We start from the raw sequence: 49350 nt of genomic DNA, 5'->3' as shown, positions 1-49350 counted from the left end.
CCCCCCCCCCCCCCCCCCCCCCCCCCCCCCCCCCCCCCCCCCCCCCCCCCCCCCCCCCCCCCCCCCCACTACCGTTTCCGCTGGTCACTGCGCGGTCAGCGCTTCAGTCGCTGGTCGCGCGCCAGCTGGTCTGCCATGGCCTTGTCCAGTTCGGCCTGCAGGGCCGGCTGCTGCACGTCCGCATCCAGCACAAACACCTTCACCCCGTGCGCCGGCACCTCCGCCTTCAGGCTGCCCTTCACCATCACCTGGCCACCGTCCAGCGCGTCGCGCCAGAGGCCGGGCTGCAGGTAGCGGTCCACGCTGAAGGTCTTCGTGGCATCGCCCTTGTTCAGCAGCACCAGCGCGGTCTGCGCCACGTCGCCATGCTGCAGCACACGGAAGAACACCGCTTCATCGCCCTGCAGACGTTCGTTCACCTGCAGGCCGCGCTGCAACGCCGGCGTACTCTCGCGCAGCTTGGCGATGCGCTGCAGCGGGGCGAAGATCGGGCTCTGCGGGGCTGCATCCACCCGCGGCTGGCCGAAGTAGGCACGGTTGCCGGCGTGCTCCGCACGGCCGCGCATGAAGCCGGTTTCCGATCCGTAATAGACCACCGGAATGCCGCGCGCGGTGAACAACCAGTTGTGCGCGTCGATGAAGCCGCTGTCGCTGGCCTGCAGGCGCGGCATGTCGTGGTTGTCGTAGAAACTCATCAGCTCATACGGGTTGGCGTACGGGCCACCGGTCAGGTGCAGCGGCTCAGCCAGCGTTTCAAAGCCCTTGCCGGCGCTGCCGAAGGCCTGCTCCAGCGCGCCGCGCAGCGGGAAGTCGAGCACGCTGACATTGGCGTTGGCCGGCCAGGTGTGTTCGGCGATGCTGGCGGCGTTGTAGTCGAACGCTTCGCCGAACATGAACATGCCCGGGTGCTGCGCGCGGATGCGGTTGACGAACTCGTGCCACCACGGATGCGGCAGCCAGCCGATGGTATCGATGCGCAGCGCATCCACACCTTGCGCGGTCCACTGCAGGTACGCCCCCACCAGGTAGTCCATCACTGCCGGGTTGGCCTGGTTGAAGTCGCTCAGCTCGGCCAGGTTGCCATCGAAGATCGAGCCGTCCTTGCTGTCGACCGGACCGACGTTGTTGTAGAACGCGTGCAGCGGATTGTGTTTCGGGTCCAGCTTCTGTGGCGGCAGGTTCTGGTGGTCGGCAATCAACCTGCCGTCCTTGTCGAAGATCTGGCCGAACTGCGGCTGCCGCTTGGGCATGGTCCAGGCCGGCGATCCATGGTTGCCGACGATGTCCAGCACCACCTTCAGGCCGGCGCCGTGCAGGCCCTTGGTCAACCCGGCAAAATCCAGGTCCCTGCTCGGCAGGTGCTCGTCCAGCGTGTAGAAGTTGATGCCCCAGTAGCCGTGATAGCCGGTCTTGCCACGGTCGGTCAGGGTGCTGGTACAGCTGATCGGCTTGCTGCCGGTGAAGGCTTCGTCCGGGTTGTCGACGATGGGGGTGATCCACACCGCGCCGAAACCGAGGTTGCGGATGTAGTCGGCATTGTCGAGCACACCACGGAAATCGCCACCGAGATAGCCGATGTTGCCGTCCACCTTGTCCGGGCATGGCACCGGAATATCGAAGGTACGGTGCTTGCCGCCCTGGTCGCGATGGTCGTTGGACGGATCGCCGTTGACGAAGCGGTCGGTGACCACGAAGTACACCGCGTCACTGGCGAACGGCTCGGTGGTACCAACATAGGCCGGGCGTGGCGCAGCCGAAGCATGGCCAGCGAACAGCACAAGGGATGCAGCAGCAGACAGGGCACCACGCATCACACCACCTCCGGACGGGACGGAACCCGCAACACGCACAGACCGGCAATCAACAGACTGCAGCCACCCAGCACCAGGACATGCATCGGCTGGCCCCCCAGCCATGCGCGCAGGGCGAAACCGAGCGCGCTGGCCGCGACCAGCTGCGGGATCACGATGAAGAAATTGAAGATGCCCATGTACACGCCCATCTTCGCCGCCGGGACGCTGTCCGACAGCAGCGCATAGGGCAGCGACAGGATCGAGGCCCAGGCAAAGCCGACGCCGACCATCGACAGCAGCAGCCACTGCGGATCGTCGATGAACATCATCGAGATCAGCCCTGCCCCACCCAGCCACAGGTTGACCAGGTGGCTCCAGCGCAGGCCGATCGCCCGCACCATCGGCGGGATCAGCAGCGCGGCCAGTGCGGCGAAACCGTTGTAGGCACCGAACAGCACGCCCACCCAGTTGGCACCTTCGTTGTAGGCCGCCGATTCGACATCGGTGGAGCCGAAATGCATGCCGGCCACCGCACGCGTGGTGAAGATCCACATCGCGAACAGGGCGAACCAGGAAAAGAACTGCACCCAGGCCAGCCGGCGCATGGTGATCGGCATCGCGCGCAGGTCGCCGACGATGGCGGCCAGCATGTGCGTGCCCGGTAGTACCCGCGCCGCCGCCAGCAGTGCGCCGTAGCCCACGCACAGGCCGGCCAGCACGTACAGCATCTTGTCGCCGTGGCGCCACGCGATCAGTGCCGCCAGCAGCACGCCGAGACCGAGCCACAGCGCAACCTGCGTCCACGGTGCGGGCCCGCTGACCGCGGTCCCGGCGTGATGCGCCGGTGGTTCGGCATCATCGAAGCTGGCCAGCTCGTCGGGCGAATACTCACGGGTGCTGACCACCGTCCAGGTGATCGCCGCCAGCAGCACCACCGCGCCGAAGTAGAACGCATAGCGCACGGTATCGGGCACCTCGCCCGCCGCTGCCGTGTTGGCAACACCGAAGTGGGCCAGGATGAAGGGCAGGAAGCTGGCAACGATCGCGCCGACGCCGATGAAGAAGCTCTGCATGGCATAGCCCGCCGGGCGCTGCCGCGGTGCCAGCTGGTCGCCAACGAAAGCGCGGAACGGCTCCATCGACACGTTGATCGAGGCGTCCAGCACCCACAGCGTGCCGGCCGCGATCCACAGCGTCGGCGAGTTCGGCATCACCAGCAGGGCCAGCGTGGTCAGCACCGCGCCGATCATGAAGAACGGGCGGCGCCGTCCCCAGCGTGTCCACGTGCGGTCGGACAGGTAGCCGATCACCGGCTGCACCAGCAGGCCGGTCAGCGGTGCGGCGATCCACAGTCCGGGCACCGCGTCCATGTCCGCACCCAGTGTTTCGAAGATGCGGCTGGCGTTGGCGTTCTGCAGGGCAAAGCCGAACTGGATGCCAAGGAAGCCAAAGCACATGTTCCAGATCTGCCAGAACGACAACTGCGGCTTTGCAGGACGGCTCATCGTGCGTCCTCTGCTGCCGCCACCGGCGCAATCTTCAGCGCCTGGACCTGGGCCTGGTTCAGCACGCCATCACGCCCGCCCTTGCCGCCGGTGTAGTGCGCGAAGTGCTGCAGCGCGCTCATGTTGAAGCCCTCTTCCAGCGTCACCGTGCAGCGGCCTTTGGGTACCGCGAAAGTTGCCGCGGTCGAGTCCTGCGCCGCCACGCTGTGCGGCAGCGTTACCGTGTGCCGCTGCGGAGGCTGGCCCTTGCACTGCACGGCCAGCTGCTTCACCGCCGCGGTCACACCGGTGTTGATCGGGCCGTTCGGGTTGCTGTACTGCAGGCGCAGGCGCACGTGGCCCGCCCTGGCTGCATTGAACTGCCATTGCCGGCTGCCCCGCAGCACCTGCTGCGGGCCGACGCAGACCATCGGGCTGTGCAGGGATTCCAGCGCACCTTCGCGCCGGGTCAGGCTCAGGCAGTGCTGCAGGCCATCATCGCCGACGCGCACCTGGCCCTTGCTGGCCGTGGCCGCGACACCGTCCTGCCAGAGGACCTGGCCGGCAGCCACCGCGACCGACCAGCCCTTGCCACTGCGCTTTGCCTGCGGTGCCAGCGGCGTGGCCGGTGCTCGTGCATTGGCATCGGCACGCGGCACATCACGGCTCACGGCTGCCGGCGCAGCGACCAGCTGCACGGTGGTCGTGGTGCCGCGCGTACGTGTTTTTCCCGCGATCAACAAGCCAGCGCCCACCTGCTTCGGGCGCTCCAGCACATAGCGCTTGCCGCCCGCCTCCAGACTGATCCGCTTCTGCTTTCCGAACAGCTCCGGCACCAGCTCGGCCGGCAGCTTGGGCTGCACGCGACCGTCGTCCTGCACGCCGAACACGCCTTCGGTGACCATCGACAGATAGCCGGCCACCGACCACAGCTGGCGCTCGGAGTTGACCACCGGCCCGCTCAACGCGCCTTCGTCTACGTGCACGGCCTGGCTGACCAGTTCGTAGTTCTCCATGTTGGAACCTGCCAGCGCCGCCCCTTGCATCAGCGAGCGGATCTCGGCAGCAATGCGCGGCGCATCGTCCACCTTGCGCGCCGCGCGCAGCGAGTACGCGCTGACGAACGGCCAGATCGCACGGTTGTGGTAGATCGGCTGCTGCGCTTCCTGCGGCCACACCACCGGGCTTCCGGCAGCGCCCATCGGATAGCCCGCCAGCGCACGACGCGCACGTTCAGTGGGCAGCACGTCGGCGAGGATGCCCAGCGACAGGCCGAGCAGATCGATCTTGGCGTACGGCACCGGGTGCGCCGCTTCGCCGATGTAGCTCATGTACTGGCCCATGTCTTCGCGCCAGAAGCGCGCGTCGATCTGCACCGCCAGTGCATCGGCCCAGGCCCTGTACTGCTCGCTGCGCTCGTCGCCCAGCTGCGCGGCCATCTGCTGCGCCAGGCGCAGCGCCTGGTAATGCAGCACATTGGTGGACAGCGCGTAGGAATCACCGATGAAGCGCACGTCCTCGCGCGTCCAGTCCGGATAGGTCTGCTCGCGCCAGTCAAGGAACGAGGTCTCGCCGCGATACAGGCCCACCTGCGCGTCGAAGACCATCGCCCGGTCCTGCGCCAATGTGCCCTGCAGGGCCTGCCAGACCTGCTCGGCAAACGCAGGATCATCCAGCAGGTGGCGTGCGGCGAGGAACCACACCACGCGGTCGCTGCTGATCGGCCAGCTGCCACCGGAGCCGGTGTCCTGGGCCACGAACAGGCCGGGCGTATGCCCGTCGCGCGCAGCCGACAACTTGAACTGCAGCGACTGACGGGTGCGCTTCGGGTCCAGCTTCGCCAGCGCCAGATCGGCTGCAAAGCTGACGTCACGCGTCCACACATACGGCCAGCGCGCGCCTGTCTGGAAGCACTCGCACGGTACCGGACGGCCTTCGTCGAAGGCCGGATCGCGGATGGCATCCACCCGGTCCTGGTCCATTTCCTGCTGGGCCAGCGCGAACAGCGCGTCGAACATCACGCTGCCGGTCTGGCTGCGCATGGGCGCGGCGGCGATGCGCACCTCACCCTTCGGCGCATGCAGCACGAAGCTGCCCTTGGCAGCGGATTCGGCGCGCGCCTGGCGGCCGTCGAATGTCAGGTCGGCCGCGTGCGCGGTCGTCCCCAGCGCTGCCCCCAGGGCAGCGGTCAGGCAAATGATCTTCAGCATCGAAGCGGCAGACCGGCTTGCGCCCGTCGACCTCCCTCCCTCTCTGCACCGTTGTGGGTCCGCACTGCCGTTGCCGGCGTGCGGGCGCGGCACCTCCCTCAAGGTGCCCTGGCCCCATGGTAGACGCGGGGCTGTCGACTGCGTCCAGCTGCATACGTATTCATGGCGTGCAGTACCGGCAGGCCTGCCGGCCTGGCTTATGGTCCGGGTCTGTCAACGGCGCCTTGGGAGGGGAAATGCCGACGTCACCCACAACGGTACGCGCAGTGTTCGCGCACGCTTTCGGCCTGGCCCTGCTGGGATGGGCCACGCTGGCACAGGCGGCGGCACCGCAGATCGCCAGCGTCGAATCACCGGACAAGGTGCTGAAGGTCAGCCTGGTGCTGGACGGCGGTACCGCGCGCTACCGCGTCGAGCGCCTCGGCCAGACCGTGGTGGCCGATTCGAAGCTGGGTTTTGAACTGCGCGATGGTCGCCTCGACCGCGACTTCAGCCTGCTGGCGCAGGAACGGCGCAGTGTCGATGACAGCTGGGAACAGCCCTGGGGCGAGCGCCGGCTCACCCGCAACCACTTCAACGAACTGACCGTGCATCTGGCCGAAACCACCGGCAGCAAGCGCCGGCTGGACCTGGTGTTCCGCGCCTACGACGACGGCCTGGGCTTCCGCTATGTGTTCCCCGAGCAACCGAACCTGCGCGAAGCGATCATCGATGACGAGCTGACCGAGTTCGCCATCGCGCCGGAGTCCACCGCATGGTGGATACCCGCGGGCGAACCGATCCATTACGAATACCTGTACCAGCGCACCCCGCTGCGCGAAGTGCCGCTGGTGCACACGCCGATGACCCTGCGCAGCCACGACGGCCTGCACGTGGCCATCCATGAGGCGGCACTGGTCGACTACGCGGGCATGTGGCTGCGCCGCACCGAGGGCCAGCGCCTGCGCGCCCAGCTTTCGCCTTCGGCCGAAGGCTGGAAGGTGCGCCGCGCCCTGCCCTTCGCCACGCCATGGCGCACCCTGCAGATCGCCGACCGTGCCGGCGGCCTGGTCGAGTCCGACCTGATCCTCAACCTCAACGAGCCCAATGCGCTGGGCGATGTGAGCTGGGTGAAACCGGCCAAGTATCTGGGCGTGTGGTGGTCGATGCACCTGGATGAAGAGAGCTGGGCCACCGGACCGAAGCATGCGGCCACCACCGCAAAGACGCGGAAGGTGATCGATTTCGCCGCCGCGCACGGCTTCCGTGGTGTGCTGGTGGAGGGCTGGAATCCTGGCTGGGACGGCAACTGGGTCGGCAACGGTTACGACTTCGACTTCACCCGCGCCACGCCGGATTTCGACATCGAATCATTGTCGGCGTACGGGCTGAAGAAGGGCGTGCACCTGATCGGCCATCATGAAACCGGCTGTGCGATCGAACACTACGAAGACCAGCTGGGTGCTGCGCTGGATCTGTATGCGCGGCTGGGCGTGGACCAGTTCAAGACCGGCTACGTCTGCGACGACGGCCAGGTTGATCGCCGCAATCCGGCCGGCGGCCCGCTGTGGCGCGAGTGGCACGACGGGCAGTTCATGGCCCGCCATCACCTGAAGGTGGTGCAGGAAGCCGCCCGCCGGCACCTGTCGGTGAACCCGCACGAGCCGATCAAGGACACCGGCCTGCGCCGCACCTACCCGAACTGGATTTCCCGCGAGGGCGCACGTGGCATGGAATACAACGCCTGGGGCCAGCCACCGAACCCGCCCGAGCATGAGGTCAACCTGGTGTTCACCCGCATGCTGGCCGGGCCGATGGATTACACGCCCGGCATCCTCAGCCTGAAGGGCCGCCACGGCCAGGCCATTCCCAGCACACTGGCCCGCCAGCTGGCCCTGTATGTGGTGCTGTACAGCCCGATCCAGATGGCTGCCGACCTACCCGAGCACTACCTGCAGCACCGCGAAGCGTTCCGCTTCATCGAGGACGTGGCGGTGGACTGGGAACAGAGCCGCGTGCTCGATGGCGAGGTCGGCGACTACGTGACGATCGTGCGCCGCGACCGCAACAGCCGCGACTGGTTCCTGGGCAGCATCACCGACGAGAACGGCCGCGTGCTGCCGGTGTCGTTGGGTTTTCTGGAGCCGGGCGTGCGCTACCGCGCCGAGGTCTACCGCGATGGCGATGGCGCGGATTTCCGCAGCAGTCCCTTCGCCTTCAAGCGCGAAACACGCGAGGTCAGCAGCACCGATTCACTCACCCTGGTGCTGGCGCCGGGCGGCGGACAGGCCATCCGCTTCACACCGCTGTGAATGCGCAGGTAGTGCCGGCCGCTGGCCGGCATCGTTGCGACGTGGATGGTTGCCGGCCAGTGGCCGGCACTACCGGAATGATGATCTGGAAGCGATTACAACCCTGCAAACGCCATTGAATACGTATGCAGGGTGATTCCCACGAAGAACGCGCTGCCTACCATAGCGGCGACGACAGCGGCCACCGCGTCGCACGTCCTCGACACCATCGGGACGACCACGAATCGCACTACAACATTGCCTGGGAGGGGAAAATGTTGAACCACAAGCGCAGTGCGCTGAGCATCGCGTTGGCCGTCGTACTGACGCCATCGCTGGCAGCAGCGCAGTCCACGCAGAGCACGGCAACCCCGCCAACCGCCACCGCCGCCACCAACCTGGACACCGTGCAGGTCACCGGCATCCGTCGCGGCATCGAAAGCGCCATCGCCACCAAGCAGGACGCCACCTCGGTGGTCGAAGCCATCTCCGCCGAGGACATCGGCAAGCTGCCCGACGTCAGCATCGCCGAATCGATCTCGCGCCTGCCTGGCCTTGCCGCACAGCGTGTGGCCGGTCGTGCGCAGGTGATCAGCGTGCGTGGCCTGTCGCCGGATTTCGCCACCACCCTGCTCAACGGGCGTGAAGTGGTCAGCACCGGCGACAATCGCGGCGTCGAGTTCGACCAGTATCCGTCCGAGCTGGTCAACGGCGTGACCGTGTACAAGACCCCCGATGCAGCGCTGGTCGGCCAAGGCCTGTCGGGCACCATCGACATGCAGACCGCACGTCCGCTCAGCTTCCCCGACCGCGTCATCGCCGTCAGCGGCCGCTACCAGAAGAGTTCGTTGGGCCGCGCCGCAGACACCGACCCGTACGGCAACCGCTTCAGCGCCAGCTACATCGACCAGTTCCTGGACAAGACCCTCGGCATCGCCATCGGCTACGCGCACAGCGACATGCCGATCCAGGAAAACCAGGTGGGCCTGTACGAGCCATGGACCACTGAGCACACCGACGCAGGCAACCGCCCGGGCGTTGCCGCTGGCACCTACTTCACCGACGGCATCAAGGCGCTGCGCCGCACCGGCAACAACAAGCGCGACGGTGTGATGGCCACGATCCAGTTCCGGCCGAACAACAGCTGGACCAGCACCTTCGACGCGTTCCATACCGAAGCGGAACAGATCGACACCGCCAACCAGTTCGAGCTCAACCTCAGCAACTACAACGGCGGCTACACCCCGGGACTGCTGGTCAGCAACCCGCAGGTCAACGCCAATGGCACCTTCACCGGTGGCACCGCCAGTGGCGTGTACCCGCTGGTGCGCGGCATGTACAACAAGCGCAAGGACAAGATCGATGCGTTCGGCTGGAACAACGAGTTCACCTTCGGCAGCGTCAAGCTGGTTGCCGACCTGAACTATTCCAAGGCCACCCGTGACGAACTGAACCTGGAAAACAACCTGCAGCTGACCCCGATGCCGCAGCTGGATACGGTCAGTGTGCAGTTCCGCCAGGATGGCTTCTCGCAGATCAGCCCGGGCCTGAACTACTCCAACCCGGACGCGCTGTTCCTGACCAACACCATCTACGGTTCTGGTTACGGCAAGGTGCCGAAGGTGGAAGACCGCCTGAAGGGCGGCAAGCTGGCCGCGACCATCGCCCTGCCCGAAGCAATGGCGTCGTGGGCACCGGATCTGGATATCGGCGTGAACTATGCCGACCGCCGCAAGGTGAAGACCCAGTCCGAAGGCAACATCCTGCTGGGCGCGCAGGGCGATGCCAACATCGCATCGGATCTGCAGTACCGCCCGGTCAACCTCGGCTTCGCCGGCCTGGGCACCATCCCGGCCTGGAACGTGCCTGGCGCGGTCGGTCGCTACATGACCTTCAATCCGGTCGACAATCTGGACTACCTGATTCCCAAGTCGTGGACGGTGCAGGAAAAGATCACCACCGCCTGGGCGCGCCTGAACATCAACACCGACATCGGTGTGGTGGGCGTGCGCGGCAATATCGGCGTGCAGATGCAGCACACCGACCAGAGCTCGGACTCGCGCTACTGGGACAGCTCGCAGGCGGCCGGCAACAACATCCAGCCCTACTCGGACGGCCGCAAGTACAACGACTGGCTGCCCAGCTTGAACCTGGCCTTCATGTTCCCGCATGAGCAGACCCTGCGTTTTGCCGCAGCCAAGCAGGTCGCGCGCCCGCGCGTGGACCAGATGCGCGCAGGCCTGGAGTTCGGCGTGGATACCGGTACCGGTCGCCCCGGCGGCAGTGGCGGCAACCCGTTGCTGGACCCGTGGCGCGCCACCGCGCTGGACCTGTCCTACGAGAAGTACTTCGGCGAGAAGGCCTACGTGGCCGCCGCGATCTTCTACAAGGACCTGAAGAGCTACGTCTACACCCAGTCGGTGGACAACTACGACTTCACCGGCCTGCTGGGCAACTATGTGCCGCCGCCGGGCATGGTGGTGCCGGTGCTGCCGACCGGCACGTTCTCGACTCCGGTGAATGGCAAGGGCGGCACCCTGAAGGGCCTGGAGCTGACCGCATCGTTCCCGCTGGAAATGCTGACCGACAGCCTGCGTGGCTTCGGCGTGCAGGCCAGCGCGACCTTCAACAAGAGCGACATCCAGATTCTGGATCCGGAAAGCGCGTCCAGCGTGGGCACCGACCCGATCAGCCTGCCCGGCCTGTCCAAGCGCGTGTACAACTTCACTGCCTACTACGAGCGTAGTGGCTTTGAAGCACGCGTGAGCCAGCGCCGCCGTTCGGACTTCATCGGCGAGATCGGCAACTTCAACGGCAACCGCACCCTGCGCTATGTCGTGGGCGAGAACGTGACCGATGCGCAGATCAGCTACACCTTCAGCGACAGCAGCAGCCTGCGTGGGCTGACCCTGCTGCTGCAGGGAAGCAACCTGACCAACGAGCCGTACCGCACCTACGCCGGCACCAAGGATCGCCCGCTGGAGTACATCGAATGGGGCCGCACCTACATGCTGGGCGTGAACTACAAGTTCTGAGGTAGCGCCGGGCCATGCCCGGCGACCCGGACTCGGTAGTGCCGGCCGCTGGCCGGTACCGCCATCGGTAGCGCCGGCCATGCCCGGCGACAGGACACAGGGAACAGGACCGGAAACCCGCTGCGCAGGCAGCGGGTTTTCCTTTGTGCGCACAACGCGATGGCCAGTGAACCGTGATCGGTACGGCCCCATCCACGCATGGCGTGGATCTCCCCCGCCGCATCGCAATCGATGCGTGGCGGGCATTCATTCGGCACCCCCCTGCTAGATCCACGCCCTGCGTGGATGTCCTGCACCGGAACCGCGCCCACAAAAAAGGGACGGGGCGCTTCGGCCCCGTCCCCGCAAGTACCGCCACCGGAGAAATCGGTCAGCTGCGTCGTGCGCAATACACCGCACGCGGCGGCAGCTGCAGTTCATTGCCCTGCACCGTCCCCGCATCCGGGCCCGGCACAGCCACCTGCTGCCAGTTGCCCGCCGGCAGCGGATGGCTCACCGCTTCGGCCGACAGGTTGAAGGCCAGCAGGAGAGTTTCATCTGCAAGCATACGCTCGAACAGCAGCACTGGCTCGGCACTGTCCAGGAACCGGATGTCACCGTGCAGCAGGGCCGGCTGGGTACGGCGCCAGGCCAGGAAGCTGCGGAAGGCCGACAGCACCGAATGCGGATCCTGCGCCTGCACCGCCACGGCCGCCGCCTGGTGCTCGGCCGGGATCGGCAGCCACGGCTTGCCGGTGGTGAAGCCGGCCAGCGGCGCGTCGATCCACGGCAGCGGCGTGCGGCAGCCGTCGCGCCCCTTGAAGTTGGGCCAGAAGGTGATCCCATACGGGTCCTGCAGCGCCTCGAACGGCACTTCGGCCTCGGCCAGGCCCAGTTCCTCGCCCTGGTACAGGCAGACCGAACCACGCAGTGAACACAGCAGCGCCACCAGCATCCGCGCCAGGCGAGGGTCGGCCGGATGGCCACCCCAGCGGCTGACCGCCCGCTCCACATCGTGGTTGGACACCGCCCAGCACGGCCAGCCTTCGGTCATCGCCGCTTCCAGGCGCGAAACGGTGTCGCGGATGTAGGCCGCGCTGTAATCGTTGACCAGCAGCTCGAAGCTGTAGCCCATGTGCAGGCGGCCATCCTGGGTGTATTCGGCGGTGGTCGCCAGCGAATCCTCCGAGGAGATCTCGCCCAGGCTCACCGCCCCCGGGTACTCGTCCAGCAGGGCGCGCAGCTGCTCCAGGAACGGCAGGTTCTCCGGCTGGGTGTTGTTGTAATAGTGGTACTGGTAGGCGTACGGGTTGTCCGCGCTGAAGCCGCGGCCGACGCGCTTGTCGGCCGGCTTGGGCGGGTTGTCGCGCAGCTGTGCGTCATGGAAGCAGAAGTTGATCGCATCCAGGCGGAAGCCATCCACACCCCGGTCCAGCCAGAAGCGCACGTTGTCCAGGGTCGCCTGCTGCACCTCCGGGTGGTGGAAATTCAGGTCCGGCTGGTCCACCAGGAAGTTGTGCAGGTAGTACTGCTCGCGGCGCGGCTCCCACTGCCAGGCACCGCCGCCGAACAGCGACAGCCAGTTGTTGGGGGGCGTGCCGTCTTCGCGCGGATCCACCCACACATACCAGTCCGCCTTCGGGTTGCTGCGGTCCTGGCGGCTCTCGCGGAACCAGGCGTGCTCGATCGAGGTGTGGCTGAGCACCTGGTCGATCATCACCTTCAGGCCCAGGCCGTGGGCCTTGGCCAGCAGCCGGTCGAAGTCGTCCAGGCTGCCGAACAGCGGATCGACATCGCGGTAGTCGGCGATGTCATAGCCGAAATCGGCCATCGGCGATCGGAAGAACGGCGAGATCCAGATCGCATCCACGCCCAGCGCGGCGATATGGTCCAGGCGCTGGATGATGCCGGGCAGGTCGCCTACCCCGTCGCCGTTGGCGTCGAGGAAACTGCGCGGGTAGATCTGGTAGATGACGGCTCCGCGCCACCATGGATAGTGCGACATCGACAGCCCCCCTCCGGGCATGCGGGGCCCGCCGGAAGCGGGCCGAAATCCTGCTCCCGCAAGCTTAGCGGCGGCTCCCCGGCGATGGCGCTGCCTGCATACGTATTCACGCCCGGCCGGTCCGGCTCACGCGCCGGTGACGCCATCCGCCCGAATTCACAGGCAACGCCTATAATCAGGGATGAGCCTGAAAGCCTGATCGCATGACCATCACTGAAGACACCCGTCCCGCCCTGGGCCTGTCCCAGATCCAGTCGCTTGCCGCAGCCGACATGGCTGCCGTCGATGCCCTGATCCGCCGCCGGCTGTCCTCGGATGTGGTGCTGATCAACCAGATCGCCGACCACATCATCTCCGCTGGCGGCAAACGCCTGCGGCCGATGCTGGTGATGCTGGCCGGCCATGCGGTCGGCGGCTCCGGCCCCGAGCACCACCAGCTGGCAGCGATCATCGAGTTCATCCACACCTCCACCCTGCTGCACGACGACGTGGTGGACGAATCCAGCCTGCGCCGCGGCCGCAGCACCGCCAATGCACTGTGGGGCAACGCGCCCAGCGTGCTGGTGGGCGACTTCCTGTACTCGCGCAGCTTCCAGCTGATGGTCGAGCTGGACCGGATGCCGGTGATGCAGATCCTGGCCGACACCACCAACCGCATTGCCGAAGGCGAAGTGCTGCAGCTGCTGCACGTGCACAACCCGGACACCGACGAAGCCGCCTACCTGCGCGTGATCGAGCGCAAAACCGCGGTGCTGTTCGCCGCCGGCACGCGCCTGGGTGCACTGGCCAGCGGCGTCGATGAAGCCACCCAGCAGGCCCTGTACGACTACGGCATGCACCTGGGCTACGCCTTCCAGATCGCCGATGACGTGCTGGATTATTCAGCCAACGCCGACGAGCTGGGCAAGAACCTGGGTGACGACCTGGCCGAAGGCAAGGCCACGCTGCCGCTGATCCATGCCATGGCCCATTCCGATGAGGCCACCCGCCAGCGCCTGCGCGCGATCGTTCAGAACGGTGATGCCTCGGCGATGCCGGAAGTGCTGGCGGCGATCCACGCCACGGGAGGCCTGGAATACAGCCGCCGTCGTGCCGAGGAATATGCAGAGGCCGCCGAACGGGCGCTTGACGGCCTGGGCGACAACGATGCCGTCGCCGCCCTGCGCGGCCTGGCCCGCTACGCGGTACAGCGTTCGCATTGATGGATTCGCCGGGCACGGCCCGGCGCTACCGCGCGCGATCTGGTAGCGCCGGGCCATGCCCGGCGGACACGGACCTGCAACAGCGGGTGGGTGCCGACCGTTGGTCGGCACACCTTTTCAACGCCTCTCGAAACGCTCCTCGAAGAACTCATCCAGTGCCTTCCAGGCACGCTTGGCGGCGCGTTCGTTGTACTGGCAGCCCGGCGGGCTGTTGGCATCGCGCTCGGCAAAGCAGTGCACCGCACCGCTGTAGTTGGTGAACTCCCAGTCCACCTTGGCCGCATCCATTTCCTTCTGGAAACTGCCAATATCCTCGGCGGTCACACTCTTGTCGTCGGCGCCGTTCAGCACCAGCACCGACGGGTGGCTGCCGCCGGCCTGCGCCGGCAAGGGGGAGCCGAGCCCGCCATGCAGGCTGACCACGCCCGCCAGCGGCGCGCCGGCGCGGGCCAGTTCCAGCACCGTGGTGCCGCCAAAGCAGAAGCCCACTGCGCCGATCCGGCTGGCGTCCAGCGGTGCCTTGCCCGCCTGCGCCTTCAGTACGTTGACCGCCTCCAGCGCCCGCGCCCGCAGCAGCGGCCGGTCATTGCGCAGCTTGGTCGCCACCGGTCCGGCCTCGGCATCGGTCTTCGGCCGCACGCCCTTGCCGTACACATCGGCCACCAGCACCACGTAGTCATCGCCCGCCAGCTGCTTGGCCTTCTCGATGGCCGATTCGTTCACGCCCTTCCAGTTCGGCACCATCACCAGGCCGGGACGCTTGTCAGCATCTCCATCGTCATAGACCAGAACGCCACTGAAGGTCGTGCCTTGGTGCTTCCACTCCACCGGCTGGGTCTTCATCGCCGCCCACGCTGGCATCGCTGCCAGCCCCAGTACCATCGCCACCCCGCAACGCCAACGGTTCATGCGCCTGCTCCAGAAAAAGGGGACGGAGGGGATTAAGCCGTAATCGCCCCTCCCGCGTCGCATTCTGCATTGGCGGCGTGACGCAGGTGTGGTTGGATACGACTTGATCCCCTCCGTCCCCTTTTCTGCATGAACCTTGTTGATCGCTTTCTGTCTGGATTGAACCCGCGGCTGCCCGAGGACGATGCCCCGCAATGGGCGTGGACCGAAGGCGCCAGCGAGGCCGACCTGCAACGGCTGCGCGCGCAGTGGCCGCAGGTGCCCGACAGCCTGGTCGAGCTGCTTTCGCGCGTGGACGGCACGCACTTCCGCGACTATCCGAAGGGCGAGGTCTGCGTGCTGATGCTGGGCTCGGACGTGGGCGACTACCCGTACTACCTGCGCTCCATCGGGCAGATCTTCGAAGACCAGCAGCAATGGGGCGACAGCATCCGTTCCATCTACGAGGAATGGCTGGAAGAAGAACCGGAGATCCTCGGTGCCGGCATCGATGCCGACCTGCCGATGAGCCGCCGCCTGTGCTTCTCGCACTGCATGAACAACGGCGGCACCTCGATGCTGTATCTGGATTTCGATCCCGCACCCGGCGGCAGCGTTGGACAGGTGGTGCGCTACCTGCACGACCCGGACAGCTACGCGGTCATCGCCCCCAGCTTCGATGCCTACCTGCAGCAGCTGATCGACCGCGACTACAGCTTCCTCGACGAGGAACGTTGACCGCGTCGTGGTGACGGCAGCCGGCGTGGGCTCGGCTCTCCAGTAGATCCACGCCATGCGTGGATGAAATCCCCGGGTTGCCGGCCACCAGCCGGCACGACCGTCAGGCGATCCCGATACCCGGAATCGCGCTGATGGTGTCCGGATCGAATCCGGCCAGCTCGGCGAAATGCCGCCCGCGCGCAACGTAATCGCGGTAGGCGCCATAGCTCGGCGCGCCCGGTGACAGCAGCACCACCCCACCCTGCTCGCCCAGTGCGCGACGCGCCAGCGACATCGCATCAGGCAGATCGGCCGCGGCATGCAGGCCGAAACGGCCGGCATCGGCCAGCGGCTGCAGCATCGCGTGGATGCGCGGGCCGTTGCTGCCCATGGTCACGATCTCCACCGGCGGCACGTCGTGCGCCATGTGCTGCATGAAATCAGTCCAGTCCAGGCCACGATCATGCCCGCCGACCAGCAACGCGATGCGCTGGCCGGCAAAGCACTCCAGTGCCGCCAGGCTGGCATGCGGCGTGGTGCTGATCGAATCGTTGACGTAGGTCAGGCCATCAGCCTGGCCGATGCGTTGCAGGCGGTTCGGCAGCGGCCGGAAATCCTGCACCGCCGGCGCCAGCGCCACGGCATCCAGGCCCAGCGCCTCCAGCGCGGCCAGCACCGCGCACAGGTTGCCGCGGTTGTGGCGGCCCGGCAGTGGAGTATTGCGGGTATCGAATACCGCCTGCCCGCCGCGATGCACGATGTCACCGCGCATGTGCCAGCCCTGCGGCTGGTTGAACCAGACCACATCGCTGCCGGGCAGCGACAGCGCCGCCAGATGCGGGTCTGCGGCATTGAGCACGGCAACGCGCGGCGCGGCCCCGGTCACCAGCTGCAGCTTGTCTTCGATGTAGCGCTGTTCGCTGCCGTGCCAGTCCAGGTGTTCCGGGAACAGGTTCAGCACCACCGCCACCTGCGGGTGCGCACCACTGCGCGCGACCTCGCCGGTCTGGTAGCTGGACAGCTCCACCGCCCAGTACGCAGGCGCCGGTTGCGGGTCCAGCACTTCCAGCAGTGGCAGGCCGATGTTGCCGACCAGGCCGGTGCGATGTCCCGCTGCGCGCAGCAGGTGCGCGATCAGCGCGGTGGTGGTGCTTTTGCCCTTGGTGCCGGTCACGCAGATCGTGTCGCGCACGGTGCCATCGGCATCGGCATGTTCGGCAAACCACAACGCCGTGCCGCCGATGAAGCGGGTGCCCTGCTCCGCCGCCGCCAACGCGATCGGCAGGTACGGGCTGATCCCCGGCGACTTGATCACCACCTCGAATGCCGCCAAGGTCTCGGCCGACGGTTCACCACGCACGTCCAGCACGCCCTGCGTTTCCGCACGCGCGGCCGCGACCTCGCTGGCCGGGCAGAACAGGCTCAGGCCAAGCGATGGCAGGCGCGCGCGCAGCACCGCATACGCAGCACGCCCCTCACGTCCCCAGCCCCACAGCGCTACGCGCTTGCCTTCAAGCTGCGAAATCTTCACGCACCCGTTCCCACAGCGCCGCCGGAATACGATGTTCGCCCTGCAGCTGCATCAGCGGTGCCAGCTCCAGCTCGGCCGCATCCAGCTGCGGCTGGATTTCATTGCAGAAGCGCTTCACCAGCACGTCTTCCTTCCACTCCGGGCGCTGCGCCAGGGTGGCCATCGCCGCACGCGATTCGCGGCCTTCGCCCACGCATTCGAACGGCTTGTGGTCCTGGAATTCCAGCAGCGCGTCGAAGCCACCAGCCTGCTCGATGTCATCCAGCAGGTTGCGGCCGAAGATGCGCACCAGGCGGGTCTTGGGCATGAACGGGGCCAGCGCCAGGAACACGAAGTGGCACTTCGGGCAGACGCCGCACCAACGGTTCACCGGGCGCTCGCCAAGGATGTGGAAGTTGCGGTTGCAGCTGGAGAAATGCGCGTCGTAGAAATCGCTCTTGGCGAACTGGCGGGCCACCGCCAGCTCCGACATCGGCCGCAGCAGCGAGTAGTACTGCAGGTCGGCGGCCACGTACTTGCGCACGTGGTTGCCGAAGGCCTGCTCGCAGGCCCAGCCCTTGGACCACTGGTGGTTCACTTCACCGGTGCCCGGAATCTGGCTGCCGTAGCTGGCCGAACGTTCGTTGGAGAACACCACCTGGTCCACACCGTGCAGCAGCGCAGCCAGCACCATGATCGCCGAGTTCACCACGGTCACCGGGATGTGCCCGTTCCATGCGCCCTGGCGGTTGAGTTCGAACAGTTCCGGCGCCAGCGCGCGGCCCAGGTTCAACGTCGGCAGCCCGGTGCGTTCGGCACAGGCACGGATCAACTGCGAACCCCCGATCCAGGTCACCGTCTCGTCCACGCCGGCGCGGCGCAGCGCTTCGATGCTGACCAGCGAATCCTTGCCACCGCCGATGGCCACCAGCGCATGCGCCTGCAGGCCCAGCACCGGTGCCTGCACCGTTTCGCCCTGCACCGGCAGGCGGAAGCGCCCACGCAGGTTCAGGCCGTTGCGGTAGGCGAATTCGCCCAGGCCGTTGAGGTAGATGGTCTCCACCAGCGCTGCGGTATCGGCATCGATGCTGTAGCTGTCGATGATGACCGTATCGGGCACGCCGGCCTTGTAGTAGCTCACACCAGCAATCAGGTGCAGCAGCCGCAGCGCGCGCTGCACGGCATCGGCACGGGCCGGTTCCAGCACGAACGGGGCGCCGGGCACGGTAACGGTTTCCACCATTTCCGGGCCGTCATCGAAGGCGTAGACCAGCTTGGCCACGCCGGTGTCCGCGGCGAATTCGCAGCGGACGAAACGGAAGCGGGAAACCTGGTGTTTATCGAAAGCAGTCATGGTGAATCCAGTTCAAGCACGGTCAGGCACGTGCCCGCGCGCAGGCGCGGGACGTGTCGGTGGGCGGGTGCAGGGCGCGGAAGGCGGCGATCATTCGATCACGTCTTCGCGCGGCATCGCCCGCTGGTTGTAGGTGTTGGACATCACATAGCCGTAGGCACCGGCGTCGGCGATCAGCATCACATCGTCCGGCGCGGTCGACACCGGCAGCTTGCGGCGCTTGCCGAACACATCGCTGGATTCGCAGATCGGGCCGACCACATCGAACGCCGCTTCGGCGTAACCGCCCTGGCGGCTGAGGTTCTCGATGTCGTGCCAGGCGTCGTACAGGGCCGGGCGCATCAGCGTGTTCATGCCGGCATCCAGGCCGACGCGGCGCACGCCATCCTTCTCCACCACCTGGGTGGCGTGGGTCAGCAGCACGCCCGATTCGGCCACCAGGAAGCGGCCCGGCTCGATCGCCAGGCGGAACGCCGGATGCAGCGCCTTGACCTCGGCCAGGCCCTCGGCCCAGGCATCCAGGTCGAACGGCTCGTCTTCCTCGCTGTACGGGATCGGCAGGCCACCACCGATGTCGATGGTGTGCACGCTGCCGATGCGGCGCGCGAAGCCAGCCAGCTCATCGCACATCAGGCGCCAGTGCTGGGCGGTTTCCACGCCGCTGCCAAGGTGCGCATGCAGGCCGACCACGCGGGTGCCCAGCTCGGTGGCCGCGCGCACGAACTCGTCCACGCGCGCGATCGGCAGGCCGAACTTGGACTCCTTGCCACCGGTGCGGACCTTGGCGTGATGGCCTTCGCCACGGCCCAGGTCCACGCGCAGCCACAGTTCGCGGTTGCGGAACAGGTCCGGCCAGCGTTGCAGGGCTTCGACGTTGTCGACAGTGACGGTCACGCCCAGCGCGAACGCCGCTTCGTACTCGCTGCGCGGGCAGAAGCTGGGGGTGAACAGCACGCGCTTGGGCGACAGTTCCGGAATGGCCTGGAACACATGCTTCAGCTCACCGTGCGACACGCACTCCAGGCCGAAACCTTCGGCCTCCAGCAACTGCAGGATGGCCGGATGGCTGTTGGCCTTGATCGCGTAATAACGCTGGTCGATCGGCTTGATCGCCGCCAGCGCGCGGGCACGCGCCCGCACCGTCGGCAGGTGGTAGACGTAGCGCGGGGTGCCGGCATCGGCCAGCTGCAGCAGGTGCGCACGCTGGCCGCGCCACCACGGCGTACCACGCGGACGCACGGTGCCGGCGATTTCGCGCCAGCGCGGGCCGAACACTTCGGTCTCTTCCACCGGCATCGCGCCGCTGTCGATCAGTTCGGCGTGCAGGATCGGCAGCAGGCCATCGGCATCGGCTTCGTCGATGACGAAGGTCAGGTTCAGGTCGTTGGACGACTGCGAAATCATGTGCACGCGCTCACGACCGAAGGTCGCCCACACGTCCGACAGCTTGTGCAGCAGCGAGCGCATGCCCAGGCCGACCAGGGTGATCGCCGCACACGGCACGATCACCTTGACCTTGCAGATCTGCGACAGGTCGGCCGACAGCGCGGCCAGCACATCGGTGTTGACCAGGTTCTCGGACGGATCCAGCGATACGGTGACGTTGGTCTCGGCCGAACCGATCAGGTCCACCGACAGGCCGTGCTTCTTGAACAGGCCGAATACATCGGCGAGGAAGCCGACCTGCTGCCACATGCCGATGCCTTCCATCGACACCAGCACGATGCCGTTGCGGCGGCTGATTGCCTTCACTCCGGGCACCGGCGCGGCATTGCCGTCGATGCTGGTACCCGGCAGTTCCGGACGCTCGGTATCGAGGATCGCCATCGGCACACCCGCATCGCGGCACGGCTTGATCGAGCGCGGGTGCAGCACCTTGGCACCGGTGGTGGCGATTTCCTGCGCTTCGTAATAGTCCAGGCGGGTCAACAGGCGCGCGTCCGGCACGTCCTTGGGATTGGCGCTGAACATGCCTGGCACATCGGTCCAGATCTCCACGCGGCTGGCGCCGAGCAGCGCACCGAAGTATGCCGCGGAGGTATCCGAGCCGCCGCGGCCGAGGATGGCAGTGCCACCGTCGGCGTGACGCGAGATGAACCCCTGGGTGATCAGCAGGCGCGTGGGCTGCGCGCGGAAGCGCTGCGCCCATTCCGCATCGGCACGCCACTGGCAGTTCACCGACAGGCGCTGCGACCAGTCGCTCTGGTTCGGCTGCGGCGGCAGCGCGTCCAGCCACTGGCGCGCATCCATCCAGCCGAAATCCAGGCCGCTGGCACGCAGATAGGCCGCGCCCAGGCTGGAAGACAGCAGTTCACCCTGGCCGAGCACTTCGGCCTGCCAGTCCAGAGGACGGCTGGGCGCACGCGGGTCGTCCAGCAGGCCCTGCAGCGCGGCCAGCCGCTCGGCCAGCACCTCCGCGCCCAGCCCCAGCTCGTCCAGGAAGGCCTGGTGGCGTTCGACCAGCGCCGCCACGCGATCGCAGCTGTCCGGCGCGCCATCGGCAATCGCGGTCAGTTCATTGGTGACCCCGGACAGCGCCGAAACCACCACCAGAACGCGCGAACCGGTCTCTTCGGCCCGTTTTTTCGCCAGCTTCCCGATCGTGTCCCAGCGGTGGCGACGCGACACCGAGGTGCCGCCGAACTTCAGTACGATCCAACGATCGACAAGGGGGGAAGCTGACATGGATAGGCTATGTGTAATGTGGGGAAGCCGCCCGAGGGGGCGGAACCTTCGATTCTAAGCCCAATACACCCGTCAATGACCGCCCACCGCTACCTGCAGCTCGATGTCTTCGCCCACCAGCCCGGTACCGGCAACCCGCTCGGTGTCGTGTTCGACGCGGATGGACTGTCCACCGACCGCATGCAGGCCCTGGCCGCCTGGCTGAACCTGTCCGAGACCGTGTTCTTCCTTCGCCCCACCGCTGCCGGCGCCGACTACCACGTGCGCATCTTCACCCCTGCCAGCGAGCTGCCCTTCGCCGGGCACCCCAGCGTGGGCGCCGCCTGGGCTGCGGTCACCTGCGGCCTGGTGCAGCCACGCGACGGGGCCCTGGTGCAGCAGTGCGCGGCCGGCCTGCTGCCGGTGCAGGTCACCGGGCCGGCCAACGCGCCCACCATCCGCCTGGCGAGCCCAGCGGCACGGCCGCTGCCGGCTCTGCCAGGCGACATTCCTGACACTCTGCGTGCCGCTGCCGCCGAGGGCCAGCGCGCCGAGCTGTGGGACAACGGCCCGCGCTGGTGGCTGCTGCCGCTGCGCGACGCCGAGGCCGTACGCACGCTGGCACCGGACATGGCGGCCCTGCGCGACTGGAGCATTGCCACCGACGCGCTCGGCATCGCCGTGTTCGCGCTCGAAGCCGATACCGGGCACGACCTGGTGGTGCGCGCGTTCTGCCCCGCCGATGCGCCCAACGTGCCGGAAGACCCGGTGACCGGCAGCGCCAACGCGCTGATCGGCGCCTGGCTTCGGCAGCGTAATGCCCTGCCCGGCGAGAACCGGACCTATCTGGCCAGCCAGGGCCGCGAGGTCGGCCGCGACGGCCGCGTCCAGGTCACTGTGGACGCGCAGGACACGGTGTGGATCGGCGGCCAGGTGCAGCTGGTGATAGACGGCAACATCACCTGGTAGCGCCGGGCCACGCCTGGCGGCCTACCGCGCTGCGCGCTCGCGGGGCATGGCCCCGCGTTACCCTATGCCGCCTGTTTCCTGGAGTTCCTGCTCGATGACCACCCGCCGCTTCCTGCAGCTGGATGTGTTTTCCCCGCGCCCGGGCGCCGGCAATCCGCTGGCCGTCGTGCTCGACGCCGAAGGCCTGGACGATGCAGCGATGCAGGCCATCGCCCGCTGGACCCGCCTGCCCGAAACGACGTTTGTGTTCCCGGCACAGACGGCCGGCACCAGCTATCGGCTGCGCATGTTCAGCCCGCAGAAGGAAGTGCCGTTCGCCGGCCATCCCAGCGTCGGCACCGCCCACGCGGTGCTGCAGGCGGGACTGGCCATGTCGGTCGACGGGGTACTGGTTCAGGACGGCATCGCCGGTGCGCTGCCACTGCGCGTGACCGGCGAAGGCGCGCAGCAGCGCATCGCTATCCGCACGCCCCGTGCGCAGCTGGCCGAGATCGCCGCCACCGATGACCCACGCCTGCAGGCCGCATTGCACACCTGGCCGCTGGGTTCGCTGCCGCCGGCCCGCATGCAGGGTGGCCGCAGCTGGTGGGTCGTAGAGGTCGCGGATGAGGCCGCGTTGCGCGCCCTGCACCCGGACTGGGATGCGATCGCCACGCTGGCTGAATCGACCGGCAGCATGGGCGTGTTCGCCTATGCCTTTGCCGATGGCAGCGAAGGTTACGACCTGGCCGTGCGCGCTTTCGTCGGCAATGGGCGCCGCTTCGAGGATGCCGCTTCTGGCGCGGCCAACGCTGTACTGGCGGCCTGGCTGGACCTGCGCGACGCCCTTCCGCGCGGCCGCCAGCCCTTCGACGTCAGCCAGGGACGCGAAGTCGGCCACGATGCGCGGCTGACGCTGCTGGTCGATGAAGAGGGCGAGGTCTGGTCCGGCGGCCAGGTGCAGACGGTGATTTCCGGCACCATCGATTGGTGAACGCAAGGCGGTAGAGCCGGCCGCTGGCCGGCTGCCACCTTATACCCGGTTTCATGTGGTTGCCGGCCAGCGGCCGGCACTACCTTCTCAGCCCAGTTCGGCTTCCAGGCTGATCGGCACCGCGCTCAGCGCCTTGGAAACCGGGCAGTTCTGCTTGGCGTCATCAGCGATCGCGCGGAACTGCGTCGCCTCGATTCCCGGCACAACCGCCTTCACTTTCAGCCGGATCTGCGACAGCTGCGGGCCGCCTTCCATCGACAGATCGACCTTGGCTTCGGTATCCAGCGAGGTCGGGGTAAAGCCTGCCTCGCCGAGCTTGGCCGACAGCGCCATGGTGAAACAACCGGCGTGCGCGGCAGCGATCAGTTCTTCGGGATTGGTGCCCTTTTCATCACCGAAACGGCTGTTGAAGCCGTAGCGGGTCTTGTCCAGAAGACCACTCTGCGGCGTGCTCAACTGGCCCTTGCCCGACTTCAGGTCGCCTTCCCAATGCGCGGCAGCGTGTCGCGAGATTCCCATGTCCTGCTCCGTTGTGGCTGTGATGAACCAATACCCTGGCACGCGCCGCGTTAGCCCTGCGTCGCCCCGCCGCACGCGGCGCGCCTGTCCCGAGCCAACGACTGGACACTTCTTCGCCAGCAATCTGGCGATTTCCCCGTTGTTTTCAGTCATTTCGCCCATCCAGTCGAAATCACCGACACTGCGGTGCAGCGCACCACCGCACCCGCTCCCCCTACTGCCGGCCATGTACTGAATCGGCCTGGATATGAAAAAACATGCACTTTCAGCGCTCCAGGCTATTGGCGGCGCCCAAGAGTTGCCCTACATTGCGCTTGCCGACGGGGTTCGGCGCCGACCAAACAACCAACCGTTCACGGAACAGGAAACCATGGCAAAGACCGCTAAGAAGGCTGCCCCGAAGAAGGCAGTGAAGAAAGTCGCGACGAAGGCAGCCGCCAAGCCGGCCGCTCCGAAGCCGATCAAGGAAGTGCTGACCAAGTCGGGCCTGGTTGCACACATCGCTGAAGTCTCCGGCGTTGTCGCCAAGGACGTCCGCGCTGTGCTGGCCTCGCTGGAAGGCGCTGTCGCTTCCTCGGTGCACAAGAAGGGCGCCGGCTCGTTCACCCTGCCGGGCCTGCTGAAGATCACCACCGTCAATGTGCCGGCCAAGCCGAAGCGCAAGGGCATCAACCCGTTCACCAAGGAAGAGCAGTGGTTCGCCGCCAAGCCGGCCACCACCAAGCTCAAGGTTCGCCCGCTGAAGAAGCTCAAGGACGCTGCGCTCTAAGCGCGCGCCCTGCAGCGGATACCTGACGGGACGGCCTTGGCCGTCCCGTTTTTTTTGCCCCGCATCCGCGCTCGCTCTGCAGTAGATCCACGCCATGCGTGGATGCCGTCCACTGCGCCCCCGCAACACAGCGTTTCCCGCGCCCACGCAATTTCCCGCACAGGCCCGCCGCCCATGGCCGCGCCGCTGTTTTTCCAGCGCAGGAACGAACCGGGTGGAACACTGCGTGCAGCGCCGGCCATCGCCGCCGGCCGACGCCTTGCCTATGGTGGTCCCATTCCTCCCCACCAGCGCGAGCACCCCCATGGCCAGCCCTTCCACCCGCTACCGGATCTCGGTGACCCCGATCGAAAAGGACGGGCACCAGTGCACCGGGCGCTGCACCATCGAACTGGAGCACCGCGCCAGCCGCGACCTGATGCGCCTGCTGGAATCGGCCCCGCGCACGGCAGGCCTGAGCGGTGACGAACGTGCCACCCTGGTGGTGGCCACCCAGCTGCTGCGTGACATCGTGCAGCGCCATGCCGACACCGACGGCCATGCACTGGCAGCGGTCGCCGCGCAGGTCCTGCCGGCGCTGGACGCGCTGGAACAGCTTCCCTCTTCGCGCTGACCACTTCGCGCTGAGCGGCCCCCGGCCGCTACACTGCCGCCTTCCAGGTCGCCTCGGGGAGGAGGCAGACATGCGCGGCTTTATTTCCTTGCTGATCCCGCTGCTTGTGGCGGGGTGTTCCAACCCGGCGCCCCCGGTCGATGCGGCCGAGCGCGACGCGAGCGGCGCCACAACCGCCCCGTCGGTGCCAACGACGAAAGCGGCACCGCAGGCCGCTACCGTTGACGCGATCGCCATCGATCCGCTGTATGGCGCCGTTGCCAACGGCAGCGAAACGCCCGCAGCGATGCTCAACCGCTACATGCTGGATCTGCTCAACCGCAACACATCGCGCAGCGATGCGGCCTGGGCCTATGCCCCCGCCGACCCGCGTCATGCCGACGATGCCGTGCTGCGCCTGCTGCCCGACGTGCGCAACCTGCGCCTGGACAGTGACGTGGCGTTGCCCCGCGACGATGGGCAGCCGCCACGCCTGCTGGAGGTGCCAGTGAAGATCCGCGCGGTGACCGCCAATGGCACCTTCCGCTACCACGGCTGGTACCGCGTGCAGCCCAGCGCCGATGGCCGCAGCTGGCAGATCCAGTCGGCCAGCCTGCAACCAACGCTGGACTGAACCGTTGCAACCGTGTGTACCCGCGATTCAGCGGGCAAAGCTACTCTGTAGGCCTCTTGGTTCCTTCTTCCGGTCACCGCCATGCGCCTGCGTTCCCTGATGACCCGCCTTGCCGCCTCGACCGTGCTGATTGCTGCTGCGATCGGTGCGCAGGCCGCCCCTTCGATCTCCGGTCGTGAACTGGCGGTTGGCGCCAGCGACGTGCAGCAGTATCTGGACGGCAGCTTCCCGCGCACGCAGGACGCGCTGGGCGGCCTGATCGCGCTGACCATGAGCCACCCGCAGCTGAGCCTGCCGGCAGGTGAGCGCTTGAACCTGGGCATGGACGTGGCGCTGGCCACCGCCGGCGGCAATCCGGCCAAGCTGGGTACGGTGAAGCTCAGCAGTGGCCTGCGCTATGACGCGCAGACCCAAGGCTTCCACCTGCAGCAGCCGAGCGTGGATGACTTCACTCCGGCGAGCCAGGGTGGCGGTCTCGATTCACGGACCCGTGGCCTGCTGAACGCATGGCTGAGCGACTACGCCCAGCGCGAACCGATCTACAAGCTGGACCCGGCCGTGGCCGGCCTGCTCGGTGCCCTGCAGGTGCAGTCGGCGCAGGTGAAGAACGGCAAGCTGGTGGTGACCTTCAACCAGAACCTGGGCGACCTGGTGCCGGCGGGCATCCTCGGCAAATAAGGTAGTGCCGGCCGCTGGCCGGCAATCCTTTTACGCACGTGCCGGCCAGCGGCCGGCGCTACCAGCGCCGCATCACGCCGCCAGCGCTTTCACCACCGCCTCGCTGAAGGCTGGAATGTCATCGGGCTTGCGGCTGGTGATCAGGTTGCCGTCCACCACCACTTCCGCGTCGCGCCAGCGCGCGCCGGCATTGGCCAGGTCCTGCTGCAGCGACGGCCACGAGGTGACCTCGTGTCCCTCCGCCAGCCCGCTGTTGATCAGCAGCCAGGGGCCGTGGCAGATCGCCGCCACCGGCTTGCCGGCACCGGCCATGCTGCGGATGAAATCCAGTACTGCTTCGTTGGTGCGCAGGGTATCCGGATTGATCACGCCACCGGGCAGCACCAGCGCATCGAAACGGCCGGCATCGGCGCCATCCAGTGGTTGATCCACGGCGACCGAATCACCCCAGTCCTTGTCCTTCCAGCCCTTGATGCTCGCCTCCTTGGCCGGCGACACCACGCTCACGCGCGCGCCCTCGGCTTCCAGCAGGTGCTTGGGCTCGATCAGTTCGGACTGCTCGAAACCGTGCGTGGCGAGGATGGCGATCTGTTTGCCGCGTAGACGCTGTGCCATGTCGTGCTCCAGATAAGGGGGAGCGCACAGGGTGGCCGAGTGGCCCTTGAACGGCGGTGACCCTCACGTGCACGGCAGGTGGAGAATCGCCCGGGTAGCGCCGGGCCGTGCCCGGCGGCTTCTGGTTCCGCCCGCGCTTCGCGCTCGCCGGGCATTGCCCGGCGCTACCGGATCAGCGCTTGGGCTGCAGCATCGTGCCGGTGCACTTGGGCGAGCCACAGCGGCACTCCCAGATCTTCTTCAGCTTGGCCGTGTGGCGCTCGGCCAGGGTGATGCCGTAGTTGTACGTCAGCTCTTCGCCCGCCTTGATATCGCGCAGCGCCTCGATGAAGACCTTGTCGCCGCGGCTGTCACCGTCTTCGTCTTCCTCGATCACCGCCTCGCAGTTGGGGTCGCAGCTGTGGTTGATCCAGCGCGCGTCGTTGCCCTTGTAGTTGGCATCGATCACCCAGTCGTCGTTGAGGGTGAACAGGAAGGTATGGCCGCTTTCCACGTCGCCACTGTCATCGGCATCGACATCGCCGTGGCTGCGCAGCAGGCCCTTGTACTGGATCACGCGCTCGCCCTGCTTGATCGGGGCCACGGAAAACACACCGTTGCCGTGGATGGCGGACTTGCGGGCTTGGATCTTCTTGGGCATCGGCAAGAGACGTTTGCAGCGGAAGGAACGTTGATTCTCGCCCATTCCGGGTGATTGCGAAAATCACCCCCATGCCGCAGCATGTCGCCCCGATGGCGGCCCTTGGCGACTGCCCTCCGGCCGGGCCCAAGCGCCCGCTGAATGGCCGGGTTGGATGCCGGCGAATAAAAGCGTACAATTTCAGTCCGCTTTAAGAACCACTCGCATCCCATGTTGCGCGTCACCAAGCTCACCGATTACGCCACCGTCGTACTGACCGTACTCGCCGCCCGTCCGGGCGAGGTGCTCAGTGCCACCGAGCTGGCCGAATTCACCGGTCTGGAGCCGCCCACCGTCAGCAAGGTGCTCAAGCCACTGGCCCAGGCTGGCCTGGTCGAAGGCCTGCGCGGCGTCCGCGGCGGCTACCGGCTGACCCGCCCATCGATCGAGATCTCGCTGTTTGAAGTGGTTGAAGCCATGGAAGGGCCATTGGCCCTGACCGAGTGCAGCCACGACCACCACCAGTGCGGCATGGCGCCCAAGTGCGGCGCGCGCAGCAGCTGGCGGCTGATCAACGACGTGGTCTCCGAGGCCCTGCGCGATGTCAGCCTGGCGCAGATCCTGCCCCCTCTTCCCCTTGTCGACGAAGAACAGCGCCGCACCATCGCTGTCGACGTCGTCTCCTGATCCGTAGGCAGCCCCCCCATGGCCACCGAAACCATCGAAACCGTCGCCAGCGACGACACCCCCAACCGCGAGATCCATGAGCAGCTCGGCCGCAAGTATTCGGCCGGCTTCATCACGGACATCGAGTCGGACTCCCTTCCCGCCGGCCTGGACGAGGACACCATCCGCGCCCTGTCGGCCAAGAAGGAAGAGCCGGAATGGATGACGCAGTGGCGCCTGGACGCCTACCGCCACTTCCTGACCATGCCGATGCCGAACTGGGCCAAGCTGCAGATCGCCCCGATCGACCTGCAGGCGCTCAGCTACTACTCCGCGCCGAAGGGCCCGAAGTACGCCTCGCTGGATGACGTGCCCAAGGAACTGCTGGACACCTACGACAAGCTGGGCGTGCCGCTGCACGAGCGCGCCAAGCTGGCCGGCGTAGCGGTGGACGCGGTGTTCGACTCGGTGTCCGTCGGTACCACCTTCCGCAAGGAACTGGCCGAAAAGGGCATCGTGTTCTGCTCGATGTCCGAAGCCATCAAGGAGCACCCGGAACTGGTCAAACAGTACCTGGGCACCGTGGTGCCGGTCGGCGACAACTACTTCGCCGCGCTCAATTCTGCGGTGTTCTCCGATGGCAGCTTCGTGTTCATTCCCAAGGGCGTGCGTTGCCCGATGGAACTGAGCACCTACTTCCGCATCAACGCCGGCCACACCGGCCAGTTCGAGCGCACGCTGATCATCTGCGAAGAGAAGGCGTACGTGTCCTACCTGGAGGGCTGCACCGCGCCGATGCGCGATGAGAACCAGCTGCATGCGGCGGTGGTCGAGCTGGTGACGCTGGACGATGCCGAGATCAAGTACTCCACCGTGCAGAACTGGTACCCGGGCGATGAGAACGGCGTCGGCGGCATCTACAACTTCGTCACCAAGCGTGCCGAATGCCGTGGCGCGCGCAGCAAGGTCACCTGGACCCAGGTCGAGACCGGCTCGGCGATCACCTGGAAGTACCCGTCCTGCGTGCTGCTGGGCGACGACTCGGTCGGTGAGTTCCACTCGGTGGCACTGACCCACCATCGCCAGCAGGCCGACACCGGCACCAAGATGATCCACGTCGGCAAGCGCACCAAGAGCAAGATCATCAGCAAGGGCATCAGCGCCGGCCGCGGCCAGAACACCTACCGCGGCCTGGTGAAGATCGACCGCAATGCCGACGGCGCGCGCAACTACACCCAGTGCGATTCGCTGCTGATCGGCAAGCAGTGTGGCGCCCACACCTTCCCCTACATCGAGGTGAAGAACCCGGGCGCCACCGTCGAGCACGAGGCGACCACCTCGAAGATCTCCGACGACCAGCTGTTCTACTGCCGCGCCCGTGGCATCAGCCAGGAAGACGCGGTGTCGATGATCGTCGACGGCTTCTGCAAGCAGGTGTTCCGCGAACTGCCGATGGAATTCGCGGTGGAAGCCAAGAAGCTGCTGGAAGTCTCGCTGGAAGGTTCGGTGGGCTGATCGCCCGTCCTGCCCTCGCACAACGCATTCTTTTTACCGGCGGGCCCCGGCCCGCACCACGGAAACCCCCACCATGCTGAAGATCGAAAACCTCCACGCCCGCATCGGCGACAAGGAAATCCTCAAGGGCCTGTCCCTGGAAGTGAAGCCGGGCCAGGTGCACGCCATCATGGGCCCCAACGGCGCCGGCAAGTCCACGCTGGGCAATGTCCTGGCTGGCCGCGACGGCTATGAGGTCACCGAAGGCAGCGTGCAGTTCGAAGGCGTCGACCTGCTCGACCAGGACCCGGAAGCGCGCGCCGCTGCCGGCCTGTTCCTGGCATTCCAGTACCCGGTGGAAATCCCCGGCGTGAACAACACCTACTTCCTGCGCGCCGCGCTGAATGCACAGCGCAAGGCGCGCGGCGAGGAAGAGCTCGATTCCATGCAGTTCCTCAAGCTGGTGCGGCAGAAGCTGGCCGTGCTGCACCTGAAGGACGAACTGCTGCACCGTGGCGTCAACGAAGGCTTCTCCGGTGGCGAGAAGAAGCGCAACGAGATCTTCCAGCTGGCCGTGCTCGAGCCGAAGCTGGCGATCCTGGACGAAACCGATTCGGGCCTGGACATCGATGCACTGAAGAGCGTGGCCGACGGCGTCAACGCGCTGCGCAGCGCCGACCGCTCGTTCCTGGTCATCACCCACTACCAGCGCCTGCTGGACTACATCAAGCCGGACGTCGTGCACGTGCTGGCCGATGGCCGCATCGTCAAGAGCGGCGGCCCGGAACTGGCGCTGGAACTGGAAGCGCACGGCTATGACTTCCTGAAGGACCGGGTCGTGCCCGAGGCGGCGGTCTGATGAGCGCCCTGCTCGATTCCATGGCCCAGGCCTTCTGCGGCAGCGATGCGCGCCGCGAAGTGCTCGACAGCGTGCTGCGCGACGGCCTGCCCGGCGCACGCAGCGAAACCTGGAAGTACACCTCGCTGCGCCAGCTGGAGCGTCGCAGCTTTGCGGCCGCACCGTTGGCCCCGGCGCTGCTGGATGCCGCCGCGCTGGAGGACATCCCGGCACCGCGCCTGGTGTTCGTCAATGGCCGCCTCAACGACGCGCTGAGCGACGTGCAGGGCCTGCCGACCGGCGTGCAGCTGGAGACGTTGTCCTCCGCACTGGCCGCTGGCGAGGACGCCGTGCGCTTCCTCGGCCGCCGCTACGATCGCAGCGACGATGTGTTCGCCCGCCTCAACGCCGCCCTCGCCGATGAAGGCGTGGTGCTGCGCGTGGACGACGGCGTGCAGGTCGAGGTGCCGCTGCAGCTGGTATTCGCCAGCGTGGCCGGCGACACCGACCTGGCCTGGCACCACCGCCACCTGATCGAACTGCGTGCCGGCGCCAGCCTGGGCGTGGTCGAGCACCGCTTCAGCGTCGGTGATTCGGCGCATCTGGACAACACGGTGCTGCACGCCCACGTCGCCCGCGATGCGGTGCTCAAGCACGCCCGCGTGCAGGCCGGCAGCGCGCGCCAGACCAGCTTCCTGCGTACCGACGCGGTGCTGGCCAAGGACGCGCAGTACCACCGCGTGGACCTGGAGCTGGGTGCCGCGCTCAGCCGCCATGAGCTGAACGTGCGCCTGGAAGGCGACAACGCCCAGCTGACCGCCAATGGCGTGCTGCTCGGCAACGGTCGCCGCCACGTCGATACCCGCCTGGGCATCGACCACATCGCCCGCGACACCAGCGCCGAGCTGCAGTGGCGTGGCGTGGCCGCCAACCGCAGCCGCGTGGTGTTCCATGGCGGCATCCAGATCCGTGCCGGTGCCGATGGCACCGACGCCAACCTGTCCAACAAGAACCTGCTGCTGTCGGCCGACGCCGAGATCGATACCCAGCCGACGCTGGTGATCGACGCCGACGAAGTGAAGGCCGCACACGGTGCCACCGTCGGCCAGCTCGACGCCAACGCGCTGTTCTACCTGCGCTCGCGCGGCCTGCCGCAGGCCCAGGCGCAGGCGCTGCTGAGCGCCGCGTTCTGCCACGAGCCGCTGAGGGTGCTGCCCGAAGCGCTGCGCGAACAGCTGGCACGCCGGCTGGACAAGGCCCTGGCCGAGGCGGGCGTGGCATGAACCTGTCCACCCCGCGACCGATCGAAGCACCCGCCGACGCCCCCGACTGGGCGCGCGTGCGCCTGGACTTCCCGCTGCTGATGCGCGAAGTGCACGGCAAGCCGCTGGTCTATTTCGACAACGCCAACACCGGCCAGAAGCCGGTGCAGGTGATCGGCGCGGTGGACGAGTTCTACCGCCGCTACAACGCCAACGTCAGCCGTGCCGTGCATGCGCTGGGTACCGAGGCCACCGACGCCTACGAAGGCGCACGCAACAAGCTGGCCCGTTTCCTCAACGTGCGCAGCAACGACCTGGTGCTGTGCAGCGGCACCACCTTCGCGATCAATCTGGTTGCCTACTCCTGGGCCCTGCCCCGGCTGAAGGCCGGCGACGTGATCCTGGTGTCGCGCATGGAACACCACGCCAACATCGTGCCGTGGCAGCTGGTCGCCCAGCGCACCGGCGCGACCATCCGCGTGGCCGAGATCACCCCCGACGGCGCGCTGGACCTGGACGCGCTGCGCGCGGCGATGACCGCCGAGGTCAAGCTGCTGGCCGTGGCCCATGTCTCCAACGTACTCGGCACCATCAACCCGGTGCGCGAGATCTGCCGCGAAGCGCGCAAACGCGGCATCGTCACCGTGGTCGACGGCTCGCAGGCCGCCCCGCACCGCAAGGTCGACGTCACCGCGATCGGCTGCGACTTCTACGCCATCACCGGCCACAAGATGTGCGGCCCGACCGGCACCGGTGCGCTGTGGGCGCGTCGCGAGCATCTGGACGCGATGCCGCCGTTCCTGGGCGGCGGCGAGATGATCAAGGAAGTCAGCTTCGACGGCACCGTATTCAACGACGCCCCGCACAAGTTTGAAGCCGGCACCCCCAACATCGCCGGTTTCATCGGCCTCGGCGTGGCCGCGGACTATCTGCAGAACGTCGGCCTGGACCACGTGGAAGCGCGCGAAGCCGAGCTGCTGGCGCACTTCACCGAAGAGCTGCGCCGGGTCGATGGCCTGCGCATCATCGGCGAGGCACCGGAAAAGGCGGCGGTGGTGTCATTCCTGATCGACGGCGCCCATGCGCACGATCTGGCTACCCTGCTGGATCTGGAAGGTGTGGCCGTGCGCTCGGGCCAGCACTGCGCGCATCCGCTGCTGCAGTACTACGGCGTGGCGGCGACCTGCCGTGCGTCGCTGGCGTTCTACAACACGCATGAAGAGATCGAGCGGTTCATGACTGCGTTGACGAAGGTGCGGAAGTTGCTGGGGTAAGGCTTCAGTAACCGCTGGAAAGATACGTACGCCACGGGAGACCGTGGCGTTTTTCTTTTGCGAGGAGCACCGGCAAACACGACCATTCGCAACGGCAGGCTCTCGTCACTGACACCCGAGTTCACCGACCACTGCCTTGCATTTTGAATCCAAATAAACATGAAATGACTTAAGCTCTTCGGAAGGCACCTTAACTTTGCCTGCGCGATGCATTACAGCATACCCACGGAGCCCGCCACGACCAGCCTCAGGAACGACAACGCAGACATACTCAGCCCATTCCCGAGACGCGGAAACATATGCACTTATGACCGACAAACAGACATCAACGCGCCCACTACTTTTTCATGGACCGAACAATCCATTGCCGCAGCAAGAAACAGCACTGAACCAAGTACCAATTTGCAAAAGGCCATCAAAGGACCCTTGGAATTGGAATAAGCATATAACGCCAACATCTCTTGGTCATGCAAAGAAACCTCACCAGGAATGCCGCAGCCTGCGCCTCCATTCTCGAATCCACATTACTGCCCTCAAGCATCAATCAAACCGGAGAGATTGCCCCGCCTATTCTTAGCAGTACTTTCAGACGCATTGCTGACAACTCCTGCGACGACCTAGAAGCCCCCCCTAAGTTCTGCCATCAGGGGCAGCCACGCCATCATCAATGCAAAGGTGGAAAGTTACTTGATATCCTCAAGATCAAGCAACACGTCTCCGAAAGTCTGGCGCTTAACTTCGACCGGCAACCCCAACGGACGCACTTCAAGAGGCGCGAAAATTTCCCCGAGCAATAGATCCTCAGTTGTTCCAGTCTTTTCTCTATCCCTGAAGGTTCCAATCACTGACACCCAAGAGTAAGCATGCTCTTGAAAGATGCGCTCCTGGACATCCATCGGACCTCTAATCCTGATAGAAGTCTCGTCGGTCACTCCTGCCTCATAAAACTCCTTGCTTGAATTCAGGACAAATAGATCCCGAGAAACAGCAAGATAACCTTCAATCCGAATCATGCGGCCATTGAATCCACTAGCATCGCTTGCAAGCGCCCTGAAAGTCACCCTGCACGCATTCTGCGCCGTCTCACCGCAGCTCACTCTGTGCGACGCATGATCTTCTACAGGCATTTGACATGCTGCCAACTGAAATGCAAGAAACGCCGCAGAAGCCACGACCCCAATCTGCTTCATTTGATCATCTCCGACTCACCACTCGAATTCATCTTATACACCCCCGACGGATCGGACACGTAATTTGTGGACTTGGACGTTCTGAAAGTTTGAATATCACCATATGAGAACGGCGAGTACGCCGTCTTGAAGCCATCCAGAACTGGATGCGTATGAATGTTGATCCCTCCAAGCAACGGTCGTCCAGCAGAGCCCCCCAACCAGTCTTCGCGACGAACATCAGCGGAAATCCCAATATCGGAAAGATGAAAAGCACCGCTATTCTTCATCACGATTTCCGCACTCACCTCCCATCCGAATCTAATAGAGTATTTCTGATAAACCTGCGAAAAGACCTTGGCAGCATCGTCTGAATTTGCGTTCGCAATTGACTCCATCTTACCCTTCGTAGCATCGACAACACCCTTCATAGCATCATACCGAGCCTGCGCATTCTCCTTAGTAAAACCAGACGGGAGAGCCCCTCCGATTGCCGCCACCCTTACTCCAGCGGCGATACCATTATTTTTTATTTTGCTCCCGGTAATAGCCTGCCGAGCTTCCTTGGGCTGCCTTCCATCCGGATCAAGGAACCGATACGGGTTCCCCAGCGCGTACGCGTAGCGTCCAAAAGCAGCAACTGATGAGGCTATTGGATCGACTGATAGAAATGCCCCAGTCTCCACATCATAGTACCGCTGCTGCATGTAGCTCAGACCTGTGCCCGAGTCCACCACATGCCCGGTGTACCCAGGTCCATCCTTCCACGGCCGGTTGACCACGCCTCCATACGGTTCATATACCGTGCGCTCGATGACATTTCCACTGGCATCGGTGATCGCCACCGGTGAGCCCAGTGCGTCAGTGTGGATATACTCCACCACCTCCTGGGCTGCTGCCGGCGCAATACACGCCAGCATCGTCACCACAAGAAGCGCTGCGCGAATTAGTAAAGAAGTGATTCCATTCATGGCTCAGTCCCAGCTCAGTACACCGCGGGTGACGGGATGGTCGGCTGACCACGACGAGCAACCGCCTGCATTGCAGGCACGCACACGATAGTTGCCGGCACAATACGCATTGCCGTTTGCACTCACATAGGCGTTGGGCCCGGTATACAGACGCTTGCCACCGCCACCACTCTCAAGCTGGTACTCAGTGGCGTCGGCCATTTGGCTCCACCCCACCGAGCACTGCACCTGATAGGGCGCCTTGCGCGTGGTCAGCCATTCGGCCAGATAGAAATGGGGCGTCCCTGGAGGAAGTGCCACCGTTACCGTCACGATGCCCGAGTAAGGGCTGCACCCCACGAAGTTGCAGGCACGCACGCGATAGGCATAGCTGCCCTTGCCGCGGTCCGCGCCGAAGCTGTTCGCACCGCCGTTATGCACCACGGTCCATCCACCGCCGTTGGCGCTCTCCTCCAGGATGAAGCTTTCGCTGTTGGCAGGCACAGACCAACTGAGACTGTACTGCGGCACATTCACCAGCCCTGGGGCGTTGATCACCGGCTCGATCGTCGGCGCACCGATCACTGCAACCGTCGCAGATCCTGACCAAGGCCCGCATCCCGCGCCGTTGCAGGCGGCGACGCGGTACGCATAAGTACCCACTCCGCGTGCGGGCGTTGCAAAGGACACCACGTGTGCATCCACCAGCGTCACCCAGCCACCGCCATTGGTGCTTTCCTGCAGCATGTAGCGGTCGGCACCACCAATCCCGTTCCAACCGATGCCAATGCTGCCGGGTGCCGATCGAGCCGGCGCTGATACTCCAGGAGCACCGACAGGCGGGTAGACCACCGTCACCGCGGCGCCATTGCTGTATTCGGTACACCCCACCGGATTACATGCACGGACACGATAGTTGAAGCTGCCTGCCGGCTTGCCACTGAATGCCTTGGATTGGCCCGCCGTATTGTGAACCTGCGTCCAGGCTCCGCCGTTGGCACTCTCCTCCAGTTCAAAGCGTTCTGCGCCGGCGGAGGCCGACCAGCTGATGCTGTAGCTGCCGTTGAATGCAGTTGTCGGTACGCTCAGCACAGGCACTGCAGCCGGCGGCAGCTCGACGGCGACCGAGGCGGTGTTGCTCCACTCGCCACAGACCACGCGGCATCCGCGCACTCGGAACTGATAGGTGCCGGTGACCAGACCGCTACTGGTGAATGCCTGCGCCTCGCCGTCGAAAATCGTGCTCCAGTTGCCCGCTTGGGCGCGCTGCAGTTCGTAGCGGTTGGCGCCGCCGGCCGGACTCCACGTCAGGTTGACGCTGCCTTGGGTGATGTAGCCCGGAGCGCTCAGCGCCGGAGCACTGGGTGCAGCCTCCCCGTGCACCTGCGCCACCAGGCTGCCGGACAGGTACAGATAGTCCGTCTGCTTTCCCGTGCGCTCATTGCGCTGGAAACGCAGCACGCCGCCATTGTCATAGAACGAGTAGATCACGCCCGTTTCGCTGTTCCATGCTTTCACCCGGCGTCCATGCGCGTCGTACATATAGGCTTCCGTCGTTCCCACCGTACGCAGGCGGTTGCCGTAGTCGAAACCAAACGCCTGGCCATTGCGGATCGAAAGATTGCCCTGCACGTCATAGCCGAGACCGACAACGGTCGCGCTGCTGCCAGTATCGACAACGTTGACCAGACGATTGGTCGGATCGAAATAATGCGTGCGATCCCGGCTGCCGACCTTGGCCCGGCGCAGGTTGTCCAGTGCGTCGTACTCATACAGCGCGTTGCCAAAGCCCGGCGCGGTAACCGAGCGCAGTCGATCCAGCCCGTCATAGGCCATGTCACGATTGCCTGGCGCACCCGGCAAGCCATCAGAGATGGCCATCACGTTGCCACCCGCATCGTAGTCGTAGCTGTCATCGAGCACTGCGGCCGCAGCGGTGGCATCGCGACTTCGGTCAGGAAGACCGCGAGCATTCTGGCTCATCGTATGGACAATGCCGTTGCCATATACGAAGCGCGCCAAGGCGCCGTTGGCAAAATAGCTGGCCTCCTTCGCATAGCCCCCCACCGATGTGGCGCGGCCGAGGGCGTCCGGGGCATAGCTGACGATGCGCCCGCCCGGGTAGGTGTTGCTGGCAAGCGCGCCGTTGCCATCGTAGCCATAGGCCAGGCTCAGATTGCCGAAGTCTGGATGTTGCAGCGTCTCGCTGCTGAGCAGACGACGATGGTTGTACTGGTAGCGATTGATGACCAGCGGACGGCCGGCATCGTTCTGCGTACTGATTTCTGCGGGCAGGCCATCTGGCGTATACGACCAGGTCTGGTTGCCGCGGCCATCGGGGAAGGTCAACGCCAGCAGTCGATTGGCAGCGTCATAGGTGCGCTGCACGGCGCGGCCAGTCGCGAGTGCTTCGCTGCGGTTGCAGTCTGCGCTGCTGGCAAGGCCCGTGCCGGCAGCCGACCACAGAACATTGCCGGCGGCGTCGTAGTCCTGCACCGTCGCCCCGGTTTCCGGCTCGATGGTCTTGCAGAGTTGCTGGTAATCGTCATAGACATAACGGCGGGTCAGTGCCTGGCTGCCGTCGGCGCTGCGACGGGTAATCGCCAGCGGCTTGCCGAGAGCGTCGCGCTGGATCTCGGTCACTACCCCTTCTGGATGCCGCAGTATCAACGGCATCTCATAGGTGGGCTGGTCATAGGCCAGGTGCCGTGTTGTGGTCGACTGTCCGCGTGGATTGGTTACCTTCACCGACAGGTTGCCCACGAACTCAGTGCGAGTCACCAAGGCACCCAGTTCGGACGACTGGCTGACCACGACCGGTCGACCCAGCGCGTCGTACTGCGTGGTGGTGCCGTCAAACGCCGCATTGATGTCGGAAAGCTGGCGAACCGGATAGGACGCGAACACCGTCTTGCCGCTGGTGTCGTAGCGGGTCACGACTGCGCTATCGAGAGCGTTGTCTGCATTTTCAGTGACCAGCACCGGGCGGAACATGGCATCCAGATAGGTATCGGTCCGTCGCCCGCCCTGGGTTCGTGAATGTTTCCAGGCGCCGGCCGGCACGCCGAACTGCGGCCCGCCCAACCGCTGCAGGTCCATGGTGACCGCATTCCAGCTCACGGTGTCGCCACCGGGGAACTGCTGGCTGCGCAGGCGCCCCATGCTGTCGTAGCTGAAGCTGGTGGTTGCTCCGATTTCATCGGTCAACGAGGTGATCCAGCCGTTGTCGTCCACCACAACGGTGCGCATCGCCCCATTGGGAGATTCAGCCGTGGCCGGCATCCGCAACTGCTGCGGGACACCGCGCTTCCACGCGGACAGGTGGCTGGTGTTGCCACGGGCATCGGCAACCGATGCCACCGTACCATCAGCCGCGTAGGTCACCTGCTGCGCCAACCGGCCGAAGGCATAAGCGCGCAGCGGCAACGCATTGGTCGTGTCGAACTCGGTGCGTGACTGCTCGACACCATTGACTACGCTGCGCGCTGACTGGCCATTCACCCATAGCGCTAGGTTGTCGTAGTAGGTGGTTGTGCTGGCGCGGCTCTGTCCGGCTGAATTGCCCTCGACGACGCTCACCTCGCGTGCAAAGGCATCGAAAGCCTGGACCGTGCGGGTGAACTGCACGCTATCCTGTTCCACCACGGTGGACTGCACGGGCCTGTTGTAGTGCGCCTTGAGGTCGTTCGCACCGTACTTGAAGTCCTTGCCGGCTTCTTTCGGGAATGGCGCCGAGTCAAGCTGGGCGTCGGGATAGTAGTTGTTGCGGTCGACGCGCACGACGGTGCCGCCCGAGCGCGTGGTGGTCGACAGCAGCAGACCGTCGTTGTACGCCACCTCCTTGCCGAACTCATACACACGCACAACACCATCGGGCAGCGTTTCGGTGGTGACCTTCGGTTCGGCCTGGCCCGGAGGAATCGCCGGGCCGCCGAGATCCTGCGCGTAGGCGCCATCAAGATTGGTGTACTGATAGGTCCATTGCGCAGTTGGCATCCCCGGACCACTGATGGTCTTGGCCACCAGGGACATTGCGTCACGATAGATCGGCGTGTAGTTCCAACCATCAGCAAACAAGTGATTGTCGCCGGAAGTCTGGCAATCCAAAGAGACGTTCTTGCGCCCGTGGCGGAACGGCCGGAACAGGAAGGTTCCCAAGGCGCCCGAAGGATGCTGGACGGTCATGGAAATCTCACTAGGCACGATCTTGTTCATGCGAGAACACGTTGCCGGATAATCCATGTACTCCCAGATGTTCTGCCCGATGTAGTCGGCATACTTATGTGTGACTGAAAGCGGCGGCAGGTTGTAGACCCACTGGGTTCCGTCCGGCAGCGTCACCGTCCTCAGGATATCTGCCTCGGTGTAGCCATAGGTCCACGTACGCCCTGCTGTCGTGGCAGAAGCGATCAAGCCCTTCGCGTTATAGGCCAGGCTGATCTCCCGACCATCGTTGGCAACCATGCGCAGCAACCGATCGCCGCTCCACTCATAGCGCACCCAGTTGCCGAATCGATCCACGATTTGAGATGGGTACAGAAACACACGCTTGCGATTGAGCAGCGCATTGCTTTCCGGCCCGTACGGTTGCAATGTCGCGGCGGTGTTGGGCTTGGCGACCATCCAATCGAAATAGTATTTGGTGCCATCCGGTGCATGGCCAAGAAATCCCTGCCCCGGATGCCCGCTCTTCAACGCAGTCAAACAACTGAACGTCCAGCCTCCCTTCGTGCTCCAGGGCGCAGGCTCGCCAAACTGCGGCTGCGGCTGGCGCGGGTCACCGCTGCCCCCGAGCACCGGCTCTCCGCCGCCCCCCGGCAGGGAAAGGCGCACGCCGTCCCAGAACGTATGCGTATTGAAGTTGACGATCTGCGTATGACGGCGATTCCAGACCTCGAGCGCAGGTGGCGCACCCACCGTCGAACAGCGCGCTGCCGGCGCCCAGTAGCCAACCGCAGCAGTCTCTGGCAGGTCGCCGTAGACACCAGACAACGACGGAATATCCAGCCCCCAATCGGAGAACGGGCTCTCGCTGCTGCCATCGCCACCGCCGTAGCTACGGCTAAGCATCACCGCCAAATTGCCATTGCCCGGTATCGAAATATCCGTAGCCTTGAAGCTGATCGAACCGTCATACAGGTTGACCTGCTCGCCAAAGATCTCGCCCTTCAAGGGCTCGACCAGGTCGCCATACTTCAAGCGCTTGTCGTACTCCTGGCGCCAGGTAGGCACGATCTGGGCGGAGGCGGGAACCGGTGCCAGTACGCAGAAGGCCAGTGCTGTCAGAAGCAGGCCTTTGATGGCGTTTACCGCGCGCGGATGAGCAATGAGCCGTGACTGCATGAAGATCCTCCCTGGATCGACCTTCCTTGAGAGCCCCGCCCACATCGCGCCACTGTCGATGATCAGATCGGACGGTACCCACTCCGGCAGACAACCACACGCTTGAACGCGGTGGGCGGGTATTGCTTCATTTATGAATGAAAAATGAAGATCTTGTCAACAAGGCGTATCCGACACACTCGGCAAAGCCGGCCGACGCAGCACTCTCCCCGCCCGCCCCCGCCCCACCTAGAATGCCCCCATGAGCACTCTGACCTTCCGCGCCGCCACGTCGGCCGACATCCCCGCCCTGATCACCCTGGTCACCTCGGCCTACCGCGGCGACGCCAGCCGCGTCGGCTGGACCACTGAAGCCGACCTGCTGGACGGCGCCCGCGTCGATGCCGAAGGCATCCAGGGCGACCTGGACCGCCCGCGCTCGACCATCCTGCTGGCCGAACGCGACGGCCAGCTCGTGGCCTGTGCCCACGTCGCCGACGTCGACGGCAAGGGCTACTTCGGCATGTTCTCGGTCGACCCGGCCCAGCAGGGCGGCGGTGTCGGCAAGCAGTTGATGGACGCGGCCGAAGCCCACGCCGCACGCGAATGGAACGTGCCGGTGATGCAGATGACCGTGATCGACATCCGCGACGAACTGATCGCCTTCTATGAGCGCCGCGGTTACCAGCGCACCGGCATCAAGAAGCCGTTCCCGTATGGCGACGAACGTTTCGGCATCCCCAAGCGCGACGACCTGCGCTTCGAGATCCTGGAAAAGCCGCTGGCCGGAGCCACCGCGTGAGCGAGGCCTGGACCTTTGTCTGCGCCGGCGCCGAACTGCTGCCGGGCGAATTGAAGAGCGTCTTCGACGAAGTCACCGGCACACCGATCGTGGTGTTCAACCTCGACGGCGAGCTCTACGCGTTGGAAGACCAGTGCACGCATGAGGAGTTCGAGCTGTCCTCGGGCGAGTTCAACACCGCCGAGGGCAGCGTTGAATGCGTACTGCATGGCGCGCGCTTCGACGTGCGTGATGGCCGCGCCCTGTGTGCGCCGGCGTATACCGCGGTACCGAAGTTTCCGGTGAAGCGCGAACACGACGCCATCTGGACCCGCGACGACCGCGATTGAAGTTCAAGGCATCCACCCATGGGGTGGATCTACTGGAACAGCCTGAGGGCCCCGCCAAGGCCTTTCGGGCCCGTTCCGGGTGGCCTGCCACGCCCGTACATGCGAATCATTATCGTTGATGTTATCCTACGTAACATCTTCGTAACGCCTCCGCCTGCGCCATGGCTTCGTCCGCGCCCACTGCCACGCTGTGCAAGCTCGCCCGTCAGGGGTGGCCGCTGCTTGTGGCCGCGCTGCTGACGCTGCTGCTGGGCTGGTCGGCGTTGCACGAAGGGCGCGGCGGCCACGCCACCCACGCCGGCTGGCAGGCGCATCTGGACAATATGGACCAGGCCGCTCCGCTGCCGGCTCCTTCCAGCGACGAATGCCCCCACCACGCTGCGCCGGCCCCGGAGCCTCCGCTGGACGGTGAGGGCAGCACGCCCTGTGCCGGCGCTGCGCCGCCGCGCGCTGCGCTGGTGGCTCACATCCCGCTGTGGCACTCCGATGCCCTGCGCTGGCAGCTGCACGACCCCTCGCTGCGCCTGAATCCCGGCCACGCACCTCCGGCACCGCACGCCATCTGAGGCGCCCTGCGGCCATTGCCGTGCGCCTCGCCTCGTCTGAACTGCCGCCGGGCATGGCCTGGCACTACCAGAACCTCGCCGCCGCCATCGCGCCATTGAGTCGTGCTGGCCAGCTCTCGCTCATTCCCGATCCAAGCCATCGCCAACCTACCCATGACCCACATCAAGACCCGCAAGTACGCACCTCGCGTTTCCGTACTGGCCACCGCCACCCTCGCCGCCGGCTTCGCGCCGCTTGCCGCACAGGCCGCCGACGACGCCGGCTCAAGCAAGGCCACCGAGCTGGACAAGGTCCAGGTGCGCGGCAGCTGGTTCAACCCGTCCTCGCCGAAGTTCACCGCCGCGCTGCTGGACACTCCGAAGTCGGTCTCGATCGTCTCGGAGAAGCTGATCGCCGAAACCGGTGCGACCAACCTGCAGGATGCGCTGCGCATGGTCCCGGGCATCACCTTCGGCGCCGGCGAAGGCGGCAACCCGACCGGTGACCGCCCCTTCATCCGCGGCTTCGACTCGCAGAGCAACATGTTTGTCGATGGCCTGCGCGACGTCGGTTCGCAGACCCGCGAAGTGTTCGACCTGGAGCAGGTGGAAGTGGTCAAGGGCCCGAGTTCGGCCTACGGCGGTCGTGACTCTGGTGGTGGCAGCCTCAACCTGGTCAGCAAGACCCCGAAGCTGAAGAACGAGACCACTGCCAGCATGGGCATCGGAACCGACAGCTACGCACGCGGCACCGTGGATGCCAACTACGTGCTGGGCGATGGCATCGCCGCACGCCTGAACCTGATGAAGCACGAGTCGGACATTGCCGGTCGTGACGCGGCCAACGTCAGCCGCTGGGGCATCGCGCCGTCGATCGCGTTCGGCCTGAACGGCCCGGCGCAGCTGATCGCCAGCCACTACCACATGCAGAGCGACGACCTGCCCGACGCTGGCGGCTTCCCGTATGGCAACCCGAACGGCGCGCCGGTGTCGAAGTGGGTCGACGGCCGCCCGATGGTGCCCGACCGCAACAACTACTACGGCCTGGTGGACCGCGATTTCCAGCGCACCCGCGCCGACATCAGCACGCTGGACGGCAGCTACGACTTCGGCAGCCACAAGCTGCGCAACATCGCGCGCCTGGGCAACACCAGCAACGATTACCTGTGGACCCAGCCGGACGACAGCCAGGGCAACCCGAACAACTACGGCACCTTGTGGCGTCGTACCAACAGCCGCGCCGTCGACGTCAAGAGCTTCGCCGACCAGCTGAGCCTGACCGGCAGCTTCCAGACCGGTGCACTGAAGCACAGCTACAGCGCCGGCGCGGAATACAGCGACGAGAAGATGACCCGTGGCAGCTACCTGATGACCCCGGGCACCAACAACCCGCTGACCAACAGCAGCAAGTGCCCGACCACCGGCGCGGCCACAGGCTACAACTGCACCAGCTTCGACAACCCGAACCCGAACGATCCGTGGGCGGCCACCCATGCGGTGTACCGCAGCGACAAGGCGCTGGACGTTGAGCAGCGCACCAAGACCAAGTCCGCTTACCTGTTCGACACCATCGAACTGAACGCGCAGTGGATGATCAACGTCGGCCTGCGTTACGACGACTTCTCCACCACCCTGACCACCCCGGTGGCCGGCAAGGCGCCGACCCGCGTGCGCAATGACAATGACTTCCTGAACTACCAGGCCGGCATTGTCTTCAAGCCGACCGCCAACGGCAGCATCTACCTGTCCTACGGCACCTCCTCCACCCCGCCGGGCATGGACGGTGGCGATGGTTCCGATGGCCTCAGCGCGGCCGTAGCCGACCTCAAGCCGCAGGACACCAAGAACCTCGAACTGGGTACCAAGTGGGACCTGTTCGACAATCGCCTGAACCTGACCGCGGCGATCTTCCACACCGTGATGGACAACGCGCGCGTGACCGTCGACAACGGCACCAGCCAGAACGCCGGCAAGAAGGAAATCAACGGCGTGGAACTGGGCTTCACCGGCCAGCTGACCGACGCCTGGAGCCTGTACGGCGGCTATACCTACCTGGATTCGGAACTGAAGGACAACGGCTTCGTCTGCGCCGTGTCCGGCCGCACCTGCCCGTCCAACATCTACGTGCCCTCGCCGTACAACGGCAACGTGTTCCCGAACACCGCCAAGCACAGCGCCACCCTGTGGACCACCTACCGCTTCCCGTTCGGCCTGACCGTCGGCGCCGGCGCCAACTACTCCGACAAGCAGTACGGTGATGTGGCCAACACCAAGTGGATCCCCAGCTACACCCGCTTCGATGCGATGGCCAGCTACGCGATCCAGGACAACATCAGCCTGCAGTTGAACGTGCAGAACCTGACCGACAAGACCTACTTCACCAAGGCCTACGCGTCGCACTACGCGAGCATCGCCCCGGGTCGTTCGGCCACCCTGGCACTGAACGTGAAGTTCTGATGTAACCCGCAGCACCCACGCGGCGGCAGGATCTCCTGCCGCCGTTTTTGTTTCCGGCGATACTCCGCGCATGGCTTCCAACATCCCCTTTGATTCCGACGCCCTGACCGACCTGCTGCTGCACGACCCGCAGGCTGCCTTCGCGCGCGTGCGCGATGCAGCACAGGCCGGGCAGGTGGAGGCGCAACTGCTGCTGGCGCAGATGCACATGGAAGGCAAAGGCACGCCCCAGGACGCTGCTGCGGCCCTGCTCTGGTACGAGACTGCAGCCAACAACGGCGCGCCGATGGCGATGAACATGCTTGGCCGCTGCCATGAGCTGGGCCAGGGCACCACCGCCAATCCTTCGCTCGCAGCGGTCTGGTACCGGCGCGCCGCCGACACCGGCCTGGACTGGGGCCTGTACAACCTGGCCAACCTGCTGGCCACCGGCCGCGGCGTACCACAGGACCGTGCACAGGCACTGGCGCTGTACACCCGCGCGGCCCATCTGGGCCACGCCAAATCGATGAACCTGCTGGCCCGGCATCTGGAAGATGGATTGGACACCGGTCGCGATCCGCAGGCTGCACTGGGCTGGTATCGGCGCGCGGCCGAGGCCGGCGATTTCCGCGGCCAGGCCAACTACGCCTCCATCCTTCTGCAGGCCGGTGAGATCGAACAGGCCGTGCACTGGCTGCAGTTGGCGCTGCAGCACGGTAGTCCCGCGTTCATGGCACATATCGTGCCCGAGCTGGCCGCCTCACCCTACCCGCAGGTGCGCGCGCTGGTCGCACCGTCTGCTTGCTGAGGACTTCCGCATGCTGCTGCACATCCCCGACATCCTCAGCGCCGGACAGGTGGCTGACATCCGCCGCAGGCTCGACGCAGCCGACTGGACCGATGGCCGCGAGACCGTCGGCCACCTCGGCGCGCAGGCCAAGCACAACCAGCAGCTGCCTGAAGCTTCGCCGCTGCGCCGCGAACTGGGCGAAACCATTCTGGTGGCCCTGGCACGGCATCCGCTGTTCTTCAGCGCCGCGCTGCCCTTGAAGTACCTGCCACCGCGCTTCAACCGCTACAGCGGCGGCGGCACCTACGGCTTCCACGTCGATGGCGCGGTGATGAACCTGGCCAACGGCGAGCAGCTGCGCTCGGACATCTCCTGCACGCTGTTCCTGTCCGACCCGGACGAGTACGACGGCGGCGAGCTGATCATCAGTGATACCTACGGCGAGCACGAAGTGAAATTGCCGGCCGGTGATCTGATCGTGTATCCCTCCAGCAGCCTGCACAAGGTCAATCCGGTCACCCGCGGTGCGCGCGTGGCATCGTTCTTCTGGGTGCAGAGCATGATCCGCGACGATGTGCAGCGTCGTCTGCTGTGGGAGATGGATACTTCCATCGAGCGCCTGCGGCAGACCAATGGCGATGCCGATGCGGTGCTGCAGCTGACCGGCGTGTACCACAACCTGCTGCGACGCTGGAGCGAGGTCTGAACCGATCAGGCCACCCCTGTCGCAATTTGGCAATCATTCTCATTTGCAACGGCTAACAGGTCTCATTACAATCACGCCCCGTTGACGCCGGATGTTCCGGCCAGCCAGGGATCTCCGCTTGCGTCGCCCGTTCCGCCCTCGCCCGCTTCGGCTTGTACAGCTCGGCACCGCCATGCGCGGCCGTCGACCTGCGCTGGCCAGCCTGCTGGCGTGGGTGGCGATGTTGACGCTGTTGCTGGGCACCCTGCCGCTGCTGCCGGTCGCCCATGCCGCCGCGCCGCAGGCGCTGCAGCAGCCGCTGGAAGAGCGCGGCGGCGAAGGCCATTTGCAGGAAGAAGCGCCGGCCAAACTGCGGCGCTGCGCCTCGGCACCGGCCAAGTCCACGGACAAGCCGATCCCGCCGCTGTTGCTGGCCAGCCACTGGCTGCGCACCGAACTTGATCTGGTTCCCTCTGCGTCGGTTCCCTCCGGCGCGCGTCCGCACTGGCCGCTGGCCGTACCGGACATGCCCTGGGCCGATGCGCCCGGGCGCCGCCAGCAACGCGGCCAGGCGCCGCCGCTCGCCTGATCCACGGCACGCCGTGACCGCCTGCGCGGTTGCGACGGCTCGCCGCTGCCTGTTTCGCCCCTGCCGCCCCTGACCGGGCCATCCCTGCCCTGCCGTGCGCGTTCCGCGCCCTGCATCGCGCTGCCTTACATCCTTCGAGGTATCTGCCATGGCCCAGCGCCATCGTGTCCGTTCGTCCCTGTCCCGCCACCTGTTGACCAGCGCTGTGCTGGCTGCGGTCGCGGCGCCCGCCTACGCCAATGGTGCCGCCGGCGGCGCGCCGCAGACGCTGGACAAGGTGGTGGTGACCGCCTCCGGTTTCGAGCAGAAGGTAGTCGATGCACCGGCCAGCATCAGCGTGGTCAGCCGCGAAGAGCTGAGCAAGCGCCCTTACACCAGCCTGGTCGACGCCCTGCGCGACGTCGAAGGCATCGACGTCGGCCTGGAAGCCACCGACAAGAACGGCCGCGCCACCATCTCCATGCGCGGCCTGCCGTCGGAGTACACCCTGGTGCTGATCGACGGTCGCCGCCAGAGCAACGCCGGCCAGCTGTATCCGAACAACTTCGGTGGTGGCCAGTTCGCCTACCTGCCGCCGCTGGATGCGATCGAGCGCATCGAAGTGGTGCGTGGCCCGATGTCCACGCTGTACGGCTCGGATGCAATGGGCGGCGTCATCAACATCATCACCCGCCGCAACCAGGACAGCTGGCACGGTGCGGTCACCCAAGGCTTCACCGTGCAGCAGGACGACCAGTTCGGCGACGCGCGCAGCACCGATCTGTATCTGAGCGGCCCGCTGGTCAAGGATCGCCTGGGCCTGGCCGTGCGCGGCAGTTACTACGACGCCAAGGCATCCAATCCCGAATGGGATGCACTGACCCTGCCCGACGGCACGCTGTGGGAACGCAGCATCGGTTTCGGTGGCGGCGGCAAGTCGGTGGCCAACACCAACTGGAACACCGGCGTGCGCCTGAACTTCCATGTCAACGACGACCACGAACTGTGGCTGGACTACGACGTCTCACGCCAGAAGTACGACAACAGCGAAGGCCAGACCGGCACCCTCGACAGCCTGGCCAGCCTGTGGCGCGTGGGCAACGCGGTGGTACCGAACCCGAATGGCAGCGGCACCGTCACCCGCCGCGTGGTGCAGCCGCGCGTGGGCTACACCGCCTACCAGCGCTATGAGCGCGACCAGCTCTCGCTGACCCATCAAGGCCGCTACAGCTTCGGCACCTGGCAGACCTCGCTGACCCACAGCAAGAGCAACAACTTCGGCCGCTCGCTGCCGCTGACGCTGGACGAGCGCGCCAGCCTGCAGACCCTGTGGAACGACATCTGCCGCCGCACCGGTGCCGCCAACAACTGTGCCGCCGGCCGCAACAACGGACTGGCCGCACTAAACGCCAGCGAACAGGCACGCCTGCAGGCGTTCCTGCCGCGGCCGCTGCGCACCATGGAACTGGAAGGCTACGTGCTGGACACGGTGCTCGACCTCGACTTCGGTGCGCACAAGCTGACCGTGGGCGGCCAGTACAACGACACCGACATGGTGGACGGCGTGTTCGGCATGGACGGTGCCGGCTACCGCAGCAACACCAAACAGAAGCACCGCATGTGGGCACTGTTCGCCGAGGACAACTGGTCGCTGACCGACACCCTGACCGCCACCTTCGGCCTGCGCTACGACGACCACAACATCTTCGGCAGCCACCTCAGCCCGCGCGGCTACCTGGTCTGGAATGCCACCGATGCCTGGACCTTCAAGGGTGGCGTCAGCACCGGCTACAAGACCCCGCGTCCGGACCAGCTGTTCCCCGGCATCACCGGCTTTGGTGGCCAGGGCGTGCTGCCGCTGGTGGGCTCGCCGAACCTGAAGCCGGAAACCAGCACCAACTACGAGCTGGCCGCCTATTACGAGGGCCAGCGCTGGGGCTTCAACGTCACCGGTTTCATCAACAAGTTCGAAGACAAGATCGCCAGCGGCGGCACGTTCCCCAACTGTGAAGTCGCGCCGGCCGGCAGTGGCTACTGCGTGGACATCGGCCCGGGCTGGGCGTCGCTGGGCTACAGCACCTTCACCCAGAGCGTGAACATCGACAAGGCCGAGACACGTGGCGCAGAACTGGCCGGCCACGTCGACCTGCTGGACAACCTGCAGCTGCGCGGCAACTACACCTGGACCAAGAGCGAGCAGACCGCCGGTTCCGGCAAGGGCCTGCCGATCACCGGCACCATGCCGGCCAAGCACATGGCCAACGCCAGCCTCAACTGGCAGCTCAACGATGCCATCAGCCTGTCGCTGATCGGCGAAGGCCGCTACGACCGCTACCGCGACACGATCCTTGATGCCGCCGGTGCCAGTCATACCCGCTACTACGAGGACTACACCCTCTTCCACCTCGGTGGCAGCTGGAAGGCCACGCAGTGGCTGACCGTAAACGCGCGGGTCAACAACCTGTTCGACAAGAACTTCGTCTCGCAGTCGTGCCTGCTGACCAGCCCCAGCGAATACAACTGCGTGGACGACTACGCCACCAAGGACCAGCGCCGCAGCTACTGGATCTCGCTCAACGCGAAGTTCTGATCGTCGCTCTGGTGGGTGCCGACCTTGGTCGGCACCTCTCCATCCACGCATGGCGTGGATCTACCGACCCGTGGTAGTGGGGGGGGGGGGGGGGGGGGGGGGGGGGGGGGGGGGGGGGGGGGGGGGGGGGGGGGGGGGGGGGGGG

At 65.8% G+C, this 49350-nt stretch carries 37 protein-coding genes; 23 read left to right on the top strand and 14 right to left on the bottom strand.

Annotated features, from left to right (window positions below):
* Nucleotides 1–95: 95 nt before the first annotated feature.
* Genes AC3WTC_RS16545 through AC3WTC_RS16535 form a run of 3 tightly spaced genes read right to left on the bottom strand, consistent with a single transcriptional unit; the run spans nt 96 to nt 5487 of the window.
* Nucleotides 96–1811 carry an alpha-amylase family glycosyl hydrolase gene (locus tag AC3WTC_RS16545; RefSeq protein ID WP_492711982.1) on the bottom strand — a complete coding sequence of 572 codons (1716 nt, stop codon included), beginning with the start codon at nt 1809–1811 and terminating at the stop codon, nt 96–98.
* Nucleotides 1811–3298, bottom strand: coding sequence for an MFS transporter (locus AC3WTC_RS16540; protein WP_492711981.1), 1488 nt, complete (start codon nt 3296–3298; stop codon nt 1811–1813). Before AC3WTC_RS16540 ends, AC3WTC_RS16545 begins: the two co-directional genes overlap by 1 nt.
* Nucleotides 3295–5487, bottom strand: coding sequence for an alpha-L-rhamnosidase-related protein (locus AC3WTC_RS16535; protein WP_492711980.1), 2193 nt, complete (start codon nt 5485–5487; stop codon nt 3295–3297). Before AC3WTC_RS16535 ends, AC3WTC_RS16540 begins: the two co-directional genes overlap by 4 nt.
* Before the next feature lie 236 nt (nt 5488–5723).
* On the opposite strand from AC3WTC_RS16535, the gene AC3WTC_RS16530 reads away from it, so the two are divergent.
* Nucleotides 5724–7778 carry a glycoside hydrolase family 97 protein gene (locus tag AC3WTC_RS16530; protein ID WP_492711978.1) on the top strand — a complete coding sequence of 685 codons (2055 nt, stop codon included), beginning with the start codon at nt 5724–5726 and terminating at the stop codon, nt 7776–7778.
* Nucleotides 7779–8032: 254 nt separating this feature from the next.
* Nucleotides 8033–10792 carry a TonB-dependent receptor gene (locus AC3WTC_RS16525; RefSeq protein ID WP_492711977.1) on the top strand — a complete coding sequence of 920 codons (2760 nt, stop codon included), beginning with the start codon at nt 8033–8035 and terminating at the stop codon, nt 10790–10792.
* Between the two features lie 370 nt (nt 10793–11162).
* Here the strand turns inward: AC3WTC_RS16525 and AC3WTC_RS16520 are convergent, their stop codons facing one another.
* Entirely contained in the window at nt 11163–12776 is a 1614-nt protein-coding gene (locus tag AC3WTC_RS16520) for an alpha-glucosidase family protein (RefSeq protein WP_154879587.1), read from the bottom strand.
* Between the two features lie 203 nt (nt 12777–12979).
* Between AC3WTC_RS16520 and AC3WTC_RS16515 the strand changes: the two genes are divergently transcribed.
* Nucleotides 12980–13978, top strand: a complete 999-nt coding sequence (locus AC3WTC_RS16515; RefSeq protein WP_025873964.1) for a polyprenyl synthetase family protein — start codon at nt 12980–12982, stop codon at nt 13976–13978.
* A 117-nt stretch (nt 13979–14095) separates the two neighbouring features.
* On the opposite strand, the gene AC3WTC_RS16510 is transcribed toward AC3WTC_RS16515, so the two are convergent.
* Entirely contained in the window at nt 14096–14887 is a 792-nt protein-coding gene (locus AC3WTC_RS16510; RefSeq protein ID WP_099783146.1) for a dienelactone hydrolase family protein, read from the bottom strand.
* 129 nt (nt 14888–15016) lie between these two features.
* Between AC3WTC_RS16510 and AC3WTC_RS16505 the strand changes: the two genes are divergently transcribed.
* Nucleotides 15017–15604, top strand: a complete 588-nt coding sequence (locus AC3WTC_RS16505; protein ID WP_492711975.1) for an SMI1/KNR4 family protein — start codon at nt 15017–15019, stop codon at nt 15602–15604.
* Between the two features lie 103 nt (nt 15605–15707).
* Here AC3WTC_RS16505 and murD read toward each other — a convergent pair whose 3' ends face one another.
* The 3 genes from murD to AC3WTC_RS16490 form a co-directional block, all read right to left on the bottom strand.
* A complete protein-coding gene (gene murD / locus AC3WTC_RS16500; protein ID WP_492711974.1) occupies nt 15708–17117 on the bottom strand; it encodes a UDP-N-acetylmuramoyl-L-alanine--D-glutamate ligase in 1410 nt (469 codons plus the stop codon).
* Nucleotides 17098–18450 carry a UDP-N-acetyl-alpha-D-muramoyl-L-alanyl-L-glutamate epimerase gene (murL, locus tag AC3WTC_RS16495; protein ID WP_492711972.1) on the bottom strand — a complete coding sequence of 451 codons (1353 nt, stop codon included), beginning with the start codon at nt 18448–18450 and terminating at the stop codon, nt 17098–17100. The genes murD and murL overlap by 20 nt, the downstream gene beginning before the upstream one ends.
* A 90-nt stretch (nt 18451–18540) precedes the next feature.
* Nucleotides 18541–21135 carry a bifunctional aspartate kinase/diaminopimelate decarboxylase gene (locus AC3WTC_RS16490; protein WP_492711971.1) on the bottom strand — a complete coding sequence of 865 codons (2595 nt, stop codon included), beginning with the start codon at nt 21133–21135 and terminating at the stop codon, nt 18541–18543.
* Between the two features lie 75 nt (nt 21136–21210).
* Here AC3WTC_RS16490 and AC3WTC_RS16485 point away from each other — a divergent pair, with 75 nt between their 5' ends.
* Nucleotides 21211–22083, top strand: coding sequence for a PhzF family phenazine biosynthesis protein (locus AC3WTC_RS16485; protein WP_492711969.1), 873 nt, complete (start codon nt 21211–21213; stop codon nt 22081–22083).
* Between the two features lie 94 nt (nt 22084–22177).
* Nucleotides 22178–23056: a PhzF family phenazine biosynthesis protein gene (locus AC3WTC_RS16480; RefSeq protein ID WP_492711967.1), complete on the top strand. Its 879-nt coding sequence runs from the start codon at nt 22178–22180 to the stop codon at nt 23054–23056.
* Between the two features lie 87 nt (nt 23057–23143).
* Here AC3WTC_RS16480 and AC3WTC_RS16475 read toward each other — a convergent pair whose 3' ends face one another.
* The gene (locus AC3WTC_RS16475) at nt 23144–23575 is read right to left on the bottom strand and encodes an OsmC family protein (protein WP_080149475.1); all 432 of its coding nucleotides are present in this window, start codon (nt 23573–23575) and stop codon (nt 23144–23146) included.
* A 370-nt stretch (nt 23576–23945) separates the two neighbouring features.
* Between AC3WTC_RS16475 and AC3WTC_RS16470 the strand changes: the two genes are divergently transcribed.
* From AC3WTC_RS16470 to AC3WTC_RS16455, 4 genes are all read left to right on the top strand, one after another.
* Nucleotides 23946–24344, top strand: coding sequence for an HU family DNA-binding protein (locus AC3WTC_RS16470; RefSeq protein WP_025873973.1), 399 nt, complete (start codon nt 23946–23948; stop codon nt 24342–24344).
* A 304-nt stretch (nt 24345–24648) separates the two neighbouring features.
* Entirely contained in the window at nt 24649–24957 is a 309-nt protein-coding gene (locus AC3WTC_RS16465; protein WP_025873974.1) for a DUF3861 family protein, read from the top strand.
* A gap of 70 nt (nt 24958–25027) precedes the next feature.
* Complete coding sequence (locus AC3WTC_RS16460) at nt 25028–25570, top strand: hypothetical protein (RefSeq protein ID WP_105163586.1); 543 nt, start codon at nt 25028–25030, stop codon at nt 25568–25570.
* An 81-nt stretch (nt 25571–25651) separates the two neighbouring features.
* Nucleotides 25652–26248 carry a YceB family lipoprotein gene (locus AC3WTC_RS16455; RefSeq protein ID WP_481463277.1) on the top strand — a complete coding sequence of 199 codons (597 nt, stop codon included), beginning with the start codon at nt 25652–25654 and terminating at the stop codon, nt 26246–26248.
* 72 nt (nt 26249–26320) lie between these two features.
* Here AC3WTC_RS16455 and AC3WTC_RS16450 read toward each other — a convergent pair whose 3' ends face one another.
* Both AC3WTC_RS16450 and AC3WTC_RS16445 read right to left on the bottom strand, forming a co-directional pair.
* The gene (locus tag AC3WTC_RS16450; protein WP_025873977.1) at nt 26321–26863 is read right to left on the bottom strand and encodes a type 1 glutamine amidotransferase domain-containing protein; all 543 of its coding nucleotides are present in this window, start codon (nt 26861–26863) and stop codon (nt 26321–26323) included.
* Between the two features lie 172 nt (nt 26864–27035).
* On the bottom strand, nt 27036–27503 hold the full coding sequence (locus tag AC3WTC_RS16445; protein WP_010483549.1) for an SET domain-containing protein: 468 nt from the start codon (nt 27501–27503) through the stop codon (nt 27036–27038).
* A 210-nt stretch (nt 27504–27713) separates the two neighbouring features.
* On the opposite strand from AC3WTC_RS16445, the gene AC3WTC_RS16440 reads away from it, so the two are divergent.
* The 5 genes from AC3WTC_RS16440 to AC3WTC_RS16420 all read left to right on the top strand — a co-directional run bounded on the left by AC3WTC_RS16440 (nt 27714) and on the right by AC3WTC_RS16420 (nt 33016).
* On the top strand, nt 27714–28169 hold the full coding sequence (locus tag AC3WTC_RS16440) for an SUF system Fe-S cluster assembly regulator (RefSeq protein WP_025873978.1): 456 nt from the start codon (nt 27714–27716) through the stop codon (nt 28167–28169).
* 18 nt (nt 28170–28187) lie between these two features.
* On the top strand, nt 28188–29663 hold the full coding sequence (sufB, locus tag AC3WTC_RS16435; RefSeq protein WP_033830551.1) for a Fe-S cluster assembly protein SufB: 1476 nt from the start codon (nt 28188–28190) through the stop codon (nt 29661–29663).
* A gap of 73 nt (nt 29664–29736) precedes the next feature.
* Complete coding sequence (sufC, locus tag AC3WTC_RS16430) at nt 29737–30501, top strand: Fe-S cluster assembly ATPase SufC (RefSeq protein WP_089239372.1); 765 nt, start codon at nt 29737–29739, stop codon at nt 30499–30501.
* The gene (gene sufD / locus AC3WTC_RS16425; RefSeq protein WP_492711964.1) at nt 30501–31763 is read left to right on the top strand and encodes a Fe-S cluster assembly protein SufD; all 1263 of its coding nucleotides are present in this window, start codon (nt 30501–30503) and stop codon (nt 31761–31763) included. The genes sufC and sufD overlap by 1 nt, the downstream gene beginning before the upstream one ends.
* Nucleotides 31760–33016, top strand: a complete 1257-nt coding sequence (locus tag AC3WTC_RS16420) for a cysteine desulfurase (RefSeq protein WP_025873982.1) — start codon at nt 31760–31762, stop codon at nt 33014–33016. Before sufD ends, AC3WTC_RS16420 begins: the two co-directional genes overlap by 4 nt.
* Nucleotides 33017–33699: 683 nt before the next feature.
* On the opposite strand, the gene AC3WTC_RS16415 is transcribed toward AC3WTC_RS16420, so the two are convergent.
* Genes AC3WTC_RS16415 through AC3WTC_RS16405 form a run of 3 tightly spaced genes read right to left on the bottom strand, consistent with a single transcriptional unit; the run spans nt 33700 to nt 40478 of the window.
* On the bottom strand, nt 33700–34206 hold the full coding sequence (locus AC3WTC_RS16415) for a hypothetical protein (protein ID WP_492711962.1): 507 nt from the start codon (nt 34204–34206) through the stop codon (nt 33700–33702).
* The gene (locus AC3WTC_RS16410; protein ID WP_105163584.1) at nt 34203–35156 is read right to left on the bottom strand and encodes an RHS repeat domain-containing protein; all 954 of its coding nucleotides are present in this window, start codon (nt 35154–35156) and stop codon (nt 34203–34205) included. Before AC3WTC_RS16410 ends, AC3WTC_RS16415 begins: the two co-directional genes overlap by 4 nt.
* A 3-nt stretch (nt 35157–35159) precedes the next feature.
* The gene (locus AC3WTC_RS16405) at nt 35160–40478 is read right to left on the bottom strand and encodes a wall-associated protein (RefSeq protein ID WP_492711960.1); all 5319 of its coding nucleotides are present in this window, start codon (nt 40476–40478) and stop codon (nt 35160–35162) included.
* 241 nt (nt 40479–40719) lie between these two features.
* Between AC3WTC_RS16405 and AC3WTC_RS16400 the strand changes: the two genes are divergently transcribed.
* The 8 genes from AC3WTC_RS16400 (at nt 40720) to AC3WTC_RS16365 (ending at nt 49205) form a co-directional block, all read left to right on the top strand.
* On the top strand, nt 40720–41259 hold the full coding sequence (locus AC3WTC_RS16400) for a GNAT family N-acetyltransferase (protein WP_032975848.1): 540 nt from the start codon (nt 40720–40722) through the stop codon (nt 41257–41259).
* The gene (locus tag AC3WTC_RS16395) at nt 41256–41588 is read left to right on the top strand and encodes a non-heme iron oxygenase ferredoxin subunit (RefSeq protein WP_032975846.1); all 333 of its coding nucleotides are present in this window, start codon (nt 41256–41258) and stop codon (nt 41586–41588) included. The genes AC3WTC_RS16400 and AC3WTC_RS16395 overlap by 4 nt, the downstream gene beginning before the upstream one ends.
* 161 nt (nt 41589–41749) lie before the next feature.
* Nucleotides 41750–42154 carry a hypothetical protein gene (locus tag AC3WTC_RS16390; RefSeq protein ID WP_032975844.1) on the top strand — a complete coding sequence of 135 codons (405 nt, stop codon included), beginning with the start codon at nt 41750–41752 and terminating at the stop codon, nt 42152–42154.
* Nucleotides 42155–42307: 153 nt separating this feature from the next.
* A complete protein-coding gene (locus tag AC3WTC_RS16385) occupies nt 42308–44590 on the top strand; it encodes a TonB-dependent receptor (RefSeq protein ID WP_312964076.1) in 2283 nt (760 codons plus the stop codon).
* 70 nt (nt 44591–44660) lie between these two features.
* Nucleotides 44661–45380: a tetratricopeptide repeat protein gene (locus AC3WTC_RS16380; RefSeq protein ID WP_099783123.1), complete on the top strand. Its 720-nt coding sequence runs from the start codon at nt 44661–44663 to the stop codon at nt 45378–45380.
* Nucleotides 45381–45390: 10 nt separating this feature from the next.
* Nucleotides 45391–46068, top strand: coding sequence for a Fe2+-dependent dioxygenase (locus tag AC3WTC_RS16375; protein WP_032975840.1), 678 nt, complete (start codon nt 45391–45393; stop codon nt 46066–46068).
* Nucleotides 46069–46240: 172 nt separating this feature from the next.
* Complete coding sequence (locus AC3WTC_RS16370) at nt 46241–46636, top strand: hypothetical protein (RefSeq protein ID WP_301864136.1); 396 nt, start codon at nt 46241–46243, stop codon at nt 46634–46636.
* A gap of 148 nt (nt 46637–46784) precedes the next feature.
* On the top strand, nt 46785–49205 hold the full coding sequence (locus tag AC3WTC_RS16365; protein WP_492711957.1) for a TonB-dependent receptor domain-containing protein: 2421 nt from the start codon (nt 46785–46787) through the stop codon (nt 49203–49205).
* The last annotated feature ends 145 nt before the right edge of the window (nt 49206–49350 follow it).

Source organism: Stenotrophomonas sp. FW305-C-20-S1 (assembly GCF_058783335.1).
Note: the sequence above shows the minus strand (reverse complement) of the source record. Positions and strands in the feature narration are given on the sequence as shown.

Bases quoted from the DNA above. Each gene is read 5' to 3' on its own strand.
- AC3WTC_RS16545 (WP_492711982.1), bottom strand. From the start codon at position 1,811: ATGCGTGGTGCCCTGTCTGCTGCTGCATCCCTTGTGCTGTTCGCTGGC.
- AC3WTC_RS16540 (WP_492711981.1), bottom strand. From the start codon at position 3,298: ATGAGCCGTCCTGCAAAGCCGCAGTTGTCGTTCTGGCAGATCTGGAAC.
- AC3WTC_RS16535 (WP_492711980.1), bottom strand. From the start codon at position 5,487: ATGCTGAAGATCATTTGCCTGACCGCTGCCCTGGGGGCAGCGCTGGGG.
- AC3WTC_RS16530 (WP_492711978.1), top strand. From the start codon at position 5,724: ATGCCGACGTCACCCACAACGGTACGCGCAGTGTTCGCGCACGCTTTC.
- AC3WTC_RS16525 (WP_492711977.1), top strand. From the start codon at position 8,033: ATGTTGAACCACAAGCGCAGTGCGCTGAGCATCGCGTTGGCCGTCGTA.
- AC3WTC_RS16520 (WP_154879587.1), bottom strand. From the start codon at position 12,776: ATGTCGCACTATCCATGGTGGCGCGGAGCCGTCATCTACCAGATCTAC.
- AC3WTC_RS16515 (WP_025873964.1), top strand. From the start codon at position 12,980: ATGACCATCACTGAAGACACCCGTCCCGCCCTGGGCCTGTCCCAGATC.
- AC3WTC_RS16510 (WP_099783146.1), bottom strand. From the start codon at position 14,887: ATGAACCGTTGGCGTTGCGGGGTGGCGATGGTACTGGGGCTGGCAGCG.
- AC3WTC_RS16505 (WP_492711975.1), top strand. From the start codon at position 15,017: ATGAACCTTGTTGATCGCTTTCTGTCTGGATTGAACCCGCGGCTGCCC.
- murL (WP_492711972.1), bottom strand. From the start codon at position 18,450: ATGACTGCTTTCGATAAACACCAGGTTTCCCGCTTCCGTTTCGTCCGC.
- AC3WTC_RS16490 (WP_492711971.1), bottom strand. From the start codon at position 21,135: ATGTCAGCTTCCCCCCTTGTCGATCGTTGGATCGTACTGAAGTTCGGC.
- AC3WTC_RS16485 (WP_492711969.1), top strand. From the start codon at position 21,211: ATGACCGCCCACCGCTACCTGCAGCTCGATGTCTTCGCCCACCAGCCC.
- AC3WTC_RS16480 (WP_492711967.1), top strand. From the start codon at position 22,178: ATGACCACCCGCCGCTTCCTGCAGCTGGATGTGTTTTCCCCGCGCCCG.
- AC3WTC_RS16475 (WP_080149475.1), bottom strand. From the start codon at position 23,575: ATGGGAATCTCGCGACACGCTGCCGCGCATTGGGAAGGCGACCTGAAG.
- AC3WTC_RS16470 (WP_025873973.1), top strand. From the start codon at position 23,946: ATGGCAAAGACCGCTAAGAAGGCTGCCCCGAAGAAGGCAGTGAAGAAA.
- AC3WTC_RS16465 (WP_025873974.1), top strand. From the start codon at position 24,649: ATGGCCAGCCCTTCCACCCGCTACCGGATCTCGGTGACCCCGATCGAA.
- AC3WTC_RS16460 (WP_105163586.1), top strand. From the start codon at position 25,028: ATGCGCGGCTTTATTTCCTTGCTGATCCCGCTGCTTGTGGCGGGGTGT.
- AC3WTC_RS16455 (WP_481463277.1), top strand. From the start codon at position 25,652: ATGCGCCTGCGTTCCCTGATGACCCGCCTTGCCGCCTCGACCGTGCTG.
- AC3WTC_RS16450 (WP_025873977.1), bottom strand. From the start codon at position 26,863: ATGGCACAGCGTCTACGCGGCAAACAGATCGCCATCCTCGCCACGCAC.
- AC3WTC_RS16445 (WP_010483549.1), bottom strand. From the start codon at position 27,503: ATGCCCAAGAAGATCCAAGCCCGCAAGTCCGCCATCCACGGCAACGGT.
- AC3WTC_RS16440 (WP_025873978.1), top strand. From the start codon at position 27,714: ATGTTGCGCGTCACCAAGCTCACCGATTACGCCACCGTCGTACTGACC.
- sufB (WP_033830551.1), top strand. From the start codon at position 28,188: ATGGCCACCGAAACCATCGAAACCGTCGCCAGCGACGACACCCCCAAC.
- sufC (WP_089239372.1), top strand. From the start codon at position 29,737: ATGCTGAAGATCGAAAACCTCCACGCCCGCATCGGCGACAAGGAAATC.
- sufD (WP_492711964.1), top strand. From the start codon at position 30,501: ATGAGCGCCCTGCTCGATTCCATGGCCCAGGCCTTCTGCGGCAGCGAT.
- AC3WTC_RS16420 (WP_025873982.1), top strand. From the start codon at position 31,760: ATGAACCTGTCCACCCCGCGACCGATCGAAGCACCCGCCGACGCCCCC.
- AC3WTC_RS16415 (WP_492711962.1), bottom strand. From the start codon at position 34,206: ATGAAGCAGATTGGGGTCGTGGCTTCTGCGGCGTTTCTTGCATTTCAG.
- AC3WTC_RS16410 (WP_105163584.1), bottom strand. From the start codon at position 35,156: ATGAATGGAATCACTTCTTTACTAATTCGCGCAGCGCTTCTTGTGGTG.
- AC3WTC_RS16405 (WP_492711960.1), bottom strand. From the start codon at position 40,478: ATGCAGTCACGGCTCATTGCTCATCCGCGCGCGGTAAACGCCATCAAA.
- AC3WTC_RS16400 (WP_032975848.1), top strand. From the start codon at position 40,720: ATGAGCACTCTGACCTTCCGCGCCGCCACGTCGGCCGACATCCCCGCC.
- AC3WTC_RS16390 (WP_032975844.1), top strand. From the start codon at position 41,750: ATGGCTTCGTCCGCGCCCACTGCCACGCTGTGCAAGCTCGCCCGTCAG.
- AC3WTC_RS16385 (WP_312964076.1), top strand. From the start codon at position 42,308: ATGACCCACATCAAGACCCGCAAGTACGCACCTCGCGTTTCCGTACTG.
- AC3WTC_RS16380 (WP_099783123.1), top strand. From the start codon at position 44,661: ATGGCTTCCAACATCCCCTTTGATTCCGACGCCCTGACCGACCTGCTG.
- AC3WTC_RS16375 (WP_032975840.1), top strand. From the start codon at position 45,391: ATGCTGCTGCACATCCCCGACATCCTCAGCGCCGGACAGGTGGCTGAC.
- AC3WTC_RS16370 (WP_301864136.1), top strand. From the start codon at position 46,241: ATGCGCGGCCGTCGACCTGCGCTGGCCAGCCTGCTGGCGTGGGTGGCG.
- AC3WTC_RS16365 (WP_492711957.1), top strand. From the start codon at position 46,785: ATGGCCCAGCGCCATCGTGTCCGTTCGTCCCTGTCCCGCCACCTGTTG.